General features: G+C 41.7%; 40 protein-coding genes and 1 tRNA gene. 34 read left to right on the forward strand and 7 right to left on the reverse strand.

Features of this window, described 5'->3' with window-relative positions:
• Both IV50_RS07900 and IV50_RS03830 read right to left on the reverse strand, forming a co-directional pair.
• A partial coding sequence (locus IV50_RS07900; protein WP_169790319.1) for a KxYKxGKxW signal peptide domain-containing protein occupies positions 1-1,407 on the reverse strand: 1,407 nt, incomplete at its 3' end.
• Positions 1,408-1,666: 259 nt separating this feature from the next.
• Entirely contained in the window at positions 1,667-1,963 is a 297-nt protein-coding gene (locus IV50_RS03830) for a hypothetical protein (protein ID WP_057745331.1), read from the reverse strand.
• Between the two features lie 186 nt (positions 1,964-2,149).
• Between IV50_RS03830 and uvrA the strand changes: the two genes are divergently transcribed.
• The 6 genes from uvrA (at position 2,150) to IV50_RS03855 (ending at position 8,838) form a co-directional block, all read left to right on the forward strand.
• Positions 2,150-5,005, forward strand: a complete 2,856-nt coding sequence (gene uvrA / locus IV50_RS03835) for an excinuclease ABC subunit UvrA (RefSeq protein ID WP_057745333.1) — start codon at positions 2,150-2,152, stop codon at positions 5,003-5,005.
• A 40-nt stretch (positions 5,006-5,045) separates the two neighbouring features.
• Complete coding sequence (locus tag IV50_RS07905; RefSeq protein ID WP_158002686.1) at positions 5,046-5,165, forward strand: putative metal homeostasis protein; 120 nt, start codon at positions 5,046-5,048, stop codon at positions 5,163-5,165.
• A gap of 118 nt (positions 5,166-5,283) precedes the next feature.
• Positions 5,284-6,174 carry an RNase adapter RapZ gene (gene rapZ, locus IV50_RS03840; RefSeq protein ID WP_057745336.1) on the forward strand — a complete coding sequence of 297 codons (891 nt, stop codon included), beginning with the start codon at positions 5,284-5,286 and terminating at the stop codon, positions 6,172-6,174.
• Entirely contained in the window at positions 6,171-7,178 is a 1,008-nt protein-coding gene (locus IV50_RS03845) for a gluconeogenesis factor YvcK family protein (RefSeq protein ID WP_057745339.1), read from the forward strand. The genes rapZ and IV50_RS03845 overlap by 4 nt, the downstream gene beginning before the upstream one ends.
• Positions 7,179-7,196: 18 nt before the next feature.
• Entirely contained in the window at positions 7,197-8,159 is a 963-nt protein-coding gene (gene whiA / locus IV50_RS03850) for a DNA-binding protein WhiA (protein WP_057745342.1), read from the forward strand.
• 73 nt (positions 8,160-8,232) lie between these two features.
• Complete coding sequence (locus IV50_RS03855; protein WP_057745345.1) at positions 8,233-8,838, forward strand: ATP-dependent Clp protease proteolytic subunit; 606 nt, start codon at positions 8,233-8,235, stop codon at positions 8,836-8,838.
• Between the two features lie 224 nt (positions 8,839-9,062).
• Here the strand turns inward: IV50_RS03855 and IV50_RS07830 are convergent, their stop codons facing one another.
• Positions 9,063-9,248, reverse strand: coding sequence for a hypothetical protein (locus IV50_RS07830; protein ID WP_141324900.1), 186 nt, complete (start codon positions 9,246-9,248; stop codon positions 9,063-9,065).
• A 94-nt stretch (positions 9,249-9,342) separates the two neighbouring features.
• Between IV50_RS07830 and secA2 the strand changes: the two genes are divergently transcribed.
• From secA2 to IV50_RS03925, 14 genes are all read left to right on the forward strand, one after another.
• A complete protein-coding gene (gene secA2, locus IV50_RS03860; RefSeq protein WP_057745347.1) occupies positions 9,343-11,688 on the forward strand; it encodes an accessory Sec system translocase SecA2 in 2,346 nt (781 codons plus the stop codon).
• A gap of 27 nt (positions 11,689-11,715) precedes the next feature.
• Entirely contained in the window at positions 11,716-12,945 is a 1,230-nt protein-coding gene (locus tag IV50_RS03865; protein WP_057745349.1) for a hypothetical protein, read from the forward strand.
• Positions 12,946-12,961: 16 nt separating this feature from the next.
• Positions 12,962-14,566, forward strand: a complete 1,605-nt coding sequence (gene asp1 / locus IV50_RS03870; protein ID WP_057745352.1) for an accessory Sec system glycosyltransferase Asp1 — start codon at positions 12,962-12,964, stop codon at positions 14,564-14,566.
• On the forward strand, positions 14,556-16,148 hold the full coding sequence (asp2, locus tag IV50_RS03875; RefSeq protein WP_057745356.1) for an accessory Sec system protein Asp2: 1,593 nt from the start codon (positions 14,556-14,558) through the stop codon (positions 16,146-16,148). The genes asp1 and asp2 overlap by 11 nt, the downstream gene beginning before the upstream one ends.
• Positions 16,149-16,154: 6 nt before the next feature.
• A complete protein-coding gene (asp3, locus tag IV50_RS03880) occupies positions 16,155-16,943 on the forward strand; it encodes an accessory Sec system protein Asp3 (protein ID WP_057745359.1) in 789 nt (262 codons plus the stop codon).
• 21 nt (positions 16,944-16,964) lie between these two features.
• A complete protein-coding gene (locus tag IV50_RS03885; protein WP_057745362.1) occupies positions 16,965-18,416 on the forward strand; it encodes a glycosyltransferase in 1,452 nt (483 codons plus the stop codon).
• The gene (locus IV50_RS03890) at positions 18,406-19,257 is read left to right on the forward strand and encodes a hypothetical protein (RefSeq protein WP_057745365.1); all 852 of its coding nucleotides are present in this window, start codon (positions 18,406-18,408) and stop codon (positions 19,255-19,257) included. The genes IV50_RS03885 and IV50_RS03890 overlap by 11 nt, the downstream gene beginning before the upstream one ends.
• A 296-nt stretch (positions 19,258-19,553) precedes the next feature.
• Positions 19,554-20,114, forward strand: a complete 561-nt coding sequence (locus IV50_RS03895; protein WP_057745368.1) for a KxYKxGKxW signal peptide domain-containing protein — start codon at positions 19,554-19,556, stop codon at positions 20,112-20,114.
• A 117-nt stretch (positions 20,115-20,231) separates the two neighbouring features.
• A complete protein-coding gene (locus IV50_RS03900; protein ID WP_057745371.1) occupies positions 20,232-23,987 on the forward strand; it encodes an LPXTG cell wall anchor domain-containing protein in 3,756 nt (1,251 codons plus the stop codon).
• A gap of 428 nt (positions 23,988-24,415) precedes the next feature.
• A complete protein-coding gene (locus tag IV50_RS03905; RefSeq protein WP_057745373.1) occupies positions 24,416-34,552 on the forward strand; it encodes a KxYKxGKxW signal peptide domain-containing protein in 10,137 nt (3,378 codons plus the stop codon).
• Between the two features lie 314 nt (positions 34,553-34,866).
• Positions 34,867-35,862, forward strand: coding sequence for a D-2-hydroxyacid dehydrogenase (locus tag IV50_RS03910; RefSeq protein WP_057745376.1), 996 nt, complete (start codon positions 34,867-34,869; stop codon positions 35,860-35,862).
• A 26-nt stretch (positions 35,863-35,888) separates the two neighbouring features.
• Positions 35,889-37,037 (forward strand): PTS sugar transporter subunit IIC, encoded by a 1,149-nt coding sequence (locus IV50_RS03915; RefSeq protein WP_057745378.1) that lies wholly within the window; start codon positions 35,889-35,891, stop codon positions 37,035-37,037.
• 180 nt (positions 37,038-37,217) lie between these two features.
• Positions 37,218-38,366 carry a PTS sugar transporter subunit IIC gene (locus IV50_RS03920; protein WP_057745381.1) on the forward strand — a complete coding sequence of 383 codons (1,149 nt, stop codon included), beginning with the start codon at positions 37,218-37,220 and terminating at the stop codon, positions 38,364-38,366.
• A gap of 76 nt (positions 38,367-38,442) precedes the next feature.
• Positions 38,443-38,958 carry a YbhB/YbcL family Raf kinase inhibitor-like protein gene (locus IV50_RS03925; RefSeq protein ID WP_057745383.1) on the forward strand — a complete coding sequence of 172 codons (516 nt, stop codon included), beginning with the start codon at positions 38,443-38,445 and terminating at the stop codon, positions 38,956-38,958.
• A 53-nt stretch (positions 38,959-39,011) separates the two neighbouring features.
• On the opposite strand, the gene rpmF is transcribed toward IV50_RS03925, so the two are convergent.
• A complete protein-coding gene (rpmF, locus tag IV50_RS03930) occupies positions 39,012-39,182 on the reverse strand; it encodes a 50S ribosomal protein L32 (protein ID WP_057745386.1) in 171 nt (56 codons plus the stop codon).
• Positions 39,183-39,396: 214 nt separating this feature from the next.
• Here rpmF and IV50_RS03935 point away from each other — a divergent pair, with 214 nt between their 5' ends.
• From IV50_RS03935 to IV50_RS03950, 4 genes are all read left to right on the forward strand, one after another.
• A complete protein-coding gene (locus IV50_RS03935; RefSeq protein ID WP_057745389.1) occupies positions 39,397-39,834 on the forward strand; it encodes a universal stress protein in 438 nt (145 codons plus the stop codon).
• Between the two features lie 61 nt (positions 39,835-39,895).
• Positions 39,896-40,360 carry a MarR family transcriptional regulator gene (locus tag IV50_RS03940; protein WP_057745392.1) on the forward strand — a complete coding sequence of 155 codons (465 nt, stop codon included), beginning with the start codon at positions 39,896-39,898 and terminating at the stop codon, positions 40,358-40,360.
• A gap of 32 nt (positions 40,361-40,392) precedes the next feature.
• A tRNA-Gln gene (locus IV50_RS03945) sits at positions 40,393-40,464 on the forward strand.
• Positions 40,465-40,588: 124 nt separating this feature from the next.
• Complete coding sequence (locus IV50_RS03950; RefSeq protein ID WP_057745395.1) at positions 40,589-41,542, forward strand: L-lactate dehydrogenase; 954 nt, start codon at positions 40,589-40,591, stop codon at positions 41,540-41,542.
• Positions 41,543-41,589: 47 nt separating this feature from the next.
• On the opposite strand, the gene budA is transcribed toward IV50_RS03950, so the two are convergent.
• Both budA and alsS read right to left on the reverse strand, forming a co-directional pair.
• Positions 41,590-42,303: an acetolactate decarboxylase gene (budA, locus tag IV50_RS03955; protein ID WP_057745398.1), complete on the reverse strand. Its 714-nt coding sequence runs from the start codon at positions 42,301-42,303 to the stop codon at positions 41,590-41,592.
• 47 nt (positions 42,304-42,350) lie between these two features.
• On the reverse strand, positions 42,351-44,036 hold the full coding sequence (gene alsS / locus IV50_RS03960) for an acetolactate synthase AlsS (protein ID WP_057745400.1): 1,686 nt from the start codon (positions 44,034-44,036) through the stop codon (positions 42,351-42,353).
• Between the two features lie 365 nt (positions 44,037-44,401).
• Between alsS and IV50_RS03965 the strand changes: the two genes are divergently transcribed.
• The 10 genes from IV50_RS03965 to prfB all read left to right on the forward strand — a co-directional run bounded on the left by IV50_RS03965 (position 44,402) and on the right by prfB (position 56,862).
• Positions 44,402-46,525, forward strand: a complete 2,124-nt coding sequence (locus IV50_RS03965) for an ATP-dependent Clp protease ATP-binding subunit (protein WP_057745403.1) — start codon at positions 44,402-44,404, stop codon at positions 46,523-46,525.
• Between the two features lie 308 nt (positions 46,526-46,833).
• The gene (locus IV50_RS03970; protein WP_057745407.1) at positions 46,834-47,487 is read left to right on the forward strand and encodes a COG3942 and LysM peptidoglycan-binding domain-containing protein; all 654 of its coding nucleotides are present in this window, start codon (positions 46,834-46,836) and stop codon (positions 47,485-47,487) included.
• Positions 47,488-47,562: 75 nt separating this feature from the next.
• Positions 47,563-48,105: a C40 family peptidase gene (locus tag IV50_RS03975; protein ID WP_057745410.1), complete on the forward strand. Its 543-nt coding sequence runs from the start codon at positions 47,563-47,565 to the stop codon at positions 48,103-48,105.
• A gap of 14 nt (positions 48,106-48,119) precedes the next feature.
• A complete protein-coding gene (locus IV50_RS03980) occupies positions 48,120-48,404 on the forward strand; it encodes a GNAT family N-acetyltransferase (RefSeq protein WP_057745413.1) in 285 nt (94 codons plus the stop codon).
• Between the two features lie 74 nt (positions 48,405-48,478).
• The gene (locus tag IV50_RS03985; protein ID WP_057745416.1) at positions 48,479-49,021 is read left to right on the forward strand and encodes a dCTP deaminase/dUTPase family protein; all 543 of its coding nucleotides are present in this window, start codon (positions 48,479-48,481) and stop codon (positions 49,019-49,021) included.
• A 9-nt stretch (positions 49,022-49,030) separates the two neighbouring features.
• Positions 49,031-50,407 (forward strand): DNA repair protein RadA, encoded by a 1,377-nt coding sequence (gene radA / locus IV50_RS03990; RefSeq protein WP_057745419.1) that lies wholly within the window; start codon positions 49,031-49,033, stop codon positions 50,405-50,407.
• A gap of 16 nt (positions 50,408-50,423) precedes the next feature.
• Positions 50,424-51,527 carry a PIN/TRAM domain-containing protein gene (locus tag IV50_RS03995; protein ID WP_057745422.1) on the forward strand — a complete coding sequence of 368 codons (1,104 nt, stop codon included), beginning with the start codon at positions 50,424-50,426 and terminating at the stop codon, positions 51,525-51,527.
• A 74-nt stretch (positions 51,528-51,601) separates the two neighbouring features.
• The gene (gltX, locus tag IV50_RS04000; RefSeq protein WP_057745425.1) at positions 51,602-53,098 is read left to right on the forward strand and encodes a glutamate--tRNA ligase; all 1,497 of its coding nucleotides are present in this window, start codon (positions 51,602-51,604) and stop codon (positions 53,096-53,098) included.
• A gap of 215 nt (positions 53,099-53,313) precedes the next feature.
• Complete coding sequence (secA, locus tag IV50_RS04005; RefSeq protein ID WP_057745429.1) at positions 53,314-55,686, forward strand: preprotein translocase subunit SecA; 2,373 nt, start codon at positions 53,314-53,316, stop codon at positions 55,684-55,686.
• Positions 55,687-55,743: 57 nt separating this feature from the next.
• Positions 55,744-56,862: a peptide chain release factor 2 gene (gene prfB, locus IV50_RS04010; protein WP_057745431.1), complete on the forward strand. Its 1,119-nt coding sequence runs from the start codon at positions 55,744-55,746 to the stop codon at positions 56,860-56,862.
• Positions 56,863-56,912: 50 nt separating this feature from the next.
• Here the strand turns inward: prfB and IV50_RS04015 are convergent, their stop codons facing one another.
• Complete coding sequence (locus tag IV50_RS04015) at positions 56,913-57,131, reverse strand: hypothetical protein (RefSeq protein WP_057745434.1); 219 nt, start codon at positions 57,129-57,131, stop codon at positions 56,913-56,915.
• Positions 57,132-57,323: the final 192 nt, after the last annotated feature.

The raw sequence follows: 57,323 nt of genomic DNA on the forward strand, positions 1-57,323 counted from the left end.
ATTGTAAGCTTCAACTTGCTTCTTACCGTTAGCATCAGTAAATTGACGGATACCACGAATGGCCTTACCGTCATTTCCAAGATAGTAGGCTGAAGTATTACCATCAATCATGTAATACGCATTGCGCATTTGGGTCATGGTTTGGTTATTGTAAGCTTCAATTTGCTTTTTACCATCTGCATCAGTAAATTCGCGAATACCACGAACGGCCTTACCGTCATTTCCGAAGAAATAAGCAGTCTTGCCACCGTCAAGCATGTAATAGTCATTACGAACTTGCTTGAAAGTATCGTCGTTATAGTACTCGATTTGCTTTTTACCATTAGCGTCGATATAACCACGAAGTCCCTTAACGGCGAAACCATTAGCGTTTAGATAATAAGCTGAATCGCCATTATCAGTTGGGACATAAGTGCTACGCAGCTTGGTCATCGTATCATCATCATAAACTTCGATTAAGCGTTCATTGTTTTGGTTTGTGAATTCACGGACACCACGAACGGCAAAACCATCATTATTGAAATAGTATGTGGTAGTCGGATCGACACGGTGGTAAGTATTGCGAACCTTGTTAAAACTTGGATCATAATACTCAACACGTTTGATACCATTTGCGGTATAGAAGGTGCGAAGTCCAGTAACGGCATTACCAATTTCGTTAAAGTAATACACACGACCTGTGTCGAAACGCACATAGTCGTTACGAACTTGGCTAAAGTCACGGTTGTAATATTGCTTGTTCTTACCATCGTTATAAATACCACGAACGACAAAACCAGCTGTATTGAAACGGTAATACTTACCACCAATTTCGTGTAATCCGGTTAGCGCCTGACCATTTTTGTAGTACTTGTTACCGTCCCAACCATTTTTAAGTTGGGCAGGCTTAACTGACTTACTGACTTGCGTTGTCTTTGAAGTGGTAGTCGCTTCTTTTGGTGTTTGCTTGTTTTGTGAAGCTGCTTCAGAAGTCGCAGTGCTTTGTGATTGTGAAACGGGTGTTTCAGTTTGCTTTGATTGCGCACTTTGTGATGTTGCTTGCTCAGAAGTCGCCGTGGCACTAGTTTCAGAATTCGCAGTGCTTTGGGCACTAACTGATTGGCTTGTAGCGGCTTGACTTGTGCTTGATGCACTAGTTTGGTTTGCGTTGTTTTGTGATTCTGTTACGTTTAAGTTGTTTGTAGTTGTGTTTGATGATATTGAACTAGTAGCGGCAGCTGAACTTTCCTGCACGCTAGTCGCCTTTGAGGCGACTTGAACAGTTTGAATTTGGTTGTTTTCGGGTGCATTAGATGCAACAGTATCAGCACTTGCCTGAATACCTGTTACTAATGCGGCTGCACCAACAAGGGCGCTAACCCACATTTTACCGCTTTTATACAATTTAATGTGATTTTTAGTCTGCATCTGTTATCTCCTTAATCAATAATCTCATATTAATGGGGAAATAATACATCTGGTTAACAACAAGCTTAATGTTAAAACACATTTTGAAATAAAATGTAATAAAAAAGTCCGGGCATCCGGACTTAAAGTTAGCTAAAAACGTGTTTTGACAGTCTTTTGACGTTAATTCAAGTGGAAATTACGTTTCTTGCACTGTAATATTTCTGCCATATATTTAATTAAATATGAATAAAGTATATTTTTTTAAGTGAGACGATGCCTAAATTTGGGTATCCCGTGGTTCAGCGGTAAAGGTATCAAGTAGTGACCAGAACGCAACCACAACGAAAATGATGACAAAATGCCAAAAGACAGTCTGTAGGGCGTTATTATACACATTTGTATATGTATTGATGAAATGATGTGTGAAAATTATTGCTAATAACTCTTCAATCCCAATAATTAAGGCCGTTAAAGCTGAAGCAGCAGCTAAAACAGTTCCAACGAGTAAAATCGCTGAGGCAATGTGTTCTAGAATCCAAGCAATGCTCCAAGGTTTAGAATCAACAAGTTTCATGTTGGATCTCCTTTTGCGTGATATAAATATCATTATAAGATGCTTTCCTGTAAAATGGCACATAAATATGGTAGCTAAAGATAAATTTATATAATCGCACTATAAAATTAGGTTATAACTAACATTTATGATTAAATAACTGTATAATAGTAAGATAATATTAAGCGTTAGAAAGTGAGATCCACTATGGCACATGATTGGATAACTATCCGGGGCGCTCGCGCCCACAATTTAAAGAATGTTGATGTTGATATTCCGCGTGACAAATTTGTGGTGATTACAGGTTTATCTGGTTCTGGGAAAAGTTCTTTGGCATTTGATACGCTCTATGCTGAAGGACAACGTCGTTATGTTGAAAGTTTGTCAGCGTACGCACGTCAATTTCTAGGACAAATGGACAAACCTGATGTTGATTCGATTGATGGCTTAAGTCCAGCCATCTCAATTGATCAAAAGACCACCTCTAAGAATCCCCGCTCAACAGTGGGGACTGTAACCGAAATTAATGATTATTATCGTCTGTTGTACGCTCGTGTGGGACAGCCTGATCCAGATAAAGATGGCATTATTGTCGAAACATCCATTGATCAGATGCTCAATGATTTGGAACAAAGATTAGAACCAGGCGCACGTCTCCAAATTTTGGCGCCAATTGTACAACACAAGCGTGGATCACATGCTACGGCTATTGAACGGATTAAGCGCGAAGGTTTTGTGCGTATGATGATTGATGGTGAGATGCATGAAGTGACCGATGATATTCAGTTAGATAAGAACAAATATCATGATGTAGCCATCGTTGTAGATCGCGTAATTTTGAAACCTGAATCTCATGCTCGATTGTATGAAGCTTTTGAATCTGCACTCCGTATGGCAGATGGATTGGTCACTGTTGATGTGATTAAGGGTGAACAGTATACGTACTCTGACCATTACACTGGTGCACTGAAAAAGTATGCCGTTGGTAAATTGGAACCGCAGTTGTTTTCATTTAATGCTCCGGATGGCGCCTGTGAAGTCTGTGGCGGTTTGGGGATTACTTTGGAAGTGGACCCTGATTTAGTTGTTCCAGACCCCAGTCTAACTTTGGCGGAAGGGGCAATTGCCGCATGGAACCCAATTTCATCAAAGTATTATCCTGAATTATTACGTCAGTTCGCAGAACAAAATAATATTCCAATGGATGTTCCTTTTGAAAAAATGAAGGAATCTGACAAGCAACAAGTCTTGTATGGTTCAGACAAACCTTTCCACTTCCACTACGAAAATGATTTTGGTGGGGTTCGGGATGTTGATACTGATTTTGAAGGGGTAATTACAAATATCAGTCGTCGTTACAAGGAATCATCCTCTGACTTTACCCGTGAACAAATGCGTAGTTACATGAACGAATTAACATGTACAACGTGTCATGGTTATCGATTAAATGATGCGGCTTTGTCAGTTAAAATCAATGGACATCATATTGGTGAAGTTTCAGAATGGCCAGTTGATGAAGAATTGGCCTTCTTTAAAGATGTTAGCTTTGATGAACAGGATGAACAAATTGCGCGTCCCATTATCAAGGAAATCACTGATCGACTAAGCTTCTTGACGAATGTCGGACTAGATTACTTAACACTTTCACGGGCCGCACGTACGTTATCTGGTGGGGAAGCCCAGCGAATTCGCTTGGCCACGCAAATTGGATCAAATCTATCAGGGGTCATGTATGTTCTTGATGAACCCTCGATTGGATTGCACCAACGGGACAATGATCGTTTAATTACATCATTAAAGGCGATGCGTGACTTAGGGAATACCTTGATAGTGGTAGAACACGATGAAGATACAATGTTAGCAGCGGATTATATTGTAGACGTTGGACCTGGTGCCGGATCGCATGGTGGTAAAATTATGGCGGTGGGGACACCAGCTGAAATTGAAGCGAATCCCAACTCATTGACAGGGCAATACTTGGCAGGGAAGAAGTTTATCCCAGTTCCAAAAACACGTCGTAAGGGCAATGGTGAAAAAATTACGCTTAAAGGTGCCAAGGAAAACAACTTGAAGAACGTGAAGGTTGATTTCCCCTTGGGGAAGTTCGTCGCCGTCACGGGTGTTTCAGGATCAGGGAAATCGACTTTGGTAAACACGGTGCTCAAGCGTGCTTTGAAAGCTGAATTGAACCATAATTCTGAAAAGCCAGGTAAGTTTAAGTCCATTGAAGGGGTTGACCAAATCGACAAGATTGTTGATATTGATCAAAGTCCGATTGGTCGGACACCACGCTCTAATCCGGCCACTTATACCGGGGTTTTTGATGATATTCGAAATCTGTTTGCCCAAACCAATGAAGCAAAACTCCGTGGTTATGCCAAGGGTCGTTTTTCATTCAATACCAAGGGTGGTCGATGTGAAGCATGTAAGGGTGATGGTGTCATTAAGATTGAAATGAACTTCTTACCTGACGTGTATGTGACTTGTGAAGTCTGTCATGGAACGCGCTATAATTCCGAAACATTGGAAGTGAAGTACCGCGATTTGACGATTGCAGATGTCTTGGATTTGACGGCAGAACAAGCAGTTGAATTCTTTGCACCGATTCCAAAGATTCGTCGCAAGTTGCAGACCATTGTGGATGTTGGGCTTGGCTATGTGAAGCTTGGACAATCTGCGACAACCTTATCAGGTGGGGAAGCCCAGAGAATGAAGTTGGCTTCAGAGTTACAACGCCGGTCAACTGGTAAAACTTTCTACATCCTAGATGAGCCAACAACTGGACTTCATACAGATGATATCGCACGTTTATTGGAAGTCCTTAATCGTCTGGTTGATGGTGGTAATACGGTCTTAGTCATTGAACATAACTTGGATGTGGTCAAGACAGCTGATTGGGTGATTGATATGGGACCTGAAGGTGGTGCTGGTGGTGGACAAATTGTTGCTACAGGTACACCGGAGAAAATTGCCAAGGCCACTGACTCGTATACGGGGCAATACCTGGCGCCAATTATGGAACGAGATAAAGAACGCGAACGCTTGGCAGACGCTGCGAAATAGTGTATACTTACTTTTAGTTAATAAAAAGGAGGACGGAACTATGGCTGAACGTTTAGATCAAGCTTCTGCACGTCGTAAGATGAAGAGTCCAAATATTAAAACACGTAAGCGGGCTTTGAAGGCATTACACGATGCTGCCGCACAATCTGCAAAGAAGTAAATTTAAAGTAAGAGCAACCTACTTGAGTAGATTGCTCTTTTTTAATAAACTTAGGCCGGATTGGTCTATATTAATTATATCAATGGTATAATGCCAATAGAGTTGAAAGGAGTTTGTTATGGCTAAAAAAGAATTAGTAATTGTTACCGGGATGAGTGGTGCCGGTAAAACAGTTGCGATGAAAGCTTTTGAAGATTTAGGTTATTTTACAGCCCAGAATCTACCAGCTAACTTGCTACCGCAAGTCTGGCAAATGATTTCCAATGAACCAAACATTGAACGCGCAGCGATTATGATTGATACTCGTTCGCGCCAGTTCTTTGAGGATTTGGGTGAAGAACTATTTGAAATGAGTCAAGATAACCACGACGATTATAATCTACGCGTCTTGTTTCTTGATGCAGATGATAAAGAGTTAGTGGCCCGTTATAAAGAGACACGCCGCCAGCACCCACTTGCTGGTGATAAAGGGACCTTAGCTGGCCTTGAAGTCGAACGTAAGTTGATGGCCGACGTACGTAATATTGCGACGGATGTGATTGATACCAGTCAATTGGATGCTAAAGGTTTGCGCCAAGTTATTGTAACGAAGTTTGGATCAGAACGTGACCATCAGACGGCGTTTAGTGTCCAAGTGATGAGCTTTGGTTTTAAATATGGGTTACCAGCTGACGCAGACATAGTTGAAGATGTGCGCTTTTTGACAAATCCATATTATCAACCTGAATTACGAGAACAAACCGGTCTAAATCAACCTGTATGGGATTACGTTTGGAACGATCCAGATGCTGAAAAGATGTACCAAATGGACTATGAACGTTTCAAATGGCTTTTACCTCGCTATAAAGCGGAAGGTAAGTCATCGTTAACGATTGCTTATGGTTGTACCGGTGGTCAACATCGTTCAGTGGCGTTTGCTCATCGTTTAGCACAAGATCTTTCTAAGGATTGGGTGGTTAATGAGAACCATCGTGATAAGGATCGACGAAAGGCAGGCTATGCACAATGACGTCTGAAATTAAAGTCGAAACAAAGCCTAAGATAGTCGTTATTGGTGGAGGGTCTGGTCAACCACTCATCTTGAAAGGGCTTAAGCAATATGATGCTGAATTAACAGCCGTTATTACCGTTACTGATGATGGTGGCTCATCTGGAACCTTGCGGGACTATTTGGATATTATTCCGCCTGGTGATGTCCGAAATGTCATGGCTGTTATGTCAAATGTATCACCAGAATTTATTGATGTGTTCCAGTATCGATTCAAAAAAGAAGATGAGATGCTGGCTGGACATGCTTTAGGAAATTTGGTGATTGCAGCGATGGCCGAGAAAGAAAACGACATTTTTCGTGGTGTGCAGATTTTGTCGCATTTAATGAACGTTGATGGGCATATTTATCCGGTGGCGAATGAGCCATTGGTGCTCCATGCTAAGTTTAAAGATGGCACAGAACTTTCAGGTGAAGCTGAAATTACGGCTGCACATAAAGTCATTGATCATATTTGGGTAACACCGCAAGACGATTCAAGTAGAAGAGTTGCGCAAGCCCCGAGTGAGGTGATTAATGCAATCTTGAATGCTGATGAAATTGTCTTAGGACCAGGTAGTTTGTATACGAGTGTCTTACCAAATTTGGTCGTAGACAATGTGCGTGAGGCCTTGAAGTTAACGCCGGCCAAAATCATTTACATTGCCAACATTATGACGCAAAAGGGTGAAACTGATGGTTACAGTGAGGCAGATCATGTTCGTGCCATTAATGATCATATTGGCAGTCAAATTGTCGATGCGGTCATTATGAACACGGGTGAGGTGCCTGACAATTATATTGACTGGCAAAAGTGGAACGAGGTCTCGACACAGGTAGCTTCAGCACCAGAAGAAGTTCGTAAAGAAGGGGCTGTGCCAATTACGGGAGACCTGTTAGAATTACGTGATGACGGTGCGTTCCATGATGGGGATGCAGTTGCCAAGCTAATTATGCAAATTGCGACTGGTCCCGACGAAAAGTAAAATAAGGAGGATGCCAAAGTGTCCTTTGCAAGTGATGTAAAAAAAGAGCTAACAATGCTCGAAGTGAACAATCCGGACAATGCGAAAGCGGAATTAGCGGCCTTACTACGGATGAATGGTTCCTTGGGACTTAGTAATATGCACTTTACGTTGAACGTACAGACCGAAAATGCGGCGATTGCACGACGGATTCTGAGTTTGCTACAAAAGTTCTACCATTTGCCTGCTGAAATTTCTGTACGACGACAGATGAAATTGAATAAAAACAATCTATATGTCGTCCGTATTGTCCAAGGTGTAGATGATTTATTGGAAGATTTGCACATTCTGGATAATTTTGAAATGCGACCTACGCCACCTGATGATTGGTTAGAGCCTGAGGGGATGGCACGTTCGTATCTACGGGGAGCCTTCCTTGCAGCTGGGTCAGTTAATAATCCCGAAACGAGCCGTTACCATTTAGAAATTTACTCGCTGTATGAAGAGCAAGCCCAACAGCTGTGCGATTTAATGAATCGTTTCGATTTAAACGCCAAGGTTGTCGATCGCCGTTCTGGCTTCATTGTTTATCAAAAAGAAGCCGAGAAGATTGCGGATATGTTGAATATTATGGGCGCGACAAATGCCATGTTGAAGATGGAAGATGTGCGCATCATGCGCGACATGCGAAATTCAGTGAATCGACTAGTCAACGCAGAAAATGCGAACTTAGATAAGACGGTGAATGCCAGTCAAAAGCAAATCGATGATATTGAATTTTTAGATCAAGAAATTGGGTTGCATCGGTTGCCAGATAAGTTGCGTGAAATGGCGCAAGTACGTTTGGAACATCGAGAAGAACCAATGTCGGCTTTGGGGGAGTATATGCCTTCGGGTCCTATTTCTAAATCAGGTGTGAACCATCGGTTACGTAAGCTAACGAAAATTGCGGATGATTTACGGGAAACTGGAAAATTACCGAAAGATATTCGTCAAAACTAAAAACAATTTGACCTTTACTGACCAAGTGTTAAAATGGTTAGATAAGTTTCAATATATGATTGGAGGAATGAACATGTTACCAGTTCCATATGTTATTGAACAATCATCACAGGGTGAGCGTTCATATGATATCTTTTCACGTTTGTTGAAAGACCGTATTATCATGGTTACGGGTGAAATCAACTCGCAGATGTCAACAACTATTATTGCGCAATTACTATTCTTGGATGCGCAAGATCCTGACAAAGATGTCTATATGTACATCAACTCACCAGGTGGGGAAGTTAATGCCGGAATGGCCATCTATGATACGATGAACTTCATCCATCCGGAAGTGCAAACAATTGTCGTTGGTTTGGCTGCTTCAATGGCGTCAGTCCTAGCTTCTTCAGGAGCCAAGGGTAAGCGCTTCATGTTGCCAAACTCACAGTTCATGATTCACCAACCATCTGGTGGTGCGCAAGGACAACAAACGGAAATTGAAATTGCCGCTAAGGAAATTTTGAAGACACGTACAAAGCTTAACCATATTTTGGCTGACAATACTGGTCAACCATTTGAAAAGGTTGAGAATGATACGGAACGTGATCACTGGTTAGATGCTGAAGAGTCTTTGGCTTACGGACTAGTTGACAGCGTTATCACAACTAATGATGAAAAGAACGATAAGACGAAGTAATTAAAAAAAGAGTCACCAATTGGTGACTCTTTTTTTATGCGAATGGTATTGAAAATATTCAAAATGACTGGTGAGTTTGGCTGTTTTTTCAAAATAAAAAAGCGACTTAATGTATGGATTAGTACACAAACAGTCGTCTGCCAGGAGATTGGCTAAATATTTACATATTATATGATGTAATTTATGGTAAAATAAAACGGTTACAATAATAAAATTCTAATGTATTAATGCATGTTGAAAAGTGGATAAATAATCCCAACTAAAACAACAATTGCGAGTAGAATCGCGATTGTCGCCTGAAGATAACGGCCTTTATTCCTCTCTTTCGTTACCCGGGGTTTATCTGTGTTTTCATTGCGGAGACGCTTTTCAATATCTTGATCTAATAATGGTTCTTTTTCTTTATTCATAATACATCTATTATAGAATTTAAAAGCTTTCATTACAAATATAAATCAATTATTATTACAGTATGGGATACATAATAATAGGGGTAGGCAACTGATGAAATTATTTCATAGGAAAAATAAATATGAGCGGATCGTTGATCGTATTAAAGAATTAATACCAACGTATGACGCGATGACTGATGAAACCTTACAGAATCAGACAGATGTCTTTCGCGAACGATTGCAACAAGGGGAGAAGTTGCGCCATATGTTACCGGAGGCCTATGCAGCCATCTGCGTAGCAGCTGGTCGTGTCTTAGGCATGCGACCATTCGATGTACAAATGTTGGGAGCGGTTGTCGTTGAATACAATAACATTGCAGAAATGAAAACTGGTGAAGGGAAGACGCTGACATCGGTAATGCCGATGTATTTGCATGGCTTAACTGGACCAGGAAACTATTTAATTACGGCTAATGAATATTTAGCTAATCGTGATGCCAAAAAGATGGGAAAACTCTATCGTTGGATGGGGTTAACGGTGCGGTCAGGAGTCGCCGAAGAAGGCGAAGATCCGCATGACCGTGATCTAGAAAGGATTTACAAATCAGACATTGTTTATACCACAAACAGTGCTTTAGGTTTTGATTATTTGTTTGATAATTTGGCGACCACGCCCGCAAAGCAATATATTCAAGCATTTAACTTTGCCTTGATCGACGAGGCGGATGCTGTTTTGCTAGATACCGCGCAAACGCCGTTGATTGTTTCAGGTGTGCCACGTGTCCAATCTAATTATTTTGAATCAGCTGACAATATTGTGAAGACACTGGTTGAAGATGAAGACTATGAACGTAGTGATGATTTGAAGAAGGTGTGGTTTACACCACGTGGTATCGTCAAGATGGAACAGTTCTTCGATATCGATAATTTATTGAGTGCTGAGTGGGCCGACTTATATCGACACACGCTATTAGCTTTGCATGCAAACTATGTTGATAAGCGTGATCGCGACTATGTTGTTGATGATGGCGAAATTGTTCTAATTGACGAGGAAAATGGTCGTGAACTTGAAGGAATGAAGAAGCAGGCTGGGATGCACCAAGCTTTGGAAGCCAAGGAACATGTGGAAATCACCGAACAACAACGTTCGATGGCTTCAATCACATACCAAAACTTATTCCGAATGTTTAAGCAGCTTGCGGGGATGACCGGAACGGCCTCAACTGATTCTGCTGAATTCTTGGAGGTATACAATCTGGCAGTTTATAAAGTGCCAACGAACCACCCAAACCAACGTATCGATCATCCTGACCACTTGTTTATTTCAAATGAAGCCAAATTGATGGCATCACTGGATGTGGTAAAGGATGCCTATGCTGTAGGGCGACCAGTATTGGTGGAGACGGGATCACTATCGCTTTCTAACCTATATTCACGACTATTATTACGTGAAGGTATTCCTCATAGTGTTTTGAATGCGCGTAGTTCAGCCAAAGAAGCTGAAATCATCTCACAAGCTGGCCAATTTGGTGCGGTAACTGTTGCCACGTCAATGGCTGGCCGAGGAACTGATATTAATATCAGCCCGGAAGGATTAGAACTAGGTGGCTTACTCGTTTTGGGAACGGAACGTATGGTTAACCAACGTGTGGATAATCAGTTGCGTGGTCGGGCTGGACGCCAAGGAAATCCAGGCGAGAGTGTTTTCTACGATTCTTTGGAAGATAAGATTGTTGTTGAAAATGCACCAAAGCGCGTACTGAAATATGCCCAAAAGCATGCCGATGCTCCTAAACAAGAGTTAGGGCGTCACAGCCGATTTAGTCACGTGATTGATACTGCCCAAAAGGTTGTTGCTAACCGTGATCGATCAGCACGTTTTGAAACGTTGCAGTATGGTGAAGTTTTCCGTTTGCAACGTGACAGTATATACAACTATCGTAATGGCATTATGCATGCTCAGAATCTTGATGATTTGGTTGATCGACTCGTTAAACGTGTTGCTGATCAATATTTGGATCAACGGGATGCAAAAGAAGCAGACGTAGTCGATTTCATCTATCGTTACATTGATTCCAAATATGTCGTGACCAAAGATTTAAATGCACTCTCAAATGCAGAATTAAAGCAAGTTCTCATCGATATCATGTATCAGAGTATCGATTTGAAACATGAAGAATTACCACATGCGGCACAATGGATTTACTATCAACGCTTGTGTTTCTTAAAGGCAATTGATGGTGCTTGGGTCGAACAAGTTGATAATTTGGAAGTCTTGAAGACACTGACGAAAAGTCGTAGTGTGGCCCAACGTAATCCAATGTTTGAGTATCAAAAAGAAGCACGTAAAGCGTACGCTAAGATGCGCTTGAATATGAATTTGTTGGCCTTACAAAATTTGACAAGTTCAGAAATTAATTATCAAAAGGATGGCACAATCGATGTTAAGTTCCCTTAATTTGTTAGAAAAGGCGGTACAGGTAGGATGTTAAAGCACCGCGAATTAATTAGACGAGTTGGTTGGTCCCTTTTGATTGTTGCAATTTATCAATTAGGACAGAAAATAACGCTACCGATGATTGATCCAGCTGTTGCCAAGGCAAGTTTGGAAGGACGGACATTGCTTCAGAATTTTGGTATTCTGACGGGGTCTCAATTCACATTGCCAACGCTATTTTCATTAGGTATTGGACCATTCATGACTGGGATGATTATCTGGCAAGCGATTAGCTCATTAGGGTTAGACGCAATTAGTCATTTATCACAACGTCAAGTGAGTTATATCCAAAAATGGATTGCGCTTGGTTTAGCAGCATTACAAGCGATTCAGATTGTTTACTTTATCAAGAACGCATTAATTACCTTGCCTATTTTCGGTAATTCGAAAATGGCCACAATGGCAGTTGTCTACTTGATGCTGTTATCAGGAACGATGCTTTCAATTTTCTTGGGTGATTTACTATCTCAACATGGTCTGGGTGGTAGTTCTTTGTTAATTCTTCCAGGAGTTATTCTGGGGCTCCCTAACATGATTACATCTGGTTGGGGTCCCTTTAACTATAGTTTGTCATATAGTCATTTGGTAAAAATTGGACTTGTGACGGTAGTCGTGCTTTATATTCTCGAATTTTTAATGCACACAGAACAACGACTTAAAGTGCAACGTCCCATGATGCAAGGTGATTTAACAGAGTCATATTTGCCTTTGCGTATTTTAAGTGCTGGGGCCATGCCGTTCATGTTTTCAATGAGTCTATTTCGTTTGCCACGTATGATTTTTTCAACGCCCAAAGCTGCAAATACGCCAATGGGAGAGTTCTTCTTGAATATTACGGATTATCATAGTTGGGCGGGAGTCTTAACTTATGCCATTGTGTTGATGTTCCTAGGATACGCCTTTGGTTTGATTACGGTACAACCCGGTCAGCTAGCCAAGTCAATGAAAGAATCTGGCGAGTACTTTTTGAATATTTTCCCTGGCGAACAAACAACTTCCTTCCTATTTAAGAAGTATTTTGTTGTAACGTCCTTTGGAAATATATTCTTAGTGATGATTGGGGTTGCCCCAATGATTTTGTCGATGATTTTCCATGATCGTGGTATTGCAAATTATTCGGCTTATTTTGGAAGTTTAGCTATCCTGGTTTCGATTATGGATAATGTAGCTGGTCAATTTAAGGCGTTATATCAAAAGAATGATTACCACCTCTTTTAGGTGAAAGGAGTAAGCCATGGTTTTAATTATGCCAAACTTTAACACACAGACCGAGCATCCAGAATTGGATACCGGAATTGCTGTGGCCAAGGTATTCCAAGCTAATCAAGTTGAGACCGAGTTGGTTTTTGCACATGAATTTCCAAATTTGCGAACCAAGTTGAAACAAGCGCAAGTGCCATTCTTCCCATGGTGGCACGTCTTTGATGCCATTCAAGCGGTCCCATTCAAAATGGGGGTACCCATGGTATTGAAAGATGTTCCGCTAGAGCCAGGGGTTGAACCATTTATGGATGTGAATGATGCCTATTATTATCGTGAGGGTCGTCTAGTTAAACATGTGCATCTTTTAGAACGATATATCGTTCAATTCATTACGTACTATGATGAAAACGGTGAGCGGATAACAGATTATTATGACGATCGTGGGTTTGTGACCTTTCGGGCATGGCTTAATTCAGCGGGAAAACTGGAAAAGAAAAGTTGGTTAACCCCAGCAGGACAGCCAGTTTTGACAGCACTTGCTGATCAAAAAGTCATTGTCGAGCCAAAACATCAAAAGCGATTTAAGTCTGCCGTCTATCATAATATTGATGAGGTTGTTCAAGAAAAAATTCGTGAGCATATTCAAATGTTAGAAACTAAGCCAGCAATGATTCTGGAAGAAAATGATGTGCATTTGCATGAGGTGCTTGATAATTTAGCGCCTGAATTGCAGAAAGCGATTATTCTAATGGCTGATGAAAATCATCAACAGGACGCGATGGCTTTGCCACATGATGATTTGGAACTCGTTTTTACTTCTGACGCAGCCCGAAATGCCTATTTTGGCACTTCGGAACCAACATCTAACAGCCACGTCATCTCACCTTATCCAGCCCGGTTAGAGCTTGGGGCAAGTAATGAGATGGCTAATATGAACATTGTGCTCCAGCTAGCTGACGGTCTATCACCAAATGATACGACGACGTTGACGCAAACATTAGCACAAATGTTGATTGCTGATGAAAATAAAGTCATGTATGCCTGCATTGATGGATTAAGCCCTGACCAGGTAACGTTCCATTTACGCGTTGTTGAAGCGTTTACGAAAGAAATTGGGATCACCTACAATGATGCAGACTACAAGATATTCGAATCAACGATGGAACGATCAATGATGAGTAGTGAAGCTGATGTGATGGATTATCTTGATCAGCAGTATGAAAAAGAAGATCGAGAGCCGATTTCAGATGAGAAGCAGGCCCAAATTATTGCGGCTTACCAACTACGTCAGCGTTTTGTTGTGTTGGATACGCCTTCGATGGAGAAGCAACTTGGGCTGATTAAGCAAGCCCGTGTGTTTGTTGATTTACGGAGAGTACCCGACGCACAGTTACAAGCGCAAGCATTGAGTACGGGGCTACCGCAAATCACCGTCGGGGCTAATACTTTTGTGACGCAAGGGGTAAATGGATTCGTGTTGGCAGATCCTATGGAATTGCCACAAGCGCTAACTTACTTTACAGATGATTTAAAACATTGGAATGAAGCTTTGGTAGAAAATGTTCGCCAAGTTGAGCAACATTCTGAATTTAATTTGATTACGGCGTGGGAAGGATTGATGAATTATGGCCATTAAAGCAACACCGATTATTCATATTAGCCAATCACCAATTGCGCTACCAGAAGCCATCTTAGGTGAAGCGTTTGAATATGTTTGGCTTGACGCCGCAGATGCAAGTCGTGACATGGAAGCAAAGCCGGATGAGCGTCTATTTGATGCAAAACATCCACGATTAACTAAGCCTTACTTAAATGCAATTTTCTTAATTGATGCTAGTTTTCCATGGTTAGCGAATTTGGATATGCTGGGGCTGATTCCGGCAAATCAAACCTATTATCAAAAAGGTTTAGAAATGAGCGCAGAAGCACAAGCGTTACTCGCATTACGCGGGGCATTTGCCTTTGATTTAACCGATACTGAAGCATTGGCTCTTGATTTACGATACTATGCCTTTATTGGAGGGGATGGATATCGCTCAGATGCGGTTAATTTACGAGCGGGTTCTGCTGTAACGCAACCGGTCAAGCAGTTTGGCCGGGTCTATGCGGAATTTGACCTTGATTTTGGAGATGAGTGGCAATTGTTGGCTTATCCAGATTCTGGAGCCGATCAATCAAACTACATCCCCGCGTTTATTGCCGATCGTGTTCAGTTGGATTATAACTTGCCATCAAAGGGTGTTGAACTGAAGCTAAAGGTCAATAAAATCGATTTAAGGACGCATCAAATTATTGGTAGTCAAGAAGCAGTCGGTGATGATATCCAAGCAGGGATTGACTTAGTTGGTGGACCCGAGCAAGGATTCAATGCACAAGTCCTTATCTATGCACGTGGTAAAGGAAAGGCCCGCATTGGGACTATCCATATGCGTCGTTCACGTGGTCCGCATGGTACGTTTATGCCCAATGATCAACGTGTGTTAAATGGGCGCTTGAATGATGATGTCGCCTATTACTTCGATGCTGGAGATATGAAACCACCTTTGAATGTCTACTTTTCAGGTTGGCGGACAAAGGAAGGTTACGAAGGTAACTTGATGATGCGTTCGATGGGAGCGCCATATCTCTTAATTGCCGATCAACGGTTGCAAGGTGGTGCCTTTTATCTTGGTGATGCGACGTTTGAGCGCGAAATCCTACAAGTAATCCAAGAAAAATTAGCCGCACTGCAGTTTAATCCCCATGATGTGATCTTATCAGGCATGTCGATGGGAACGTTTGGGGCCTTGTATTATGGTTCCCAATTGGCCCCAAAGGCTATCGTTGTTGGTAAGCCATTGACTAATGTGGGTTATATCGTACAAAATGGGCGTGTGAAACGTCCTGATGATTTTAATACAGGTGAAGACATTCAGTTGTATCATGAAGGTGATTTAACTGAAGCAAGTAGTAATCGCCTAGATAAGCGCTTTTGGGATGTTTTTAATCAGGGTGATTTTTCGGATACAACATTAGCCTTGGCCTATATGGAACAAGATGACTATGATGATAAAGCTTTTGAGCGTGTGCAAAAGAGTGTTAAGCCACGGTTCCCAAATGTACATCTTCTGTCTAAAGGGTTTGAAGGTCGTCACAATGATAATACGGCTGATGTCGTGGCCTGGTTCCAATTCCAATACAATAAAATCTTGGCCGAATATGGTCGTCAATGGAGGTAAGTGGAGATGCAACCAGTTTATATTTTAAAATGGGATCAGCTCTCAGCGCATGCCTTTACGTATGGTGCTGATATCACTTATCCTGATGTGACAACTGTTGCCTATGCTAATAGTTTACAGCCTTCAGGTAAGCCGATTTATACTTGGGAAAATCTATCGGCACAACAAGCTTCTGATGCAGGGATACGGCAAAGTGTGGTCATGCCCATTTTGGAACCTGACCATACGTATCACGTGCAGGCCAATTTGACCGCAACACCAGTTAATTCTGTCGGGATTAGTGTTGATTTTCTTGATTATGAAGGACATGTTATGGAGCGTATCGTCCAGACAACATCAAGTTTTGATTTTACCTTTCCGTATGATGCGATTGACTATCGAATTAGTATTGTTAAGTTTAATAATGAGGAATTGCAGTTTGATTCTATTTTGTTAGCTGAATCAGACCTTTTCACGACTATGACTTTTGAAACAGACCCTGCCATCGATGCAGTTGTTGCAAAAAATCGTGAATTATCGCAATCTGGGCAAACGGCAACTGTTTTGCTTAAAAAGGTAAATTACCCTGTCGATACGATGTACATTGATGCACGTTTTGATGAAGCTGTCTATCTGGGGATGACGGCGTCAATGCTAGCAGATAAGGAACGGCTAAAGTCCTATTTTGAGCAGGTCCAAGCGACAGCACAGATGGCTGATTTATCAATTTCAGATGTCGAAGTTACTGGAATTGGTATGGGAACGGATGCGGCAGTTAAATTATTTAGAGATAAATGGCAAAATCACAAGGATTGAGAATAGAAAGTAGGAGAGAATATGAATTTCTTTATTAATCAAGCCATGGGCATCGGAAATTCCGGTGTTGAGCATGCGCAATTTTATCGTGCGGAGCGCTTTGACCAAGCGGGGTTACCATATCGATATATCTTTTTAAACTTTGTGCCTGAATTACATAAGGCTATTGATCATTGGAAATTACGCGATGATCAAGTGATTAATCTATGGGAGTACTTAGTTTTAGGGGAAGATTACTTAAAGACTGGTTTAAAAGAACGCCAAGAGCCAGTTAATGGAGATACGGTGGTTGATCGTACCAATACACACCGTAAACGTGAAGGGGTGACGGATTCAGGGATTCGTTATGTGCAACACATGGTGAAGGGGCCTGATAAGCACGACCCTGAAAATCAAATTTTGCAAGTTTCTAATTATCGGGTTGAGTTATTTAATGAAGCAACTGGTGAACGTCGTGTCATGTACGAGATTATTGATGATCCTCATCGTAAAGCCGTTGTTTCAAATATTCACCTATTCAATGAAAACGGCGAACATCTTTTCTTCCGTAATTTAAATGGTTTGCACCGTATGTTCTTTGAAAAACTAGATGCTGCCTTTAATGAACACAGCACATTTATCATTGACCGTGGTGAATTTGCTGATGATGTGTTGATGGAGAAACGCATTCCAAACTCAAAGATTGTTTACATTGTGCATGCTGATCAATTAGCCAATCGTGATGATCCAAAGTATCCGCTATGGAATGATCACTATGAATACATGCTAGAACATGTGGATGCAGTAGATGCCATTGTAACGGCAACAAAGATTCAACGTGATGATATCTTAGTTGATTTTCCAGATGCGGCTGATAAGGTCATTGCAATTCCGGTTGGTGGTGTTCGAGATGATGCACCAGCTATTGAAGATGCCGAAATGCATACGCCAATTCGCTTTATTACGGCTTCACGTTTAGCGGCTGAAAAGCACGTTGATATTGCTGTTAAAGCAGTAGCTAAGTTACACGATAAGTTGGGTGTCGATGTTATTTTTGACATTTACGGTCAAGGTGAAAAGAAAGACACGATTGAACAAGCTATCAAAGATAGCAACGCTGAGGATTACATTACAATGAAGGGTCTTTCAAATGACTTGGTAAATATCTATCCAAAGTATGATGCATTCATCTCAACGTCATTTTCTGAAGGATTTGGTTTGACGTATATCGAAGCGTTGAATGCAGCATTGCCAGTTGTGACCTTTGATGCGCGTTTTGGTGCGCAAGAATTGGTTCAGGATGGTGTGAACGGTTTCCTAATGCCGTTTAAACGTGATGATGAAGCTTATGATGTTGATCAAATTGAATTAGGTTTGGAAAAGTTATTGGATGCTGATTACGCAACCCTTAAGCAAAATACGCAAAAGTCAGTGGAGCCATTCCAAGATCATGTCACCGCTGCTAAGTGGAAGGAGTTAATCGATGAACTATGAGTTAGTTAATAACATTACCCTTGGGAGTGATGTTTGGGAAAAGGTAAAACAAAATATCGCTAAAGATGATGCAACAGTCATTACTTTGACAGCTGCACCACGCTTTTTTGGACTTTTGCAAGATGAAGGCGTTAAAGGTATCAACGTCTTAGATCATGTTACGAAGCGTAGTTATGTACCTGATCAATATCGTTTCGTCAATGATGTTCCAGTTCCAACGTGGGCGAAAATTGATATGAACCAAGATGGTAGCATTTTAGTGAGTGATCAAGGAGATGTTATTGCACGTGAATATCTTTTTGGCAATACACGTCGTGCGGTGCAAGACGTCCGTTATAACAACCCAGATGGCACACTTGATTACATTGAAGAATATGCCTTTGATGGGACTGTGTTTAGTAATTTGTTCTATGCCGACAATCAGCTGCAAGAAATCGTGTTCTATAATTCTGATGTGCAACCGGTTGTGCGTTATTACTTCTACGAGGGTGTGATTAACTTTGTAACGATTGAAGATCCAAAAACACATGCTGTCCTTAAGGACTATGAAAACCTAGATGCGTTTTTGGTTGATCAAGTGGCTCAATTGGTCACAGAGGATGATACGGTTGTCTTCCATTACATGGGTGTTGAAATGAATTCGCTACGTGAAGCGAAATCACATAACGTCTTGGAGATGGCTGAGTCAGTATTAGATGAAAATGGCAATGTGCGTGGTAATTTGGATCTTATTTTACAAGGTCAATTGGATTATATTGATGAGGTTCGTGTTGATTCACAGGGTTATCACGATTTAGAACAATCTGGTGTCCCAATGGACCGTGTTGTGGAAGTGAAATAACTTTCGCATAATTATACACTAGGTATTTAATATAAACATGTAACAAATAGCACGTCACATACAAATTAAATCAAAAAAATTAGTAAAACAAGTAAAACGTTTAACCTATTGGAATTACTTTGTTTGTGAGATTTTCATTAAATTAACATTTCAAAAAACAGCCTAGAATCTGTGAAAAAGATTTGAAATATAGTAATTATGTTGTAAAATCGGGATTAATTCATTATTGATAGGATTCTAATACAAGTAGTGTTGGAGTTTTTTATAATATAAGTGTGAAAAGGGAGACATATTATATGAGTAGATTCAATTCAGAACGTCAAGCGGAGATTTTTGATAATAATAAAAAGGTTCGCTACCGCATGTTCAAAGCTGGTAAGCAATGGTTAGTTGCTGGTACTGCTACTGTTAGTGGTGCTGCAGGTGGCATGTTGTTGGGGGGAACCGGTGCGTTTGCTGATTCAACTGATCCAAAGGCTATTCAAGCTGATGATCAAAGCGTTTTGGCTAACACAGATTCTGCGACGATTCCAGCCGCAGACTCAGCAGCAACAACGGAAGACGTAGCTAGCGCTTCAGCATCAACAACTGATGTTGACAGTGCCTCAGTTTCAACATCTGTTTCAGTATCTGCAAGTACTTCAGTCGTAGAAGCTGCTGCCTCAGCAACTTCAACTAACGACGATTCAGTTGAATCACAATCAACTGAATCAGCAACTGATACATCAGTTGCATCAACTTCTACAACAGAAGCTTCATCTACTGAAGATTCAACTGTAGATTCACAAACATCAACATCAAACGATTCAGCAGCAACTTCAACAGTTGACTCAGAATCAACTAACGAAACATCATAATCAACAGATTCAGCTAGTGTTGAAACTTCTGAAGCTTCAACAACTGATTCAGCTGTTGCTGACGCAAGTGCTTCTGCTAGCGAATCTGCTGTAAAGAGCACTGAAGTATCAGCTTCATTGTCAAAGGCTGTTGCTGATGGTTCATTAAAGACATCAACAAGCGCATCACAAAGCTTGAAGACTTCAGCATCAATTTCAGCTTCAAAGGCAGCCCTTAAGAAGGTTACCCGTGTTGCTGCAGGTGCTACTTCAACAAGTACACCAGTTCCTGGACACCAAGCTAACCGCGAAAGTGGTATTGACGCCGGACAAGCCAACGGATTTTTGAACACGGTTGACCGTGCTTTGAAGATGGTTGGAAGTAGCTTGGCAGACTTGGGATTATCAACTGACATTAGCGGTATCTTGGATGGTACAATTGCCATCACACAAGGTAAAGATGGATCTGTTAAGGTTACCGTAGATCAAGGATTCTTGAGTGCCTTCGGTAAGATGGACGGAGTTGCATATTATTGGAACCCAAAGGCTAACAATGGAGCCGGAGCTTGGGTTGAAATTCCAGGATCACGTGATAAGTTACAGACTTCAGGAACGGATACAATTGAAATTCCATTTAACCCAAGCGACTATGGCTTTGAAGAAGGCGACACTGTTTACTTCCAAGTTGGAGTTAACACATCTGGGTTAGTTCAATCGGTTGGTGATGCTGCTAAGCGAGAAATTTCACGTCTTGCACCTGGAATTGCTGGTGATGCTGCGAATGCACTTTTGCAAGGTGCCATCAATGCTTTCGAAGCAACGATTGGAACTGGAAACAACTACGAATATTCTGATGTTAAGGGCGCTCCTGTTATCAAGGATTACAACGCCATGTCAGAATCAGCTTCAGCAAGCTTGCTTGAATCATTAGATGCTTCTATCTCAGGAAGTATGGAAACAAGTTATAGCATGTCACAAGCAAGCGAATCATACGGTCAAGATTCATTGGATAGCTTCTCAGCTACTGATGCCTCATTGTCTGCATCAATTCAATCAAGCTTGGCTGACTCAGCCTCAACTTCAAAGTCAGTTTCATTGAGTGTGTCAAACTTCAACGAACTTGAAGGTGCATTGTGGAACAGTAACTCAAAGAGTGCGTCAACACGTGACTCATTGCAGGTTTCAGAAAGTGATTCAGCTTCACTTTCAGAATCAACTGCATCAGTTTCTGCATTCCGTTCACAATCAACTGACTCAGTTTCGGCTTCTAAGTCATTCGCAAGTGCTTCAAACCAAGCTGTTGCAGATGATGGTGGAAAGAGCCTTTCACAACGTCTCCAATCACAAAATGATTCACGTTCAGAATCAACATCATTCTCAAATGCTGTTGCCGAAAGTGTCTCAATTCAAAATTCATTGAATACATCAGTTTCAGCTGCATGGAAGAGTGCTCAAGACAGTGCTTCACGTGAAGTGACAACTGGAATTTGGCCAGTGCAACGCATTGACTCACAAAAGTCATTGCAAATCTCATTGTCAATGAGTATTTCACAAGCTGACTCAACTCAAGCATCAGCATCAGTAAGTACTGAAGTGACACCTGGATCATTGGCTGCTTCAAAGAGTATCTCAGAAGCAAATTCAACTTCATTGTCAGCTTCAAAGTCAAACTACGATGCAGAATTACAAGCTTCAACTGATGCATCTGTTTCAGCAAGTACTTCTGATTCAATGGACTCAGCTGCTAAGTCAGCTTCAGCAGTTGACGCGTCTGCAGCTGCAAGTGCATCAGCTAACGATGCTTCACTTGAAGCTAGCACATCAGCTAACAACTCATTGAATGCTTCACTTGAAACTTCAGCTAAGTCTTCATTAGCTGGATTAGTTTCAGGCTCAACATCAATTTCAGAATCAACATCACAATCAATCGTGGACTCAATTGCGAGCCAAATCAGTTTGAACATTGCTGAAGGTAGTGCTTCAGTTAGCCGTTCAAACTCAATCCAATTGTCAGGAATTGATGCGGCTAACAGCCGTAGTGCTCGTGATGAAATTGGAATTCTTTTGCCAAACCGTTCAAAGTCAACTTCAATTTCATTGATTTTGAGTGACTCTGTTTCAAAGTCAGTTAGTGAATCTAACGCACAATGGCCATCTGTTTCAGCTTCAGCATCAAAGTCAGCTGCTTCAGTTAACAGTGAATTCCACCAATCACTTGCGGATTCAACATCTACTAGTAATTCAGAAGTGGCTTCAGAAAGCGCAGCTGTAAACTCAGCTTCAGCTGAAGTATCAACTTCAACTACTGGATTAATCATTGATAAGTACTTGCCTAACTATGAAAATAATGAAAAGCAAGATGCTAAGAATAAGATTGATGCTCTAGAAAACTTAACTGACGCCGAAAAGGATGATTTCAAGAAGCAAGTTGATGATGCAACAACAACTCCTGAAATCAATGGTGTTGTGACTGATGCCATTGCTAAGGACCTTGACAATGCTAAGCAATCAGCTAAGGATACAATCGATGGATTGACTAACTTAGACGATGCAGAGAAGAAGGACTTTAACGATAAGGTTGATGCCGCTAAGACAACTGATGAAGTTAAGCAAATTGTTCAGGATGCTAAGGATGCCAATGCAGCCAAGCAAGATCCACAAGCCCTTGAAGATGCTAAGAATGCTGCCAAGGACGAAATCAACAAGTTGCCAAACTTGACAGATGACGAGAAGAAGGCTGCCCAAGACGCAGTTGATGCATCAAAGACAACTGATGAAGTAGCAAAGAACTTGCAAGACGCTAAGGATCAAGATCAAGCAAATAAAGATTTGCAAGATGCTAAGGACGCCGCTAAGGACGAAATTAGCAAGTTGCCAAACTTGACAGATGACGAGAAGAAGGCTGCTGAAGATGCAGTTGATGCTTCAAAGACAACTGACGAAGTTGATTCAGCCTTGAAGGATGCTAAGGATCAAGATCAAGCAAACAAGGATTTGCAAGATGCCAAGGATGATGCCAAGAACCAAATTGACAAGTTGCCAAACTTGAATGATAAGGAAAAGCAAGATGCTAAGGATGCCGTTGATGATGCCAAGACAACTGATGAAGTTGACGATGCATTGAACGATGCCAAGGATAAGAACGAAGCTAACCAAGATCCAAAGGAACTTGAAGATGCTAAGAAGGATGCCAAGGACCAAATCGACAAGTTGCCAAACTTGACTGATAAGGAAAAGGAAGACATCAAGAAGGACATTGACGACGCCAAGACAACTGATGAAGTTGACGAAATCGTTGAAGATGCCAAGGACCAAAACGAAGCTAACCAAGATTCAAAGAACCTTGAAGATGCCAAGAACGATGCTAAGAACCAAATCGACAAGTTGCCTAACTTGACTGATCAAGAAAAGGATGACTTGAAGAAGCGTGTAGATGAAGCTACTTCTACTGATGACATCAACAACATTCTTGATGAAGCTAAGCGCCAAAATGATGCCAAGACAACTGATCCATCAAACCCTACGAACCAAGATAAGGGTACTGATGGAAAGGGTAACCAAGGTACAGATGGTCAAGCACAAGATGGTAAGAACTTAGAAGATGTAAAGTCAAATGGTAAGAACCAAATTGATGGTTTGCAAAACTTGACTGAACAAGAAAAGAACGACTTCAAGGCTCGCATTGATGCAGCAACTTCAGAAGCTGAAGTAAATGCTATCATTAATGAAGCTAAGGCACTTAGTGCACAACGTGCTGCTGATAAGAAGCAAGCACAATTGCCAAACACTGGTGTTGAAGACGCTCAAAATGCTGGACTACTTGGTGGTTCAATGCTTGGTGCATTAGCATTATTCGGATTAGGAAAGCGCAACAAGAAGCGTGAAGAGAAGTAAAACTTAGTTAACTTTGATCATGCTACAGAAAAAGCCGCCGGGTAAAACCGGTGGCTTTTTTGTATGTAGTTATATTCACAAGTTGACGAATTTTTGTGGTGAAATCATGACTTTACTCATATTTTTATTTAGTATATGCCCTTTACTATTGTATTAATGTGAAAAAGGAAATTTTTCTCATTGTGAATTTTGTAACCAATGAGTCAAACTATATCGAATGATAGATGTAAGCATACCAATTGTGTTGTTTATGTTATGAAAAGCCTTGCAATTTAAGGTTTTAAGCGTAAGATATAGGTGTATTAAAAATTAGGCTTATACTCGGTAAAATGTGAATGACCAATAAAAATGCTCATAAAAATAGGCGTTATGAGGGGATTGGTTTGCAAAACAGTTGGGGAACCTTGGTAAGTTAGGAGATAAAAAATATGAGTAGATTTAATCAAAATCGACGTACGGAGATTTTTGAGAATAATAAAAAAGTTCGTTTCCGTATGTTTAAATCAGGAAAACAATGGCTTGTATCGGGAACAGCCACATTGAGTGGTGTTGTTGGTGGCTATTTCTTAGGTGGAACAGGTGCCTTTGCTGATACAACAAATGCGAAAACAATTGAAACGGATGATAAGGCGCTCCTTGTGAATGCGGACACAGCTACTATTCCAGCTGTAAACGATGACGCGACGAGTGCATCACAATCATTAAGTGTCTCAACTTCAAAAAGTGAGTCATTTAGCGTTTCAGTTTCTGAAGCTACGCTTTCAGAACAAGTGACACAAGCTGATACAGACAATCGTTCAATGGTTTCAACGCAATCCGTTGAAAGTGCATCAGCGTCCTCTGTAACAGTGGAAAGTGAACATGAAAGTACACAATCTAAGAGTGTTTCAGATCAAACAGCGGATAGTCATGTCCAAAAATCCGCCACTGTGACAGAACAATCAAGCGTCAGTCAATCTGAAAACGACCATGTGGCACAAACTAGCGAAACCGATAATGGCAGTGGTTCTACGAGTGCTTCAGTAATTCAAGATGATGCAACCGTATCAGCCTCAATGAGTGCCTCAATCCGTCAATCAACATTGGATAGTGCCTCAGTTTCAACCTCAATGGCGAATGCCGTTAAAGATGGTTCTTTGGTGACGTCTAAAAGTGCATCACAAAGCTTAAAAACATCAGCCTCTATTTCAAGTTCTAAGGCAAGCATGAAGAAAACGGCACCACGTGTACGTACGCTTGCTGCTACATCGTCACCTAAGCCAAGTACAAAGGTACCTGGACACCAAGCCGACGTTGAAAGTGGTATTGAAGGCGGACAAGCAAATGCTTTTTTGAATGCCGTTGATCGAGCTTTGAAACTCGCTGGCTTTAGCGGTGGATTAGCATCAATGGGTCTTTCTACTGATATCAGTGATATTTTGGCATCCAACAAAGTGATTTACGATGGTGAAACTGGAACGATTAAAGTTACTTTGAGTAAAGGATTTTTGAGCGCCTTTGGAAAGATGGATGGAGTGCTTTACTATTGGGATCCAACCGCTAACCGTGGCGCTGGGGCTTGGACTGAAGTCCCAGGCTCACGTCAAGCGATGCAATCGACTGATAGTGAAGCGGTGATTAGTGTGCCATTTAATCCAACTGACGCAGGTTTCTCAGATGGGGACACAGTCTATTTCCAAGCCGGTGTTAATACATCAGGTCTCTTACAATCAGTTGCGGATGCGGTTACCAAAAACATGGGACCGGTTGCTGGTGGTATTGTGCAAGGAATCGTGGGTGCATATGAAGCTACCCTTGGAACAGGGAATAACTATGAATATTCTGACGTTCAAGGTGCGCAAGTTGTCACTGACTTTGAGTCAATGTCAACTTCTGCATCAGCCAGTTTGTTAGATTCTCAAGATGCCTCAATTTCAAACAGCATGGAAGCTAGCTATAGCATGGCTAAGAACAGTGAATCTTATGGACAAGACTCATTGGATAGCTTTTCAGCGACACAAGATTCTTTGGATGCCTCAATTTCAACAAGTTTAGTTGATTCGGCTTCAACTTCTAGTTCATTCTCAATTAGTGTCTCGAGCTGGCAAGAAGATGCTCATAATCTTTGGCCAAGTGTATCCAAGAGTGCGTCAATTCAGGATTCTAAAAATAAATCTGAAAGTACTTCAGCAAGTACGGCATACGATACAGCTTCAAAAAGTGCTAGTCGCTCAGAGACTGTTGCCTCAACGTCAACTAGCAAATCAATTGTGAGTGCTGCCTCTAATGCTGTGAAATCAAATGCATCTATTAGTAAGGCCAATAGCCAAACGTCTGTTGCTAACAGTACATCTGCTTCAAAGAGTGCCTCAAGTGCAATTGCAGATAGTATTGCAGCATCTCAAAGTGTGTCAACTTCTTTGTCTAAGGCTAATTCAACGGCTAGTGCGAATGCTTCTCGTTCAGTAACGGGTGGTATTATAACTGGTTGGAGGGTTGATTCAGTGATGTCAGCATCCTTGACTGCATCAATGTCTGGTTCAGCTTCAATTTCAGCCTCAGCGTCAGTGCAACCAATTGATGAAATCAATTCAAAGCAAGCCTCTGCAAGTATTTCTCAAGCAAATTCAGCTTCGCTTTCTGCTTCATACTCAAAGCAAGTTGCTGACTCTGAAACATATGAACAAACATCGCTGGCAAATAGTTTTTCAAAGTCAGTCGCTGATGAAGAGGCTAGTGAAGATTCGTATTATGATTCAGCATATGAGAGTCAATCAATCTTTTCTGCTTCAAAGGGCGCAAGTCAATCAGCGAATGTTTCTTTAAATACATCATTGGATAATTCATCAAGTCAGTCATTGTATGATTCAGTGAGCGGATCAACTTCATCCTCAAAGTCGGTGATTCAATCAACGATTGATGATCGGGCTAGTGCCATTAGTTTGAGTAACTTTTTGGCGAGTCGAGCTGATTCACGTTCACGTTCAACATCATTGGCAGATATTGATGCTTCAATCAGTGCTAGTATCCGTAGCAATGTTGGTTGGATTTTCATCGACCAAAGTGCTTCTAAGTCTGGTTCAATTTTTGTGAGTCAATCAATTGCTGCTTCCACTTCAAAGTCGGTTTCTGAATGGCCAGCTTTCTCGGAATCTGATTCAAAGCGTAGTCAATCAACAATGGATTCTTACTATGATTCTATTGATGGGCTATTCTCAGGTAGCCGTTCGACTTCAGCTTCAACGAGTTCAAGTTTGACGGTAAATTCAGAAGAAGATTCAACATCAACCTCTGGTTCAATTATTGAAAAGTATTTGCCACACTATGAAGCTCTTTCAAAGAGCGAGAGTGCGTCAATGGCTTCCGAAAGTGCGTCAAACTCAAAGGCTGATTCTGAATCAGCATCAACTTCAAAGTCGCTTGCCGAATCGAATTCTGATTTGGATGCCTCAACTCAAGCTAGTCAATCAAAGGTTGCTTCGCAAAGTAAGTCACAGTCATTGATTGACTCACAAAGTGCGTCATCAAGTCAGGTGGCTGACTCACTTGCCGACTCACGCTCGAATACCTTATCAACAACAGATCAATCAGTTAGTGCGAGTCAATCAAAGGTTGATTCACAGAATGCTTCAGTGAGTGCACGTCATTCACGTGAGGATAGTATTTCAAATGAATCAAATAGTGCCAAAGCGTCAGTGAGTGATTCTGTTTCAACCAGTGCTTCTAAGTCAAACTTAGAATCAAAGAGTCTTAGTCATATTTCTGAAAGTGTGTCTGCCTCTGCCTCTGATTCTGAAAGTGCTCGTCAATCAAAGAGTATGGCAAATGAGTTGAGTACGTCCGATGCTTCAATTAGTGCTTCAAAGTCGATTGATCAGTCACAACGTGCTTCACAATCTGCTTCGAAGACACCAAACGACGCTTCATTGAGTGTATCCGCTTCAAAGTCAAATCAACTTTCACAGCGTGCGTCAAATAGTGCTTCGCAATCAGTTTACGAGAGTGTGGCCAGTGAATCTTTGAGTGCAGCGGCATCAACCAGTGCTTCTGCTTTGACAAGTATTTCAAAGTCCATCTCACAAAACGAAAGTGCTGTTGAAGCATCAAAGAGTGCTTCAGCTTCGCTTTCTGCTAATATCAGTGAAATTGCCTCAACAAGTACAAGCATTTCACGCAGTGCTAACTTGGATTCACAAAGTGCCTCTGCCTCAACGTCTGATTCTGACAGTGTTTCAGCTTCAAAATCAGCTGCAGATGATGATGTCGTGAAATCAAAGTCAGCTAGTGAATCAATTGCGGCCTCAATTGAAGCCTCTATTTCTGCTTCAATTAAAGATGATTCAACGATTGACTCAATGAATGAGTCTTTGTCTGAACAACAGTCAAATTCAGTTGTCGCCTCAAAGTCAGCTTCTGAAGAGTTGAACTCAGAATTGATTTCACTTTCAAAGTCAGCATCGGCTTCAATCGGCGTTTCTGAAAATGCATCAGCTGATAAGTCGAACTCATTGAATGAATCAATTGTGACCTCACAATTAATCCTTGATTCAGAAGATGACTCTCGTTCAACGTCAACTAGTGGATCAATGTCGACATCACAATCGATTGTTGATTCATTGAACGAAAAATCAATGAGTACTTCAGCAAGTGTGTCTGCGTCATTAATGGAACCAACTTCCGAGTCAGATTCGATTAACGCATCTATTTCACATTCACAATCGTTGGTAGATAGTGCCGCAGATGCTTCAACTTCTGCTGCTGATTCAAAGGAAGCATCAATTTCTACTTCGGCGAGCCATCTCGAAAGCGATAATACATCGCACTCTAATGCTTCAACTTCTGCTTCAGCTGCAGTGGATGATTCGAATAAGGCTTCGGCTTCAAAATCTGTTTCAGTGAGTGCATCAAATGCTTCTGTTTCAGCTTCAGAATCTGTTTCAGTATCAAACCGACCTTCAGCAACAAATGAATCAGAGAGTGCAGCTCTTTCGAAGAAGGATTCAATGGATGGTTCTGTCAGCCAAAGCGAGTCACGTCAACAAAGTATTTCTGATGCATCTGAGTCAGCATCCGCTTCTACGCAAGCTTCTCAATCAGCTTCTCAATCAGCTTCTCAATCAGCTTCTCAATCAGCGTCAGAATCACGAGTTAAGCAAGATGAAGACAGTGTTGCATCTGCTTCGGCCTCAACTTCTGATCAGCTTAGCGAAGTTGTTTCAAAGAGCCAAGCGGACTCACTTAGTCGTTCAATTAACTCGGCGTCAGCATCGGCCTCTGATAGTGTGTCGGCCCGTGAATCAACTTCGAACACGAATTCAGATAGCGATGTAGATAGTGCATCTTTGTCAACGTCTGCCAGTCTTTCAAAGGTGGCTTCACAAAGTGGTTCAATTTCAACATCAAGTGCTGAAGAGGCGGCTTCAAAGGTTGCGTCACAATCATTGGTTGATGCAACGTCTGTTTCAGAAACAGGTTCAATTTCGAAGTCAACTAGTGTTGCGCAGTCTCTTGAATCTGCATCACAAGAGGCCTCGGATTCAACGTCTGTCTCAATTGATAAGTCAATGAGTACGTCCAATAGTTTGGTCAACTCAGTAGCAAGTGACTCAACATCAGCTTCATTGTCTGATAGTTTGTCTAGCTCAACCAGTGCATCAACTTCTGATAGTGATTCTATTTCAAAGCAGGTTTCTGAATCAGAAAGCGCATCAACTTCAGCAAGTACTTCGATTTCTTTGAGCGATTCAAGTTCAATTAGTTTGTCTGAATCATTGAGTGCTTCAAAGTCACTAAGTATTTCTGAGTCAGATAGTGGTTCAACATCAGTTAGTGTATCTACTTCAATCAGTACCTCTGATTCCGAAAGTGTTTCAGTTTCAGTGAGTGGTTCAACATCAGTTAGTGATTCACAATCAACAAGTTTGTCAACTGAGCAAAGTTTAGAGGATTCAATCAGTGTGTCGAATTCTGAAAGTACATCAGTTTCAGTGAGTGGTTCAACTTCATTGAGTATCTCTCAATCTGATAGTGCATCTATTTCAGAAAGTACATCGGCTGAAAAGAGTTTGTCAGAATCAACGAGTGTTTCACTTTCTGAGAGTCTATCGACATCAAAGAGTCACTCTGAATCTGTAAGTACATCACAATCACAAAGTGGGTCTGGTTCAATCAGTGTATCGGCATCAACGAGTGCTTCACTGGAGAAGAGTTTGTCAGCTTCGAAGAGTTTGTCTGAATCAATCAGCACATCCACTTCAACGAGTCAGTCAGATTCTACGAGTGCTTCAAATGAGGAAAATGCCTCATTGTCAAAGCAAGCCTCAATCTCGATGAGTGTATCAACTGCTGTTAGTGTGTCGACTTCAACGAGTCAATCTGAATCGGCTAGTTTGATTAGCTCGGTTAGTTTGTCTGAATCAATTCGCCAGTCGCAATCAGTCAGTGTTTCAAAGGTCACAAGTGCCTCTGTTTCAACGAGTGCTTCGCTTTCAACCAGCTTATCGACGTCAACCAGCACATCTGGCTCAGTTAGTCGTTCAGGATCAACAAGTACCTCAACATCGTTGAGTGATTCGACATCAAAGAGTGCCTCACTCTCTGAGAGTACGTCAACTTCAGTTAGTGGATCGGTTTCGACAAGTACGTCAACGTCAACGAGCGTCTCTGTTTCTAAGAGTGATTCAGATTCAAGTAGCCAATCAACTTCAGCGAGTGTGTCAGCATCAACCAGTGATTCAGATTCACAAAGTATCTCGCTTTCAAATAGCGAATCGGCTTCAGTTAGTGATGCGGCATCAATCAGTTTGTCTGACTCACAAAGTCAATCAGCATCAAAGAGTGCTTCAGAATCATTGCGTGTTTCAACAGCAACGAGTGTGAGTGCATCTGAATCTGTCAGTGTTTCTGGTTCATCAAGTGTATCAGCGTCAACGAGTGATTCAGATTCACAAAGTATCTCATTGTCAGAGAGCATTTCAGGATCAGTAAGTACTTCAACGTCGGTCGAAACATCATTGATTGCAAGCAAGTCAGCGTCACAAAGTAAGGCTGATTCAATTCAGGCTTCTGAAGCAAGTAGTTTGTCAACATCCGTTAGTGATTCAGTTTCGCTTGTGACATCTGAGTCGATTAGCGCTTCAAGTTCATTGAGCCATTCACTTTCATTGAGTCAATCAACGTCAACAAGTGTTTCAGGTTCCTTGAGTGCTTCGGCATCGTTGCAAGGTTCTGCCTCGACATCAGCGAGTCAGTCAACGTCACAGAGTATTGCGACATCAACGAGTGTTTCGACCTCAAAGAGTCAGTCAGCCTCAGCAAGTGACGCGGCTTCAATTAGCACATCTGCTTCAAAGAAACAGTCTGCCTCATTGAGTGAATCAGCTTCGTTGAGTGGATCAGTTTCATTAAGTGAGTCAGTTGTTAAGAGTCAATCGATTTCAGTAAGTGCATCCATTTCTACGAGTGATGCCGCCTCACTGAGTGATTCAACTTCATTAAGCAACTCTGTCTCAAAGAGTCTGGTGACGTCCACAAGTGTCTCAACCTCAAAGAGCGGTTCTGCGTCAAAGAGTCAATCAGTATCGCTAAGTGATTCAGTTTCAAAGAGTGGTTCAGATGCAGTAAGTGTTTCTGTGTCAGAACAAGCATCACTCTCAAGCTCTAAGAGCGTCTCGGCTTCAAAGAGTGCGTCTGAATCACGTAGTAAGCAAGATTCAATAAGTCAGAGTGCGTCAACTTCGGCTAGTGACTCTGTTTCAAAGCAAACGTCTGAGTCGCTTAGTCAATCGGTTTCTGCAAGTGCTTCGCACATTGAGAGTGAAGTGACATCAAAGAGTGCAGCTGTTTCAATTAGTACCTCAACCTCGTTGAGTGATTCAACCTCGAAGAGCCTTTCACTTTCAAACGTCACATCAACGTCGTTAAGTGATTCAACTTCTAAGAGTGTGTCAGACGTGGCAAGTGTGTCGACATCTCTAAGTGGCTCACAGTCAAAGAGTGCTTCAGATGCAATTGTTGATTCAAAGATTCACAGTATCTCAAAGTCAACGAGCGAGTCGCAATCACTTATTGAATCGCACTCAATCAGTGCGTCGAAGTCAACGAGTCAATCAATCTTAGATCATGAATCAATTTCAACAACAATCGTTGATTCAACGAATACGTCAAAGATTGAAACTGAGTCTGAATCGGTTAGTGCTTCTGAATCAACAAGTTTGTCTAAGTCAATTCTTGAATCTACGTCGGTTCAAACATCAGTCTCAAAGCAAACGTCTGAGTCAGTAAGTACGTCAAGTTCAATCAGTGTTGATGACTCAACGCAAAAGTCACAATCACGTGTCGTGTCGATTTCAACAAGCGTGTCAGCTTCCGTGAGTGACTCGACTTCAACGTTAGATTCAATTTCGGCAAGTGACTTGGCTTCAAAGAGTGCCTCAAAATCAATTGAAACTTCAGAGTCATTGCGTCACTCAATTTCAAAGAGTACATCTGATTCTGTTGATGTTGAAAACTCAAAGAGTGCGTCAACATCAAAGTCTGGCTCAGCTTCACTTGAGGCATCAAAGGTGGGAAGTGCCTCACTTTCAAAGAGTGCTTCACAATCAATTGCCGTGTCAGGTTCAACGAGTGCGTCTGTTTCTAGATCAGCTTCACAATCAAATGCGATTGCTGATTCAGAGAGTGCGCTTCTCTCAAAGTCTGCCTCGGTTTCAAAGCAAGTTTCTCTTTCTCAAAGTGTTTCAGGTTCAACGAGTCAGTCAAATGAGGCGTCGGTCAATGGCTCAGTGAGTGCCTCAACCTCAGCTGAAAAGTCTTTGTCTCGTGCAAATTCTGAATCAAGTAGCGCTTCAACTTCAAGCAGCAAATCGTTGTCAGTTGTTGCTTCAATGTCAAAGAGTGATTCGCTTTCAAAGAGTCGGTCAATCTCTGTCGCAACGTCAGACTCAATGAGTACATCGATTTCTGATAGTTACTCAGTCTCGGCAGTTGTTTCAACATCAACGAGTGCTTCAGCTTCATTGAGCGATTCGACTTCACTCGAGACTTCAAAGTCACAAAGTGGATCAAGCTCAAAGAGTGGTTCTGTTTCAATTGCAACTTCCCAGTCAATGAGTCGTTCAACCTCAACCAGTCGCTCACAAGTTGTTGATGCATCGAAGTCTGCAAGTGCCTCTGTTTCTGAAGCTAGCTCTCTTTCAACGGTGAAATCATACTCAACGAGTGCCTCAAGTTCGAAGAGTCTATCACTGTCAAAGCAGACGTCTCAGTCAGATAGTGCTTCAACGTCTAAGGTTGCTTCAATTTCAATGGTAACGTCAAAGTCTGTTAGTGCATCAGGATCAAGTAGTTTGTCTCTTTCAAAGATGACGTCAGTATCTATGAGTGCATCATCATCACAAAGTGTGATTGATCAGATTTTCCAAGATCGTAAGGATGCCGCCAAGGATGCGGTGAACAGGTTACCAAATCTAAGCGACAAGGAAAAGCAAGACTTTAATAAGCAAATTGACGACGCAAAGACCAATGATAAGATTGATCAAATCGTGACGGATGCTAAACATAAAGATGCACAGAACTTGCAAGATGCTAAGGATGCGGGTAAAGATGTCATTAATAAGTTGCCAAACTTGAATGACCAAGATAAGGACGCCCTTAACAAACAAATTGATGCTGGTCAAACGGTTGATCAAGTGCAACAAATTGTTAAAGATGCCGCCAAGGATGCGGTGAATAAATTGCCAAACTTGAGCGACAAGGAGAAGCAAGACTTTAACAAGCAGATTGATGATGCCCAGTCAATTGACGTTGTCGATCAAGTTGTAAATGATGCCAAGCATCAAGATGGACAAAACTTGCAAGACGCTAAGGACAAAGCTAAGGATGTTATTAGCAAGTGGCCAAACCTAGATGATCAAGCTAAGGATGCTTTGAACAAACAAATTGATGCTGGTCAAACAGTGGATCAAGTGCAACAAATTGTTAAAGATGCTGCCAAGGATGCGGTGAATAAGTTGCCAAACTTGAGCGACAAAGAAAAGCAAGACTTTAACAAGCGGATTGATGATGCTAAGACTACCGATGCAATTAATCAAATTGTTAATGAAGTTAAGCAGCAAGATGCTAAGAATTTGCAAGATGCTAAGGATAACGGCAAGCATGTCATCGATCAGTTACCAAACTTAAACGATCGTGAGAAAGATGATTTCAAGCGCCGTGTTGATAATGGCCAAACAATCGATGAGATTAATCGAATCGTTGCTGATGCCAAGGCGAAGAATGCACAAAATTTGCAGGATGCCAAGAATAACGGTAAGCAACAAATTGAGCAATTACCAAACTTGACGCCAAATCAAAAGCAAGACTTTAAGAAAAGAATTGATGATGCATCATCAATGATGGAGATTCAAAACATTGTTGATGAAGCAACGCAATCAAATGCCGGACAAGTCATGACTGGACAGCAGGCACAATTGCCAGATACTGCTGTAAATGCACAGTCTGACTTGGGCGTGCTAGGTGGAACGATGTTAGGACTATTAACATTGTTCGGCTTAGGTAAGCGCCGCAAGCGTGAAGAAGAAAAGTAATTAAAAAGATTTTCTTCACATTAGAAAAGACCTTTTGCTTAAGCAAAAGGTCTTTTTTGTATGGATGGGCATATCAATGCGTTCAAAATAAGGATGTACAGTAACGCTATTGAATTCACAATGTTAAAGGAGGCTCATCTTTTATAAAGCACGTAAAATAAGTGTGATATAATAAAGTTTGTGAGTATGAAAACGATTACAACTAATCGGAAAACGTTTTAATTGTTGACTATTTCACAAGTGGACGCGTATAATTGATGATGGTTAAAAAACTTATGTATCTATCTTGAATGGGTATTATGGAGGAAAATATAATGAAGATTTTTGCTTACGGAATTCGTGAAGATGAACAACCAGCATTGAAGGAATGGGAAGGTAACAACCCTGAAGTCGATGTAGAGTTTACAGATCAATTACTTACACCTGAAACAGCTGCTTTGGCTAAGGGTGCAGATGCAGTCAATGTTTACCAACAATTAGACTACACTCGTGAAACTTTGTCAGCATTGCATGAGTTGGGTATCAACAAGATGTCATTGCGTAACGTTGGTATCGATAACATCGATTTGCCAGCTGCGCGTGAATTTGATTTTAGCATTTCAAACGTGCCAGTTTACTCACCAAATGCGATTGCTGAACACTCAATGATTCAACTTTCACGTTTGTTACGTCGTGCTAAGGCATTGGATAAGAAGATTGCTAACCATGACTTGCGTTGGGCACCAACAATTGGTCGTGAAATGCGTATGCAAACTGTCGGAATTATTGGTACTGGTCACATTGGTCGTGTCGCTATCAAGATTTTGCAAGGATTCGGCGCAAAGGTTATCGCTTACGATAAGTTCCAAAACGATGACATCAAGGCTCAAGGATTGTACGTTGATACTTTGGATGAGCTTTATGCACAAGCAGATGCCATCTCATTGTATGTTCCTGGTGTTGCTGAAAACCACCACATGATTGATGCCGATGCCATTTCAAAGATGAAGGACGGCGTTGTTTTGGTTAACGTTGCTCGTGGAAACTTGATGGATATCGACGCCGTTATCGACGGTTTGAACTCAGGTAAGATTTCTGACTTCGCAATGGACGTTTACGAAGATGAAGTTGGTTTGTTCAACGAAGACTGGTCTGGTAAGGAATTCCCTGATCCAAAGATTGCTGACTTGATTGATCGTGAAAATGTATTGGTAACACCTCACACTGCCTTCTACACAACTAAGGCTGTTTACGAGATGGTTACACAATCAATGGATGCATCATTGGCCTTCATTAAGGGTGAAACACCAGCCATTGCGGTTGAATACTAATATTTATTTGAGAGTAGGGAAAAAATATGAATAATCAAGTTTTTGACGGTAGCTATAAGTTTACCGCTAAAGATTTCTTCTTTAAGGTGCTGAATGGGTCAGCACAAGGTATCTTGATTGGTGTTTTGCCATCAGCCGTACTTAAGTATGTGCTATTGCCATTCATCAAGAGTGGTCAAGCTTGGGCCATGGACTTCAATGCTATTTTGGTATTGTTTAGCTCATTTATTCCAATCTTGATTGGTGTTGCAATTGCTTTGCATTTCAAGATGAAGCCACTTGATGTTGGTGTTATGGCCATTGCAACTGGTGCTGCATCAGGTTCAATCAAGTGGGCGACTGCTCCAGCTGGGTTTGTGAACCCGGTTACTGGCGTTAAGTCAGTTGTTCCTGGAACAGTTTATATTGCTCAAGGTGCCGGAGATGTGATTAATGCTATGATTGTTGCGGCAATCGGTGTTGTTGTTATCTGGTTAGTTGCCAAGTATCTTAATGGGTTCGGAGCTGTTGCCATTATTTTGAGCCCACTTCTAATTGGTGGTGGCGTTGCGATGGTTGGTCACTGGATTGCACCATATGTTGGTGCAATTACAACTGCTATCGGTAATGGGGTTGAATTGTTTACTTCACTTCAACCACTTCCAATGGCTATTTTGATTGCTATGGCCTTCGCCTGCTTGATTGTTACGCCAGTATCAACTGTTGGTATTGCGTTGGCAATTACATTGTCAGGCGTTGGTGCCGGTGCTGCCGGTGTTGGTGTTGTCGCTACAACTGTTGTTTTGTTGATTAACTCATTGAAGGTTAACAAGCCTGGAACGACAGTTGCCATCTTCTTGGGTGCCATGAAGGGAATGATGCCTTCAGTATTCAAGAAGCCAATTATGTTCCTTTCATTCTTGGCCACTGCCGCTGTAAGTGCGTTGCCAGTTGCTTTGTTTAATGTTCAAGGAACACCAACTTCAGCCGGATTCGGTTGGATTGGAATGGTTTCACCTATTCAATCAATGTTGGCTGATGGTCCTGATAAGGTCTTCATCAACCACGTGGTTAGCGTTGTGCCTGGTATTGTGACTTGGTTCATCGTACCAATCGTTGCTGGATTTGTAATGGATTACCTTTTCTCAAAGGTTTTGCACTTGTACTCTCCAGAAGATTTCAAGCAAGATATGTAATTAAAAAAGATCGTGGATGCTCAGCATTCACGATCTTTTTGTATGAAACGATTAATTTTAAGTATTATGTGAAATGTTGCACTTGTATTCATCGCTGAATATGGTAAAATACATTACTGTTGTGTAATATATTGAATTGTTGCGTACATTGTATATAAATAAAAAAATTGGAGTAAACAAATGACTAGTCAAACCTTTGATGGCTCTTATAAGTTAACTTTTAAGGACTTCTTTTTCAAAGTACTAAATGGCTCAGCGCAAGGAATTATCATTGCGGTCTGTCCATCAGCCATTGTTAAATATATGCTGTTGCCATTTGTAAATAGTGGTCAAGCTTGGGCAATGGATTTGAATGCAATCTTGGTTCTCTTCTGTTCCTTCTTACCAATCATTATTGGGGTGCTCACGGCTTTGCAATTCAATATGCGTCCATTGGATGTTGGAGTAATGGCAATTGCGGTAGGGGCTTCAACAGGGTCGTTTAAGTGGGGGACAGCACCATCAGGGTTCGTTAACCCAGTGACCCACCTTACGCAAACGCAACCAGGAACGCTATTTATTGCTTCTGGTGCGGGTGATGTGATTAATGCCATGATTGTCTCTGGAATCGGTGTTATCACAATTTGGTTAGTTTCGCGGTATCTAAATGGTTTTGGAGCAGTTGCAATTATTTTAAGTCCACTGTTAATTGGTGGTGGGGTTGCCATGTTAGGTAACTTTATTGCACCTTACGTTGGTTCTGTTACGGCGGCCATCGGTGAGTTCGTGGAGATGTTTACCGAACTTCAACCATTACCAATGGCCATTTTGATTGCAATGGCCTTCTCATGTATCATTGTGACACCGATTTCGACAGTTGGAATTGCGCTTGCTATCTCATTGTCTGGACTCGGAGCTGGAGCAGCTGGAATTGGGGTTGTGTCAACGACAGTTGTGTTGCTGATCAATTCACTTCAAGTGAACAGTAAAGGGACTTCAGCAGCCATTTTCTTGGGAGCGATGAAGGGAATGATGCCAAGCATCTTCAAGAAGCCACGTATGTTCTTGGCCTTTATCACAACCGCAGCGATTAGTGCCCTTCCGGTTGTGATGTTTAATGTTCAAGGAACGCCAACTTCAGCCGGTTTCGGTTGGATTGGTATGGTGTCACCTATTCAATCAATGGTGGTACATGGCGCAGATAAGACGTTTATGTCGAATGCTGTGGCAGTTGTGCCAGGATTGATTACGTGGTTCGTGGTACCGATTGTTGCTGGTTTTGTGGTTAATTATGTCTTCACGAAGATTGCACACATGTACTCAGCTAAAGATTTAAAACAAGAAATGTAAACGAAAAGGTCACAGCATCGCTGTGACCTTTTTCTGTATCCGTGTATCATGTGAGACAACTTAGGAGGATTAAACCATGCAAATTAAAACTGATTTAACACTAGCGGGCTACATGCCGGATCTATATGCAAAAGCTGCTCCAGAAAATGCGAAGAAAAATGGGACGCCGGTTATATCGTTTCCTTTTGAGGTTTCGGATATTCCAAAATCCGCTAATTATTTAGCATGGACGATGATTGATGATGATGCAATTCCGGTTGTCGGATTTGCGTGGATTCATTGGACGATGATTGATGTACCAGTTACGGATACAACAATGCTGATTCCCGCTGACTTTTCACGTAAGGCTACAGTTGGCGTTCAAGGTAAGAACAGTCAAGCTTCGAAATTTGTTGGAGAAACGGATGAAATGCTAACTGCTCGTTACACTGGACCGATGCCACCAGATCAACCACATGCGTATCGCTTGACTGTTTATGCGATGCCTGAACCATTATCACTTGTGCCGGGTTACTTTCTAAATGAACAGCTCCGAGCGCTTGAAGGTAATGTTTTAGCGTGTGCGACATTGGATATCTGGGCAGAGAATTAATGAATACGAAAAAAAGCACATCGGAGCGTATCCGATGTGCTTTTTAAAGTTAATTACTTTGAGATAACTTGCTTACCCTTGTATGAACCATCAGCTGAAACGTGATGGTTACGTACGTAAACGCCGTTTTCGTCCAAGTGGATTGCTGGTGTCTTAATACCACCACGTCCGCCACGACGCATGCGCTTCTTCATCTTTGATGTCTTACGTGCAGGAACTGCCATATATAAATCCTCCTTACACCGCCGTGTTTAAAAGAAGGCAGTGTTATTTATAATCGATATTATTTTCAACTGTTCTAAATTACCTGATTTTCAACCTTTTGTCAAGTTTTTGCCGAATTTCATTGATTTTTAGTCGTTTTATTTACAAATCTCGTTAAAAGGGAGATAATTTAGTTGTAACAAAAAAATAATCGTCACAAGAGGAGAATTTACGATGGTTGAACCAAAGCGTTTTAAAAATGTATTAGTTGCGGTTGATGACTCTGAGTTAGGGCAGTTGGCGTTGGTGAATGCGATTCATCAAGCTGAAGAAGATGGTGCCAAGTTAACGATTGTGTCGTTTTTTGAACCAGGTGAACTCAATACATTTGATGCATTAGACAAAGACAAAATTCAAGCCGCTGAATCAAAAGTGGAAGAAAATCTAAAGGGGTTCCAAAAGCAAGCTTTGGATGCGGGTGTGGAAGATGTGCAACCAATCTATGCTGTTGGTGAACCGGGTGAACAATTAGTTAAACATATTATTAGTGAGGCAGGTGCAGACTTAGTCGTCATGGGGGCACATTCTAAGCCTGGTGTGCGTGCGTATTTCGGATCGCAATCAAATTATGTAGCAAATCATGCTGATGTAACAGTGATGATTGTACGTTAATTTGGTAAGAAAGGACGCAGGCGCGTTCTTTTTTTATGGATTAACTTTTGGGGAGTGTATGATGGATTTATTGAACGAATATATTGATGCTTATTTATCGACGTTAAAATACTTGGATGAGGTGATCTCGGAACCGGCTGATGAGTATGAGCTATCTTTTGAGCAATACTTGATTCTTCATAATATTGCACAAAAAGACGGGTTAACTTTGAGTGACATTGTGGATAATCGAAGTGTGACCAGAGCTGCCGTTTCGCGACAAATTAAAATGTTGTTAAAACGTGATTATGTCTATCAAGAGCCTGATGAAAACGATCGGAGACGGATGCTTTTGCATTTAACGGAAGAGGGCGTTGAAGTTGAAAAAGTGGTTACGCGTCGCGTGGAAACCAGGTTCCAAGGTTGGGTTGAGGTATTTGGTCAAACGACAGCGCAAAATATCTTAGAATTTATTCGAACGTTCGATGATAAAGTTGTTTCAAAGACAAAGGCACGTTCGCGTGGGAAAAACGACTTGTCAAGATAAAATGAGTGTTGTATAATAAAAAAGTTGATTTTTGGGCATTAGCCAAGCGGTAAGGCAATGGTTTCTGGTATCATTATTCGCTGGTTCGAATCCAGCATGCCCAGCTATTTAGAGTAATTCATTCGTGAATTGCTCTTTTTTTGTGCCTTTTAATCGCTGGCTATGGATCCCTTGTGAAAAATGGTACAATAGAAATGTAAACTACAATATTAATGGGAGGGTTTTAACATGCCACAACATCATCAAAAGGTTGTCCTAATTGGGGACGGCGCTGTCGGATCATCTTACGCTTTTGCAATGGCTCAACAAGGTATTGCAGAAGAACTAGTTATCGTTGACGTTGCTAAGGAGCAAACAGTCGGGGATGCATTGGATTTAGAAGATGCGACTGCTTGGACTTACAACAAGAACGTTCGCTCAGGAGACTATGAGGACGCTAAGGATGCTGAACTAGCTGTCATCACTGCCGGAGCACCACAAAAGCCTGGTGAGACGCGCTTGGACTTGGTTGATAAGAACTTGAAGATTATGCAATCAATTATTAAGCCCCTAATGGCATCTGGTTTTGATGGTATTATTTTGGTTGCTGCTAACCCTGTTGATATTCTAACGATGGCTGCACAACGCTTCTCAGGTTTGCCAACTAACCGTGTGTTTGGTTCAGGAACTTCTTTGGATACTGCACGTTTACGTGTTAACTTGGGTAAGGAATTTGGTGTTGCCCCAGAAAGTGTTGATGCTTATATCTTGGCAGAACACGGAGATTCAGAATTTGCTAACTTTGCTGAAGCAACCATTGGTGGTCGTCCTTTGATGGATTGGGCTGCTGAAAAGGGACTCACTGAAGACAATCTAGAACAAATTCTTTATGATACGGCCCACAAAGCATATGAAATTATTAACCGTAAGGGTGCCACATTCTATGGAATTGGTACGTCATTGGCACGGATTACACGTGCTATCTTCCGTGACGAACGTGCGGTTTTGCCTGTTGGCGCATATTTGGACGGTCAATACGGTTTGAATGATATCTACATTGGTACACCAGCGATTATTGGTGCTAACGGTGTTGAAAGTGTTATCGAAACAAAATTAACTGACGGTGAATTAGGACGATTCCATGCATCAGCTAAGACTTTGAAAGAAGTTGCTGAAGGTGGTTTTGCTAAATTAGCTGACTAAAAATAAAAAAGCTGAACACGACATCGTGTTCAGCTTTTTTATTTATCCTAATGGCCACCTTCGGCAGCTTGAATGCCTTCCTTTAAACCATCGGCCATTGGTGTATGATCACGGAAAGCCTCATTTTCAATGGGTAGATGTAGTTGGAAGTCGCTCATGAGTTCTAACGTACCTTGTAGTTGTTCGGTGTGGGTTTCAAGTAAATGGCCACCAAACGTGTGGTCATCGCTTAGAAAGTGGAGATGCCAACCTGCAGCAACGGTACCCTGATACAATTCTGGTGCGAAATAGCCGACAATCGTACCACTGATATTTTCGGCGGTAAAGGTTGGTTGCTTTTGGGCAACTTCCAATAGGCTTGGATATGGTGCCGTAGACTTAGGTGCTGCTCGAACCAAAACATCTTTAAAGTTACCGTGTAACTCTAAGGCAGCAAAATTGTTTGTGAAATGATAGCCGTGCTGTAAGTCGGCAAGACTAGCGAAATCTGTAGGTGCTAAGTCTAATTTGATGGCGTCGCTTGAAGCGAAGTGAACGGTCGCAAAGGGGAGTTTTGTGTCCATATCTGTAATGTGGTTCACATTTCCGAACTCATCGGCTTGATGAACGTCACCATTGAGGATGATGACTTCGCCATCAACGCCATCGAGCGTACCGATACCAGTATCTCCGTGGGTCAAAAGTTCGCCAATGGTTGTTGTTCCTTGCATTTGCTTAGCCATTAAGGCTGCGAGTGTACTATGTTGATAAATTTTTGACATATTCGATTCCTCCAAAAAAAGCTGCCAGTGGCAGCTTGTGTGTGTCATTATCCTTCAGATTCAACCAATTCAGCTAATTCATAGTTATGTGAATAATCCACGGGGATGTCGACAACGACAGGACCTTCGGTTGCAAAGGCTTCGTCAAGCACGGCATCTAATTGCTCAGGGCTTTCGACGCGTAAGCCTTTAGCTCCGTTGGCTTCCGCGAACTTAACGATATCAATGTTGGCAAACTTAACCCCAGCGGATTGGCCGTCATACTTCTTTTCTTCTTGGAACTTAACCATGTCGTAGTTGGCGTTGTCGTTCCAAACTAAGCTTACAGTGTTCAAACCTAAGGCAACGGCAGTTGACAGTTCTTGACCTGAGAAGAAGAAACCACCGTCTCCTGAAACAGAAACAGACTTGGCGTTAGGGCGAACCATAGCAGCAGCCATGGCCCATGGTAATCCAACTCCGAGCGTTTGCATACCGTTTGAAATCAAGAAGTGGCGTGGTACATAAGATTTGAAGTGACGTGCCATCCAAATGTAGTGTGATCCGATATCGGTTGAAACGGTCATATCATCAGTGACGTGTGCTTGTAATGACTTGATGACATTCAATGGGTGGTTAAGATTTGCAGTAGCTGGTGTATAGCTTGCTTCATCGGCTTCGCGTAATTCTTGTTTGAATTCAGCAAGTTGTTCTAGTGAAGCATTTGGCATTTCGTAACCAACGATGCGCGATTGTAAGTCGTGCAAAGTATCAGCAATATCACCGATTAATTGACGTTCGGGAGCAAAGTTATTATCGATTTGGGCCGCAGTTGTATCCAATGATACAATTCGCAAATTCTTTTCGGCGTTCCAATTACGAGGCTCATATTCAATGGCATCGTAACCAACGGTAATAACCAAATCAGATTGGGCTAATAGTTGATCACCAACTTGATTGCGGAATAACCCAATGCGACCGAAGAAGGTGGCTGGTTCTAAGTCACGTGAAATCACGCCGGCACCTTGGAAGGTTTCTACAACAGGTAGCGTTGTTTGGGTGAGTAGATCGTGCAACGCAGCGGTTGAAGCGTCATCAGAACCACGTTGACCAACTAAAATGACAGGCAACTTTGCGGCTTTGATTTGCGTAGCCAACCAGTCAATATCTTCGATTGAGGCAGCCCCCATACGTGGAGCTTGTACTTCAGGCACGGCTTGGGTTGTGACTACGGCATCGTCGACGTCTTGTGGAAGTGAAACAAAGGCGGCACCAGGTTTGGGACCATTCGCAGCTACAATCGCGTTTGAAACAATTTCAGAAATGTTTTCAGGGTCTTGAATTTCAGCTGAGTAATTCGTGATTGGCGCAAAAATAGCTGTGGCGGGTGTACTTTGGTGTGTCAAACGGTAAAGGTCTTTACGCGGAACTTGTCCACCAATTGCAAGGAGTGGATCACCTTCGGCGCTGGCGGTCATTAATCCAGTTGCCAAATTACCGACTCCAGGTCCTGAAGTGGCGATTACAACCCCAGGCTTGCCAGTGATGCGGGCAAATCCTTGTGCCATGAAGATGGCGTTTTGCTCGTGGCGCGTGACAATTAACTTTGGTGAAGTTTCGCCAGCATTTGGGTGGTCAAGGCGTTCAAAAAGACGATCAATCTTGGCACCAGGGATACCAAAGACGAGATCGATATCGTTGTTATTTAAAGTGTTAACGAGTAAATCTGCACCATATTGTTGCTTTTCTGTCATGTTAGAAAAATTCCCCTCTATTACATATGTAAATTAACAATTATAAAACATTGCTTTCATTGTACAACAAAACTTTATAAAAAGTGACCCGAGTTTAAAAGTTTTAAAAAAGAGTGCTGTTTTGCGCCTATTTAAAGTTGATGAAGCCGTTAAATGGCAGCATCCACATAAATGTGACAAATATGTCAAATTTATGAAGAAACCTCAAAAAAGACTTGCACTATACTCGATAGAGTGCTAATATAGTATTTGTAAGTTAGGAATGGCTAAGAAGTAAGTGTTACCCCGGGTTGTTAAGGCAACCGCTTCTAACGGACGTTAACTACAGATACAAAACATTGTACAGAAATTAGGAGGCCGTAATTATGGCACAAGATACATTTGGATTTTCAGACTTTGATGATATTTTTCGGATGATGAATAATGATGCATCACGCATGAGTCGGTCACAACAAGATCAAATTAGAAATCAACAAATGCGTGGACAACGCGCACCACAACAACCAAAAGAAGAAAAAGGAATGTTGGATCAATATGGTATTAACATGACTGAGCTTGCTCGTCGTGGCAAGTTTGATCCAGTCATCGGACGTGATGATGAAATCGATCGCGTCATTGAAATTTTGAACCGTCGTTCAAAGAACAACCCAGTTTTGATTGGGGAACCTGGAGTTGGTAAGACAGCTGTTGTTGAAGGATTGGCACAAGCGATTGTTAATGCCAAGGTTCCAGCAAAGTTGCAAGATAAGGAAGTCATTCGTTTGGATGTTGTTTCACTTGTTCAAGGAACTGGTGTACGAGGCGAATTTGAAGAGCGTATGCAACAATTAATGGATGAAGTTTCAAAGCGTAAGGATGTTATCCTATTCATCGACGAAATTCATGAAATCATGGGTGCCGGTGGAACTGGAGAAGGTTCAATGGACGCTGGAAACATTTTGAAGCCAGCATTGGCTCGTGGAGATTTCCAATTAGTTGGTGCAACAACTTTGAACGAATACCGTGACATTGAAAAGGACGGAGCGATTGCTCGTCGTTTGCAACCAGTTATGATTGATGAACCTTCAACTGATGAAGCTGTTCAAATCTTGAAAGGTATCCAACCTAAGTATGAGGATTACCACAAGGTGAAGTATTCAGAAGGGGCTATCCAAGCTGCTGTTGATTTGTCAAACCGTTACATTCAAGAGCGTTTCTTGCCTGACAAGGCCATCGATTTGATGGATGAAGCTGGATCAAAGAAGAATCTTTCATTGAAGGTCGGAGATCCAAAGGAAATCCAAAAGAAGATTGATGCAGCTGAAGCAAACAAGAAGCAAGCTGCTGATGATGAAGATTTCGAGAAGGCTGGTTACTGGCGTGACCAAATCAATCAATTGACTTTGCAACTAGAATCAATTAAAAGCCAAAAGCCTCAAGATGATTCAACTAAGACTGTTACAAAGCGTGACATCGAAAAGATTGTTGAAGAGAAGACTGGTATTCCAGTTGGTGAGTTGGCTGAATCAGAGCAAACACAATTGAAGAACTTGGATAAGAACCTTTCAGACCACGTGATTGGACAAGAGAAGGCAACTGAACAAGTTGCACAATCAATCCGTCGTAATCGTGTTGGCTTTAACAAGTCAGGTCGCCCAATTGGTAGCTTCTTGTTCGTTGGACCAACTGGAGTTGGTAAGACAGAAACTGCAAAGCAATTGGCAAAGGAATTGTTTGGTACTGAAGACAACATGATTCGTTTCGATATGTCAGAATACATGGAGAAGCAGTCAGTTTCTAAGTTAATCGGAGCACCTGCTGGATATGTTGGATACGAAGAGGCTGGTCAATTGACTGAAGCTGTTCGTCGTCACCCATACTCAATCTTGCTTTTTGATGAGGTTGAAAAGGCTCACCCTGATGTCATGAATATGTTCCTACAAATTCTTGATGATGGACGTTTGACAGATGCACAAGGACATGTTGTTTCATTCAAGGATACGATTGTCATCATGACATCTAACGCTGGCCAAGATGCACCAGAAGATACACCTTTGATGGATCGCTTGGCACCTTACTTCAAGCCAGAATTCTTGAACCGTTTTGATGCGATTGTTGAATTCGATGCTTTGAGCAAGGACAACCTACACAAGATTGTTAACTTGATGCTTGATGATATGAACAAGACGATTTCTGCAAAGGGCTTGCATGTTCATGTAACTGACGCAGCTAAGGATATGTTGGTTGATGAAGGATACGATCCAAAGATGGGAGCACGTCCACTACGTCGTGTCATCCAAAATCAACTTGAAAATCAAATTGCCGACTTCTACCTAGACAACCCAGGAGTGAAGGATTTGCGTGCAGAAGTACATCACGATGATATCAGGATTGTTGCTGAAACTGATCCTGACCAAGAAGTTGTTGATGAAAAAGAAGAAAAGGTTGATGCGAAAGCTGAAGCTGTTGATGTAGCTGAGGATCAAGCTTACGAAGCGAATGATGATTAGAAGCAGATCCAGAAGTATAATCTGTTTCAAAAATGAAACGACTATCAGAAATGATAGTCTTTTTTTTGTGGATTTCGTTCAGAATGTTTAAGAAAAAGTAAAGGTATGATACAATAATAATTGTGAATTTATTAACGACATTGCGTCAGTGTTTTTGATTTTATCGATACTTAAATGTAACAAAAGTAATTGAAACGAAAATGCGAGCAAACTCAAATGCAAAAGCGTAGTAGTATACTCAACGAGTATTTGTTAGTAATTAAAAACAAATTTGGAAAAGTAGATAGCATTTTGGAGGATGGGGAATTATGAAGACGACAGTAAAGAATACATTATTGGCTACAGTTGGAGCGGCTGCTGCATTTGGTGGGGCAACAGCGGTTGCCTCAGCTGACTCAGTTACCGTTAAATCAGGTGACACACTTTATTCAATCGCTCAGGCGAACGGTGTTTCAGTTGATGAATTGGCATCAATTAACAATGTAACGAATCCTAACTTGATTTTCGTTGGTCAAAATCTTGAGCTTACAAAGGGTGCATCAGAAACTGCTGCACCACAAGTTTCAGCTAAGCCGGTTGCTGCTACAACAGAACAAGTGGCGACAACATCAGTTGCCTCAGCTTCTCACGCAGTTACAGACGCTTCTAATACATATCCAGCTGGTCAATGTACTTGGTTCGTTAAGAATGCAGCTCCTTGGGCTGGTAACTACTGGGGTAACGCTACGAACTGGGCTGCCAGCGCCGCTGCAGCTGGTTTCTCAGTAAGTGGTACACCACAAGTTGGATCAATTGCAGTATTCGGTGCTGGAGTTGGTGGCGCAGATTCTGTGTATGGTCACGTGGCTATGGTCGATGCAGTTAACCCTGAAGGAACCATTACAATTTCTGAAGGAAACTACGCTGGAATGGCTTATCACACTCGTACAATTTCAGCTGCTGGCCTTCAATTCATTAACTAATTTTGAAAAAATGTTAGCTCGCGTGCTCGTTTATGCGGGCTCGTTTTTTTGTATCATTAAGAAAAAGGTGGCAAAATGGCTTATAAGATGGAACCCGGCCGTGTGATTCATACAAATGATTATGATGAAGTTGATAGTGAGATTGTTTTTAAAGCGCCAGACGGTGAAAATGCTTTTGAAATTGTCTCAGCATATTTCACACCAGGAACACGTACCCAAAAGATTCAGAATACGATGATGCAAATGGTTATGGATAGCATGCGTGCGAATTTGTCGGATGTTGTTCAGCGCGTGTTAGGCAAACCCTACCAATTACGTGGTAACCGACCAGAAACTGGTTTTGATGTCGGCGGGCTAATTCAATATATATATAATAATATTTATGGTGTTAGTTTTTCCAATGACGTCAAAAAACAATTGGCAAGTGTACAGCATTTGCCATTGAACGAAGCCATGCCAGGGGATTTATTGTTTTGGGGAACCCCTGATTTGATTTCGAATGCAGGCGTTTACCTAGGCGGTGGACGATATCTTACGGTTGATTTGATGGGTGGCATTGTCATGATTCAAACGGTTTCAAAAACATGGGAACCTGACTTTGTCGGTAGTTTACGTTAAGAAGGGGGCAATAAATGATTTATAAATTTTTGCATGAACCAGGTCGCTTTTATTTGGAAGATGATACTGGGACAACGACAGCTGAGATTACCTACGCTGAAGGTAACACGTCTGATGTGTGGACAGTTGATCATACCTTTGTGGCGCCTGAATTACGAGGAGCGGGGATGGCTGGACAATTATTGGACCGATTGGCTGAAGAGGCGCGGTTGAAACATATTAAGTTGAAACCTGTTTGTGCATATGCTAAGGCAGCATTCACCCGTGATGCGAAGTATGATGATGTTAAGGCTGAATAGGGTGAATGACTTTAGTAATCTACTTTTTTTGGTTATAATAGAATGTATGAATTTATATGAAATGAGAAAATGATATGCCTCGAAAATTTGCAATTGTTGAAAAATATTCTGACGCCGGCTTAGAATTGCCTAAGCGTGCGACACAGCAAGCGGCTGGATATGATTTCCAAGCAGCAACTGATTTTACCCTACCGTCAATTTGGCGTGTCCCTTTTTTACGTGTTCTAAAAAAGATCCGTATTGGTGAAGCATTGACAACGGATGAAATGAAGCAGGCCAAGGCCGATGTTAAGCCACTACTTGTACCAACGGGCGTTAAGGTGTACATGGAAGAAAATGAGTATTTGATGATTGCAAATCGTTCATCAAATCCGCTTAAGCGTGGACTTGTTTTGCCTAATGGTGTCGGTATTATTGACGCTGATTATGTCGATAACGAGCAAAACGAGGGTGAGATTTTCGTCCAAATGATTAACTGGGGACTTACTGACCGTACAATTAAAAAAGGCGAACGGATTGCGCAAGGAATCTTTATGCCATTCCTAGTGACGGATGATGATGCACAGGATACTAAAGCAGATCGTATCGGTGGATTTGGTAGTTCTGGCATCAAGTAAGGAGTAATGATGGCAAAGGCAAAAACGCAGTTTGTGTGTTCAAACTGTGGTAATGTTTCGCAACGCTACATGGGACGTTGTCCTTCATGTGGTGCTTGGGGAACCTTGGTTGAAGAAGTACAACAACCAGAAAAAGCAGATCGCAAGTCGCGTGTAAACTTAGCGGGACAAACGGCAAAGGTTGAACGCCTTGATGAAGTTGATATCGAAGAAACGCCGCGCATCTTAACACAATCCGAAGAGTTTAATCGCGTCCTAGGTGGTGGCATTGTGCCAGGCTCACTGGTTCTAATTGGTGGTGACCCTGGGATTGGAAAGTCAACACTGTTGCTACAAATTTCAGGTGACTTATCAAGTCATGGTCAACGTGTTCTATATGTTTCCGGTGAGGAAAGTGCGTCACAGATTAAACTTCGAGCAGAGCGGTTGGGGGTTCAAGGGGATGCAGAATTTTATTTGTATCCAGAGACGGACATGTCAGCTATCCGTAAAGCGATTGATGAATCTAAGCCCGATTTTGTCGTGATTGACTCAATTCAAACGATGCAACAACCTGATATTAGTTCGGCCATTGGGTCCGTTGCCCAAATTCGTGAAACCACGGCGGAACTCTTGCAAATTGCCAAGACGAACGGCATTACCATTTTTATTGTCGGTCACGTGACCAAAGAAGGGGCGATTGCAGGGCCGAAAATTTTGGAACACATGGTGGATACGGTTTTGTATTTCGAAGGTGATAATCAACGTAGTTACCGGTTGTTGCGAGCGGCTAAAAATCGTTTCGGTTCAACTAATGAATTAGGTGTCTTTGAAATGGTGCATGAAGGTTTGAGTGAAGTGAAAAATCCTTCAGAAATGTTTTTGGAAGAACGCTTAGAGCATGCGAGTGGATCAGCTGTTGTCGTTGCCTTAGAGGGAACGCGTCCAGTTTTGGTGGAAGTGCAAGCCTTAGTGACACCGACGGTTTTTGGTAATGCACAACGTACGGCCTCTGGGATTGATCGCAATCGTGTTTCAGTTTTGATGGCCGTGTTGGAGAAGCGGGCCAACTTGTTGATGCAAAATGAGGATGCCTATGTCCGTGCGGCTGGAGGCGTAAAACTTGAGGAACCGGGGATTGATTTGGCCTTAGCTGTTGCAATTGCATCAAGTTATCGTGATAAAGAAACCCGTGTGGGAGACGCCTTTGTTGGTGAAATTGGGTTGACTGGTGAAATTCGTCGAGTACCGCGGATGCTTGACCGTATCTTGGAAGCGCAAAAATTGGGATTCAAGCGCGTTTTTGTACCACAAAAAGCCCTTGAAGGAAAACAAGACGAAATTACGGATATCGAAGTTGTCAGTGTTAAAACGCTCGCCGATGCATTGCAGCGGGCGCTAGATTAGGAGGAGTTAATTGAAGATGCGTAAACGAATCATTCAATTGGCCTACATCATTTTAGGCGGTGCATTGACCATTAATGTACTACCGGTTTTATGGCGGGTGATGGGAGTCCAAAATGACTTATGGTTAAACAATGTTGTGGTAAATTTCTTAAGTGGTGGGCTGATTAGTTTTATTATTAGTGTGCCAACTTGGCGTTATGTTGACAACGGCATTCGAGAAATTGAAAATTTCCTAAATCGACAATCTCCTTTGATGCTATTAGTTGGCTCATTAGGAACTTTGATTGGGTTAGCTTTAGCGGTCTTTATTACAGCACCACTCCAACGTATGGATAGTGTTCTTATGAGTTCAGTCATCCCGGTTTTAATTATGCTATTATTCGGATATTTGGGATTTCGACTCGGAACAACCAGAATTGATGAGTGGCGGAATTTAATTCCTTCGCTAAATAATATGTCGCGTCTGACAAAAATTCGTGGGCATAAGAAGGATGATGATGAGGCGGCTGAGGCTGGCGAAGAGAACTACCATCATTATAAAATTTTGGATACAAATATTTTGATTGATGGCCGGATTCTTGATATCGTTAAGACTGGTTTTATTGAAGGGACTTTATTGGTACCAAACTTTGTCTTGTATGAGCTTCAATATTTGGCTGATAAAGGTGAAGAGATTAAACGAGTACGTGGTCGACGTGGTTTAGATGTATTGAATGAATTACGCGAGCAAACTTTAATTCCTTTGGAAATGTGGGAAGGCGACTACAAAAACATCAAAGAGGTTGATGAAAAGTTAATTCAACTGGCCAAAGACCTTGATGGTGCCTTAGTAACCAATGACTTTAACTTGAATAAGGTTACTCAATTCCAGAGTGTTAAAGTATTGAACTTAAATGCCTTGGCGGGCGCATTACGTCCAAGCATTAAAGTTGGCGATCACTTAACCGTTACGCTTGTTAAAAATGGAACTGAACGACAACAAGCCGTTGCTTATCTTGATGACGGGACAATGGTTGTTGTTGAGGATGGACGTGATAAACTTCAACAAAAGGTTAATGTGGAAGTAACCTCTGCTCTGCAGACTGATGCTGGTCGGATGATTTTCGCAAAGCTAGTTTAAAGCGTTGAAACAAACCGCATTCGGCGGTATATTAGAAGATGACAAAACAAGAAAAAATAAAGGAGTCGGTAACAATGACTGAAACGACTGAAAAAAAGGTACGTGTGCGTTATGCACCATCACCAACGGGACATTTGCATATTGGGAATGCCCGTACCGCCCTCTTTAATTGGCTATACGCACGCCATTACAATGGAGAATTTGTAGTCCGAATTGAAGATACAGATCAAACGCGTAATATTGCGGATGGTGAACGTTCACAATTAGACAATTTAGCTTGGCTAGGTTTGGATTGGGATGAGTCACCCGCAAATCCAGGTGAATACGGTCCTTACCGTCAATCAGAACGATTGGATATCTACAAGCCGTTGATTCAAGATTTGTTGGATCGTGGGTTGGCATACAAGTCATATAAGACGGCGGAAGAATTGCAAGCAGAGCGTGAAGCGCAACAAGCTGCTAAACAAGCACCGCACTACGTCTATGAGTATGCTGATATGACTGATGAAGAAATTGTCGCTGCTCAAGCGGAAGCTGAAGCAAAGGGCTTGCCAGCTGTCGTACGTTTGCATGTACCAGAAAATAAGGTTTATGCTTGGGATGACATTGTTAAGGGTCATGTTGAAATTAATTCAGATACTGTAGGTGGCGATTGGGTCATTCAAAAAGCTGACGGGATGCCAACTTATAACTTTGCGGTTGTAGTTGATGATCACATGATGGAAATTTCTCACGTTTTGCGTGGGGATGATCACGTGTCAAACACACCTAAGCAATTGATGATTTATGAGGCTTTCGGTTGGGAAGCTCCAGTCTTTGGTCACATGTCATTGATCATTAATGCTGAAACTGGTAAGAAGCTTTCTAAGCGTGATGAAACAATCTTGCAATTCATCGAACAATATCGTGAATTGGGGTACTTACCTGAAGCGATGTTGAACTTTATTGCTTTGTTGGGTTGGTCACCAGTTGGTGAAAAGGAAATCTTCACAAAGAAGCAATTAGTTAAGCAATTTGATGAAAAGCGTTTGTCAAAGTCACCAGCTAAGTTTGATAATAAAAAGCTTGAATGGATTAACAATGAATGGATCAAGACTGGTGATCAAGACATGGTCTTTGATAAGATGATGCAACAATTAGTTAAGTCAGAATTGGTTGACCCAGCTGAATTGACACCTGAAAAGATGCAGTGGTTGCGTTCAGTGATGAATGTATACATGGATGGTGTTTCATACACTGCCCAAATTGTTGATCTAATTAAGCCTGTTTTCTTCACAATGCCTGGCCCAACAGCTATTCCTGACTCACAAAAGGAATGGATGAAGGGTGACGATGTGCCATTGCTATTGGCTAAGTTTAGTGAAAAGCTTACAGCATTACCAATTTTTGATGCTTACAACATCTTAAACGCGGTTCGTGAGATTCAAGCCGAAACTGGTGTGCGTGGACGTGAACTTTGGAATCCATTGCGTATTGCCACAACACGTCAAGAACAAGGACCTAATTTGGGTTCATTGCTTGAATTACTTGGTCGTGAACAAACATTGGCAAATATTAAAGAATTCTATTAATCAGAAAAAACACAGCCCAGTCTCTGGGGTGTGTTTTTTTGCAGATGGCTATGATAATTTGTCAAACAATGTTAAAATATAAAGGTTATTGAACACAGAAAATGGGTGCTGTAAACGGCTCGTTCTGTATAAAGGCTAATGTCAAAACATTAGTAACAAACAATAAGCATCATAAAATAAAAAGAAAAATCTTTACAAAAAAAGGAAGATTGAGCATGGCTAATCCATTACGAAAAATTATTGAAAGTGATCGCGGTACATTAAAGCGATTATCTCGTACTGCCGATGAAGTGATGGCATACGAAGATGAAATAGCAGCCTTGTCTGACGAAGAACTTCAAGCCAAGACCCCATACTTCCGTGATTTACTTGAAAATCAAGGGAAGACGCTTGATGATATCTTGCCTGAAGCGTTTGCGGTTGTCCGTGAAGCTGCTAAGCGAGTATTGGGACTATTTCCATTTAAGGTGCAAGTCATGGGATCATTGGTCTTGCATGGCGGAAACATCGCTGAAATGCGAACTGGTGAAGGGAAAACGTTAACAGCCACAATGGCGGTTTATTTGAATGCCTTACCTGGTAAGGGCGTTCACGTTGTCACGGTTAATGAGTATCTATCTGAACGAGATGGTGAAGAAATGGGTGAGCTATATAACTGGCTCGGCCTATCTGTGGGTATTAACGTTTCAGATATGTCACCAGAAGAGAAGCGTGAAGCCTATGATGCTGATATCACGTACTCAACCAACTCTGAAATCGGCTTTGATTTCTTACGTGATAACATGGTTGCCCGCAAGGAAGATCGTGTACAACGTCCGTTGAACTTTGCTTTGGTCGATGAAGTTGACTCAATTTTGATTGATGAAGCGCGAACACCATTGATTATTTCTGGTGCACCGGCACAAGAAAACACACAGCTTTACATTCGAACTGATCGTTTCGTGAAGACTTTGGAAGAAGAAACAGACTATACAGTAGATTTGGAATCAAAGACCGTTAACCTAACGGATGAAGGAATTAAGAAGGGTGAAAAATACTTCAACCTACCAAATCTTTATGCGGATGGAAACTCAGCATTGACTCACCACCTAGACCAAGCCTTGCGTGCCAACTATACAATGTTGAACAATAAGGACTATGTTGTGCGTGATGGGGAAGTTGTATTGGTCGATGCGTTCTCAGGACGTATTCAAGAAGGTCGTCGTTTCTCTGATGGTCTTCACCAAGCTTTGGAAGCTAAGGAAAAGGTTGATATTCAAGAAGATAATCGGGCTATGGCATCGATTACCTACCAAAACTTATTCCGCCGTTACAGCAAGTTGTCTGGTATGACTGGAACAGCACAAACTGAAGCTGAAGAATTCCGCGAAATTTATAACATGGAAGTAACAACCATTCCAACCAATCGACCAATTCAACGTGTCGACGAACCGGATTTGTTGTACCCTAACTTACATTCAAAGTTCAACGCTGTTGTAAAGTTGGTTGAACAATTGCATAGTAAGGGGCAACCAATCTTGATTGGTACTGTTGCTGTTGAAACATCAGAATATTTGTCTAATCTTTTGGATCAACGTCATATTCCGCACAATGTGTTGAATGCCAAGAACCACGCCCGTGAAGCTGAAATCATTGCCAATGCCGGTCAACAAGGTGCCGTAACAATCGCCACTAACATGGCTGGTCGTGGAACTGATATTAAGCTTGGCCCTGGGGTCAAGGAAGTTGGCGGATTAGCCGTTATTGGAACTGAGCGTCACGAATCACGTCGTATTGATAATCAATTACGTGGACGTGCCGGACGTCAAGGAGATCCTGGTTACTCACAATTCTTCTTGTCACTAGAAGATGACTTGATGCTACGTTTCGGTGGTGATCGTTTGAAGAACATGATGGAGCAAATGAATCTACAGGATGAAGATGCTGTTATCAAGAACCGTTTGATTACCCGTTCAGTTGAATCTGCCCAACGTCGTGTTGAAGGAAACAACTATGATTCACGTAAAAACGTTTTGCAATATGATGATGTGATGTCACAACAACGTGAAGCTTTCTATAAAGATCGTAACGAAGTCATTGATGAAGAACATTCTTTGAAAGATGTTATTTTGCCAATGGTTGAACGTACGATTAACCGCGTGGTTGACAACAATACCATTGGTAAGGAAAACGAGTGGGATTTGTTCGCATTGAATGACTTTGCGCGTTCTGTTCTTGTACCGGAAGATGATATCAATGTGTCAGATTTGCGTAACAAGGATCGTGATCAATTGAAGGACTACTTGTATAAGCGTGCCAAGGAAGTCTACAACCAAAAGGCTGAACAACTACAAGATGATGAGCAATTCTTGCAATTCACGCGTGTTGTCATTCTCCGTGTTGTTGATAACTATTGGACCGAACACATGGAAAATATGAACCAATTACGTGATTCAATCCAATTGCGTGGTTACGGTCAATTAAATCCATTGATTGAGTATCAAGAAGAAGGATTCCGCATGTTTGAAGAAATGATTGCTTCAATTGAATACGACTCAACGCGTCTGTTCATGAAGTCTGAAATTCGTCAAAATCTACGTGCTGAATAAACAAAAAAAGCCGGGATTGCATCCCGACTTTTTTCTTTAGGTGAAAGAGAGGTTGCTATGGAATTAGCAGAAGCGCGGCGCCAATTAAATGAGATGACTGAAGAAGTGAACAACTTTGGAAAGTCATTAGACCTAGGGGCTATGAATGACGAAATCGCCGCTAATGAAGATGAGATGAGCCACCCGGATTTTTGGAATGATCACGAAGCAGCGCAAAAAGTGATTGATCAAAATAATGATTTGAAGAATCGCCGAGATAACTATCTTAAGTTAGAAGACGAAGTTGAAGAGGCAACGGCTGGATTAGAATTGTTGACTGAAGATCCAGAAGATCCCGATATGCAAGCAGAGATGGATGAAAGTCTAGCCCAATTGGCGCAAGACCTAGAAGCATACCGTTTGGAGCAACTCTTAAACGAACCGTACGATAAGAAAAATGCAATTCTTGAAATTCATCCTGGTTCGGGCGGAACTGAGTCCGCTGATTGGGGTGCTAATATGCAACGCATGTACACGCGTTGGGCGGAACAACACGGATTCAAGGTCGAAGTGCTCGATTACCATGCAGGGGATGTTGCTGGAATCGATTCAGCAACTTTGAAAATTGTCGGGCGTAATGCCTATGGTTATTTACGTTCAGAACGTGGCGTGCATCGTTTTGTGCGTATCTCACCATTTGATTCAGCTGGTCGCCGTCATACATCGTTCGTGTCGATTGATGTGATGCCTGAGTTGGATGACTCAGTTGAAGTTGATATCAATCCAGCAGACGTTAAAATGGATGTCTACCGTGCATCTGGGGCTGGAGGACAGCACATTAACAAGACGTCTTCAGCGGTGCGTCTAACCCACGAACCAACTGGTATCGTAGTCGCCTCGCAACAAGAGCGTTCACAATTCCAAAATAAAGATTTAGCCTATAACATGTTGCGAGCTAAATTGTATCAATTGGAAATGGATAAGAAGGAAGCTGAACGTGCAAAGATTGCCGGAAGCCAAATGGAAAACGGCTGGGGATCACAAATCCGTTCTTACGTCTTCCAACCATATCGTATGGTTAAAGACCACCGTACGAATTACGAATCAAGTAACCCACAAGCAGTGATGGATGGTGCTTTAGATCCGTTCATTGACGCTTACTTACGTTGGAAACTTGCTTCAGAAAACCCCGAATAAAATAAAACGCATCAGACGATAAAAGCCTGATGCGTTTTTGTTTTAGATTTTTATAGAAAAGCGTAGGCCGCGGCAGCCAAAAGTCCAAGTACAATAATAAGGACCATGATGATGACAATGACCTTAACCCATGTTGGGTAAGGTTTGACCGGCTCTGTATCAGTCGCTTCTTCAAGCAAGTGAGCTTCATACTTGTCGATTTGATCTTCGGTAGGGACTGTTTGATCTTGCTTTTTTTCATTGGGCATATTGATTTTTTGCTTACTCATCAGGGTTCTCCATTCAGTGTTTACATGTATAGCTAAAGCATAAAGAAAAATTCCTGAAAATGCAAATAAATGTCTTGAATTTTTGATTTGAGTCGGTATAATGGTTTAAGTAAGCTAATTTGTTAGCAAACGATATGTCTCCATAGCTCAGTTGGTAGAGCAAGGGACTTTTAATCCTTGGGTCCACGGTTC

The organism is Weissella viridescens (genome assembly GCF_001437355.1).
GTDB lineage: Bacteria > Bacillota > Bacilli > Lactobacillales > Lactobacillaceae > Weissella > Weissella viridescens.

Coding starts and splice junctions, on each gene's coding strand:
- budA (WP_057745398.1), bottom strand. CDS start 42,303: ATGTCAAAAATTTATCAACATAGTACACTCGCAGCCTTAATGGCTAAG.
- IV50_RS03845 (WP_057745339.1), top strand. CDS start 6,171: ATGACGTCTGAAATTAAAGTCGAAACAAAGCCTAAGATAGTCGTTATT.
- asp1 (WP_057745352.1), top strand. CDS start 12,962: ATGGTTTTAATTATGCCAAACTTTAACACACAGACCGAGCATCCAGAA.
- IV50_RS03985 (WP_057745416.1), top strand. CDS start 48,479: ATGCCTCGAAAATTTGCAATTGTTGAAAAATATTCTGACGCCGGCTTA.
- IV50_RS03920 (WP_057745381.1), top strand. CDS start 37,218: ATGACTAGTCAAACCTTTGATGGCTCTTATAAGTTAACTTTTAAGGAC.
- IV50_RS03950 (WP_057745395.1), top strand. CDS start 40,589: ATGCCACAACATCATCAAAAGGTTGTCCTAATTGGGGACGGCGCTGTC.
- secA (WP_057745429.1), top strand. CDS start 53,314: ATGGCTAATCCATTACGAAAAATTATTGAAAGTGATCGCGGTACATTA.
- IV50_RS03970 (WP_057745407.1), top strand. CDS start 46,834: ATGAAGACGACAGTAAAGAATACATTATTGGCTACAGTTGGAGCGGCT.
- IV50_RS03925 (WP_057745383.1), top strand. CDS start 38,443: ATGCAAATTAAAACTGATTTAACACTAGCGGGCTACATGCCGGATCTA.
- rpmF (WP_057745386.1), bottom strand. CDS start 39,182: ATGGCAGTTCCTGCACGTAAGACATCAAAGATGAAGAAGCGCATGCGT.
- IV50_RS03995 (WP_057745422.1), top strand. CDS start 50,424: ATGCGTAAACGAATCATTCAATTGGCCTACATCATTTTAGGCGGTGCA.
- IV50_RS03865 (WP_057745349.1), top strand. CDS start 11,716: ATGTTAAAGCACCGCGAATTAATTAGACGAGTTGGTTGGTCCCTTTTG.
- IV50_RS03890 (WP_057745365.1), top strand. CDS start 18,406: ATGAACTATGAGTTAGTTAATAACATTACCCTTGGGAGTGATGTTTGG.
- prfB (WP_057745431.1), top strand. CDS start 55,744: ATGGAATTAGCAGAAGCGCGGCGCCAATTAAATGAGATGACTGAAGAA.
- asp2 (WP_057745356.1), top strand. CDS start 14,556: ATGGCCATTAAAGCAACACCGATTATTCATATTAGCCAATCACCAATT.
- IV50_RS03915 (WP_057745378.1), top strand. CDS start 35,889: ATGAATAATCAAGTTTTTGACGGTAGCTATAAGTTTACCGCTAAAGAT.
- IV50_RS03830 (WP_057745331.1), bottom strand. CDS start 1,963: ATGAAACTTGTTGATTCTAAACCTTGGAGCATTGCTTGGATTCTAGAA.
- IV50_RS03940 (WP_057745392.1), top strand. CDS start 39,896: ATGGATTTATTGAACGAATATATTGATGCTTATTTATCGACGTTAAAA.
- IV50_RS03975 (WP_057745410.1), top strand. CDS start 47,563: ATGGCTTATAAGATGGAACCCGGCCGTGTGATTCATACAAATGATTAT.
- IV50_RS03895 (WP_057745368.1), top strand. CDS start 19,554: ATGAGTAGATTCAATTCAGAACGTCAAGCGGAGATTTTTGATAATAAT.
- IV50_RS03855 (WP_057745345.1), top strand. CDS start 8,233: ATGTTACCAGTTCCATATGTTATTGAACAATCATCACAGGGTGAGCGT.
- rapZ (WP_057745336.1), top strand. CDS start 5,284: ATGGCTAAAAAAGAATTAGTAATTGTTACCGGGATGAGTGGTGCCGGT.
- IV50_RS03885 (WP_057745362.1), top strand. CDS start 16,965: ATGAATTTCTTTATTAATCAAGCCATGGGCATCGGAAATTCCGGTGTT.
- IV50_RS03935 (WP_057745389.1), top strand. CDS start 39,397: ATGGTTGAACCAAAGCGTTTTAAAAATGTATTAGTTGCGGTTGATGAC.
- IV50_RS07830 (WP_141324900.1), bottom strand. CDS start 9,248: ATGAATAAAGAAAAAGAACCATTATTAGATCAAGATATTGAAAAGCGT.
- IV50_RS03980 (WP_057745413.1), top strand. CDS start 48,120: ATGATTTATAAATTTTTGCATGAACCAGGTCGCTTTTATTTGGAAGAT.
- IV50_RS03910 (WP_057745376.1), top strand. CDS start 34,867: ATGAAGATTTTTGCTTACGGAATTCGTGAAGATGAACAACCAGCATTG.
- IV50_RS07905 (WP_158002686.1), top strand. CDS start 5,046: ATGGCTGAACGTTTAGATCAAGCTTCTGCACGTCGTAAGATGAAGAGT.
- secA2 (WP_057745347.1), top strand. CDS start 9,343: ATGAAATTATTTCATAGGAAAAATAAATATGAGCGGATCGTTGATCGT.
- gltX (WP_057745425.1), top strand. CDS start 51,602: ATGACTGAAACGACTGAAAAAAAGGTACGTGTGCGTTATGCACCATCA.
- asp3 (WP_057745359.1), top strand. CDS start 16,155: ATGCAACCAGTTTATATTTTAAAATGGGATCAGCTCTCAGCGCATGCC.
- radA (WP_057745419.1), top strand. CDS start 49,031: ATGGCAAAGGCAAAAACGCAGTTTGTGTGTTCAAACTGTGGTAATGTT.
- uvrA (WP_057745333.1), top strand. CDS start 2,150: ATGGCACATGATTGGATAACTATCCGGGGCGCTCGCGCCCACAATTTA.
- alsS (WP_057745400.1), bottom strand. CDS start 44,036: ATGACAGAAAAGCAACAATATGGTGCAGATTTACTCGTTAACACTTTA.
- IV50_RS04015 (WP_057745434.1), bottom strand. CDS start 57,131: ATGAGTAAGCAAAAAATCAATATGCCCAATGAAAAAAAGCAAGATCAA.
- IV50_RS03905 (WP_057745373.1), top strand. CDS start 24,416: ATGAGTAGATTTAATCAAAATCGACGTACGGAGATTTTTGAGAATAAT.
- IV50_RS03965 (WP_057745403.1), top strand. CDS start 44,402: ATGGCACAAGATACATTTGGATTTTCAGACTTTGATGATATTTTTCGG.